Origin of the sequence: Pseudomonas sp. GD04091 (assembly GCF_029836165.1) — a bacterium.
Taxonomy (GTDB): Bacteria; Pseudomonadota; Gammaproteobacteria; order Pseudomonadales; family Pseudomonadaceae; genus Aquipseudomonas.
This window is the reverse complement of the sequence record NZ_JAOEBG010000010.1, coordinates 1-56,048: the sequence shown is the minus strand read 5'-3', so window position 1 is coordinate 56,048 and position 56,048 is coordinate 1. Positions and strand designations below refer to the sequence as shown.

At 65.7% G+C, this 56,048-nt stretch carries 50 protein-coding genes (1 of these 50 running past the window's edge); 33 read left to right on the top strand and 17 right to left on the bottom strand.

What is annotated here, in order from left to right; genetic code table 11:
- Together ftsZ and lpxC are read left to right on the top strand one after the other, a co-directional pair.
- Positions 1–700: the 3' portion of a cell division protein FtsZ gene (ftsZ, locus tag N7422_RS14300; RefSeq protein ID WP_028689734.1), read on the top strand. The gene continues 497 nt to the left of window position 1, outside the view; only the last 700 of its 1,197 coding nucleotides appear in the window; its start codon lies beyond the left edge, outside the window; it ends in the stop codon at positions 698–700.
- 112 nt (positions 701–812) lie between these two features.
- A complete protein-coding gene (lpxC, locus tag N7422_RS14295; protein ID WP_279807136.1) occupies positions 813–1,724 on the top strand; it encodes a UDP-3-O-acyl-N-acetylglucosamine deacetylase in 912 nt (303 codons plus the stop codon).
- 100 nt (positions 1,725–1,824) lie between these two features.
- On the opposite strand, the gene N7422_RS14290 is transcribed toward lpxC, so the two are convergent.
- The gene (locus N7422_RS14290) at positions 1,825–2,280 is read right to left on the bottom strand and encodes a DciA family protein (RefSeq protein ID WP_279807135.1); all 456 of its coding nucleotides are present in this window, start codon (positions 2,278–2,280) and stop codon (positions 1,825–1,827) included.
- A gap of 310 nt (positions 2,281–2,590) precedes the next feature.
- On the opposite strand from N7422_RS14290, the gene secA reads away from it, so the two are divergent.
- From secA to N7422_RS14270, 4 genes are all read left to right on the top strand, one after another.
- Entirely contained in the window at positions 2,591–5,326 is a 2,736-nt protein-coding gene (secA, locus tag N7422_RS14285; protein WP_279807134.1) for a preprotein translocase subunit SecA, read from the top strand.
- An 88-nt stretch (positions 5,327–5,414) separates the two neighbouring features.
- Positions 5,415–6,632, top strand: a complete 1,218-nt coding sequence (gene argJ, locus N7422_RS14280; RefSeq protein ID WP_279807133.1) for a bifunctional glutamate N-acetyltransferase/amino-acid acetyltransferase ArgJ — start codon at positions 5,415–5,417, stop codon at positions 6,630–6,632.
- A gap of 139 nt (positions 6,633–6,771) precedes the next feature.
- A complete protein-coding gene (locus N7422_RS14275; protein WP_279807132.1) occupies positions 6,772–7,404 on the top strand; it encodes a glutathione S-transferase family protein in 633 nt (210 codons plus the stop codon).
- Complete coding sequence (locus tag N7422_RS14270) at positions 7,401–8,345, top strand: Nudix family hydrolase (RefSeq protein WP_279807131.1); 945 nt, start codon at positions 7,401–7,403, stop codon at positions 8,343–8,345. The genes N7422_RS14275 and N7422_RS14270 overlap by 4 nt, the downstream gene beginning before the upstream one ends.
- Positions 8,346–8,478: 133 nt before the next feature.
- Here the strand turns inward: N7422_RS14270 and N7422_RS14265 are convergent, their stop codons facing one another.
- Genes N7422_RS14265 through N7422_RS14255 form a run of 3 tightly spaced genes read right to left on the bottom strand, consistent with a single transcriptional unit; the run spans position 8,479 to position 12,022 of the window.
- Positions 8,479–9,045 (bottom strand): cob(I)yrinic acid a,c-diamide adenosyltransferase, encoded by a 567-nt coding sequence (locus N7422_RS14265; RefSeq protein WP_279807130.1) that lies wholly within the window; start codon positions 9,043–9,045, stop codon positions 8,479–8,481.
- 1 nt (position 9,046) lies between these two features.
- Complete coding sequence (locus N7422_RS14260; RefSeq protein WP_279807129.1) at positions 9,047–11,068, bottom strand: ATP-binding protein; 2,022 nt, start codon at positions 11,066–11,068, stop codon at positions 9,047–9,049.
- Positions 11,069–11,104: 36 nt separating this feature from the next.
- Positions 11,105–12,022: a putative 2-dehydropantoate 2-reductase gene (locus tag N7422_RS14255; protein ID WP_279807128.1), complete on the bottom strand. Its 918-nt coding sequence runs from the start codon at positions 12,020–12,022 to the stop codon at positions 11,105–11,107.
- A 97-nt stretch (positions 12,023–12,119) separates the two neighbouring features.
- On the opposite strand from N7422_RS14255, the gene N7422_RS14250 reads away from it, so the two are divergent.
- From N7422_RS14250 to N7422_RS14235, 4 genes are all read left to right on the top strand, one after another.
- Complete coding sequence (locus N7422_RS14250; RefSeq protein WP_279807127.1) at positions 12,120–12,605, top strand: YajQ family cyclic di-GMP-binding protein; 486 nt, start codon at positions 12,120–12,122, stop codon at positions 12,603–12,605.
- Between the two features lie 114 nt (positions 12,606–12,719).
- Complete coding sequence (locus N7422_RS14245) at positions 12,720–13,559, top strand: mechanosensitive ion channel family protein (protein WP_279807126.1); 840 nt, start codon at positions 12,720–12,722, stop codon at positions 13,557–13,559.
- A 158-nt stretch (positions 13,560–13,717) separates the two neighbouring features.
- Positions 13,718–14,962, top strand: coding sequence for an MFS transporter (locus N7422_RS14240; RefSeq protein ID WP_279807125.1), 1,245 nt, complete (start codon positions 13,718–13,720; stop codon positions 14,960–14,962).
- A gap of 75 nt (positions 14,963–15,037) precedes the next feature.
- On the top strand, positions 15,038–15,763 hold the full coding sequence (locus N7422_RS14235) for a dienelactone hydrolase family protein (RefSeq protein ID WP_279807124.1): 726 nt from the start codon (positions 15,038–15,040) through the stop codon (positions 15,761–15,763).
- 90 nt (positions 15,764–15,853) lie between these two features.
- Here N7422_RS14235 and N7422_RS14230 read toward each other — a convergent pair whose 3' ends face one another.
- Positions 15,854–16,717, bottom strand: a complete 864-nt coding sequence (locus N7422_RS14230) for a pirin family protein (RefSeq protein WP_279807123.1) — start codon at positions 16,715–16,717, stop codon at positions 15,854–15,856.
- Positions 16,718–16,833: 116 nt separating this feature from the next.
- Here N7422_RS14230 and N7422_RS14225 point away from each other — a divergent pair, with 116 nt between their 5' ends.
- Complete coding sequence (locus tag N7422_RS14225; protein WP_279807122.1) at positions 16,834–17,841, top strand: amidohydrolase family protein; 1,008 nt, start codon at positions 16,834–16,836, stop codon at positions 17,839–17,841.
- Between the two features lie 114 nt (positions 17,842–17,955).
- Positions 17,956–19,581, top strand: a complete 1,626-nt coding sequence (locus N7422_RS14220; protein WP_279807121.1) for a methyl-accepting chemotaxis protein — start codon at positions 17,956–17,958, stop codon at positions 19,579–19,581.
- Between the two features lie 197 nt (positions 19,582–19,778).
- On the opposite strand, the gene fabB is transcribed toward N7422_RS14220, so the two are convergent.
- The 5 genes from fabB to N7422_RS14195 all read right to left on the bottom strand — a co-directional run bounded on the left by fabB (position 19,779) and on the right by N7422_RS14195 (position 26,663).
- Positions 19,779–20,999 carry a beta-ketoacyl-ACP synthase I gene (fabB, locus tag N7422_RS14215; protein ID WP_279807120.1) on the bottom strand — a complete coding sequence of 407 codons (1,221 nt, stop codon included), beginning with the start codon at positions 20,997–20,999 and terminating at the stop codon, positions 19,779–19,781.
- Positions 21,000–21,010: 11 nt separating this feature from the next.
- Entirely contained in the window at positions 21,011–21,526 is a 516-nt protein-coding gene (gene fabA, locus N7422_RS14210) for a 3-hydroxyacyl-[acyl-carrier-protein] dehydratase FabA (protein WP_023631260.1), read from the bottom strand.
- A gap of 207 nt (positions 21,527–21,733) precedes the next feature.
- Positions 21,734–23,662: an ATP-binding protein gene (locus N7422_RS14205; protein ID WP_279807119.1), complete on the bottom strand. Its 1,929-nt coding sequence runs from the start codon at positions 23,660–23,662 to the stop codon at positions 21,734–21,736.
- Entirely contained in the window at positions 23,659–24,549 is an 891-nt protein-coding gene (locus N7422_RS14200; RefSeq protein ID WP_279807118.1) for an ABC transporter substrate-binding protein, read from the bottom strand. The genes N7422_RS14205 and N7422_RS14200 overlap by 4 nt, the downstream gene beginning before the upstream one ends.
- Positions 24,549–26,663: a TonB-dependent receptor gene (locus N7422_RS14195; RefSeq protein WP_279807117.1), complete on the bottom strand. Its 2,115-nt coding sequence runs from the start codon at positions 26,661–26,663 to the stop codon at positions 24,549–24,551. Before N7422_RS14195 ends, N7422_RS14200 begins: the two co-directional genes overlap by 1 nt.
- A gap of 200 nt (positions 26,664–26,863) precedes the next feature.
- Between N7422_RS14195 and N7422_RS14190 the strand changes: the two genes are divergently transcribed.
- The 3 genes from N7422_RS14190 to sixA are packed head-to-tail and all read left to right on the top strand — an operon-like array spanning position 26,864 to position 28,705.
- Positions 26,864–27,889 carry an NAD(P)H-dependent glycerol-3-phosphate dehydrogenase gene (locus tag N7422_RS14190; RefSeq protein ID WP_279807116.1) on the top strand — a complete coding sequence of 342 codons (1,026 nt, stop codon included), beginning with the start codon at positions 26,864–26,866 and terminating at the stop codon, positions 27,887–27,889.
- Between the two features lie 13 nt (positions 27,890–27,902).
- Positions 27,903–28,250, top strand: a complete 348-nt coding sequence (locus N7422_RS14185) for a DUF4389 domain-containing protein (protein WP_279807115.1) — start codon at positions 27,903–27,905, stop codon at positions 28,248–28,250.
- Positions 28,247–28,705, top strand: a complete 459-nt coding sequence (sixA, locus tag N7422_RS14180) for a phosphohistidine phosphatase SixA (RefSeq protein ID WP_279807114.1) — start codon at positions 28,247–28,249, stop codon at positions 28,703–28,705. The genes N7422_RS14185 and sixA overlap by 4 nt, the downstream gene beginning before the upstream one ends.
- Before the next feature lie 77 nt (positions 28,706–28,782).
- Here sixA and N7422_RS14175 read toward each other — a convergent pair whose 3' ends face one another.
- Positions 28,783–32,379 (bottom strand): hypothetical protein, encoded by a 3,597-nt coding sequence (locus N7422_RS14175; protein WP_279807113.1) that lies wholly within the window; start codon positions 32,377–32,379, stop codon positions 28,783–28,785.
- 201 nt (positions 32,380–32,580) lie between these two features.
- On the opposite strand from N7422_RS14175, the gene N7422_RS14170 reads away from it, so the two are divergent.
- From N7422_RS14170 to N7422_RS14120, 11 genes are all read left to right on the top strand, one after another.
- On the top strand, positions 32,581–32,931 hold the full coding sequence (locus tag N7422_RS14170; RefSeq protein ID WP_279807112.1) for a hypothetical protein: 351 nt from the start codon (positions 32,581–32,583) through the stop codon (positions 32,929–32,931).
- Between the two features lie 93 nt (positions 32,932–33,024).
- Complete coding sequence (locus N7422_RS14165; protein ID WP_279807111.1) at positions 33,025–33,813, top strand: alpha/beta hydrolase; 789 nt, start codon at positions 33,025–33,027, stop codon at positions 33,811–33,813.
- A complete protein-coding gene (locus N7422_RS14160; RefSeq protein WP_279807110.1) occupies positions 33,810–34,664 on the top strand; it encodes an alpha/beta hydrolase in 855 nt (284 codons plus the stop codon). The genes N7422_RS14165 and N7422_RS14160 overlap by 4 nt, the downstream gene beginning before the upstream one ends.
- A 102-nt stretch (positions 34,665–34,766) precedes the next feature.
- Complete coding sequence (locus N7422_RS14155) at positions 34,767–35,561, top strand: DUF4892 domain-containing protein (RefSeq protein ID WP_279807109.1); 795 nt, start codon at positions 34,767–34,769, stop codon at positions 35,559–35,561.
- A gap of 12 nt (positions 35,562–35,573) precedes the next feature.
- Positions 35,574–36,626: an AI-2E family transporter gene (locus N7422_RS14150; RefSeq protein WP_279807108.1), complete on the top strand. Its 1,053-nt coding sequence runs from the start codon at positions 35,574–35,576 to the stop codon at positions 36,624–36,626.
- A 176-nt stretch (positions 36,627–36,802) separates the two neighbouring features.
- Entirely contained in the window at positions 36,803–36,892 is a 90-nt protein-coding gene (kdpF, locus tag N7422_RS14145; RefSeq protein WP_279807107.1) for a K(+)-transporting ATPase subunit F, read from the top strand.
- A 9-nt stretch (positions 36,893–36,901) separates the two neighbouring features.
- Positions 36,902–38,596, top strand: a complete 1,695-nt coding sequence (gene kdpA, locus N7422_RS14140) for a potassium-transporting ATPase subunit KdpA (RefSeq protein ID WP_279807106.1) — start codon at positions 36,902–36,904, stop codon at positions 38,594–38,596.
- Positions 38,597–38,606: 10 nt separating this feature from the next.
- The gene (gene kdpB / locus N7422_RS14135) at positions 38,607–40,661 is read left to right on the top strand and encodes a potassium-transporting ATPase subunit KdpB (protein ID WP_279807105.1); all 2,055 of its coding nucleotides are present in this window, start codon (positions 38,607–38,609) and stop codon (positions 40,659–40,661) included.
- A gap of 13 nt (positions 40,662–40,674) precedes the next feature.
- Positions 40,675–41,238 carry a potassium-transporting ATPase subunit KdpC gene (kdpC, locus tag N7422_RS14130; protein WP_279807104.1) on the top strand — a complete coding sequence of 188 codons (564 nt, stop codon included), beginning with the start codon at positions 40,675–40,677 and terminating at the stop codon, positions 41,236–41,238.
- A 161-nt stretch (positions 41,239–41,399) separates the two neighbouring features.
- Complete coding sequence (locus tag N7422_RS14125) at positions 41,400–44,054, top strand: sensor histidine kinase KdpD (RefSeq protein WP_279807103.1); 2,655 nt, start codon at positions 41,400–41,402, stop codon at positions 44,052–44,054.
- Complete coding sequence (locus N7422_RS14120; RefSeq protein WP_279807102.1) at positions 44,051–44,746, top strand: response regulator; 696 nt, start codon at positions 44,051–44,053, stop codon at positions 44,744–44,746. Before N7422_RS14125 ends, N7422_RS14120 begins: the two co-directional genes overlap by 4 nt.
- Positions 44,747–44,941: 195 nt before the next feature.
- Here the strand turns inward: N7422_RS14120 and lysA are convergent, their stop codons facing one another.
- Complete coding sequence (gene lysA, locus N7422_RS14115) at positions 44,942–46,171, bottom strand: diaminopimelate decarboxylase (RefSeq protein ID WP_279807101.1); 1,230 nt, start codon at positions 46,169–46,171, stop codon at positions 44,942–44,944.
- A gap of 227 nt (positions 46,172–46,398) precedes the next feature.
- On the opposite strand from lysA, the gene N7422_RS14110 reads away from it, so the two are divergent.
- Positions 46,399–47,325 carry a LysR family transcriptional regulator gene (locus tag N7422_RS14110; RefSeq protein ID WP_279807100.1) on the top strand — a complete coding sequence of 309 codons (927 nt, stop codon included), beginning with the start codon at positions 46,399–46,401 and terminating at the stop codon, positions 47,323–47,325.
- A 4-nt stretch (positions 47,326–47,329) separates the two neighbouring features.
- Here the strand turns inward: N7422_RS14110 and N7422_RS14105 are convergent, their stop codons facing one another.
- Both N7422_RS14105 and N7422_RS14100 read right to left on the bottom strand, forming a co-directional pair.
- The gene (locus N7422_RS14105) at positions 47,330–47,629 is read right to left on the bottom strand and encodes a hypothetical protein (protein WP_279807099.1); all 300 of its coding nucleotides are present in this window, start codon (positions 47,627–47,629) and stop codon (positions 47,330–47,332) included.
- Positions 47,630–47,647: 18 nt separating this feature from the next.
- Complete coding sequence (locus tag N7422_RS14100; RefSeq protein ID WP_279807098.1) at positions 47,648–48,199, bottom strand: hypothetical protein; 552 nt, start codon at positions 48,197–48,199, stop codon at positions 47,648–47,650.
- Between N7422_RS14100 and N7422_RS14095 the strand changes: the two genes are divergently transcribed.
- From N7422_RS14095 to N7422_RS14080, 4 genes are all read left to right on the top strand, one after another.
- Positions 48,189–49,043 (top strand): helix-turn-helix transcriptional regulator, encoded by an 855-nt coding sequence (locus N7422_RS14095; RefSeq protein ID WP_279807097.1) that lies wholly within the window; start codon positions 48,189–48,191, stop codon positions 49,041–49,043. The two genes, N7422_RS14100 and N7422_RS14095, sit on opposite strands and share 11 nt — an antisense overlap.
- A 72-nt stretch (positions 49,044–49,115) precedes the next feature.
- A complete protein-coding gene (locus N7422_RS14090) occupies positions 49,116–49,454 on the top strand; it encodes a hypothetical protein (protein ID WP_279807096.1) in 339 nt (112 codons plus the stop codon).
- A 90-nt stretch (positions 49,455–49,544) separates the two neighbouring features.
- Entirely contained in the window at positions 49,545–49,985 is a 441-nt protein-coding gene (locus tag N7422_RS14085) for an EF-hand domain-containing protein (protein WP_279807095.1), read from the top strand.
- Between the two features lie 179 nt (positions 49,986–50,164).
- Entirely contained in the window at positions 50,165–51,517 is a 1,353-nt protein-coding gene (locus N7422_RS14080; RefSeq protein WP_279807094.1) for an MFS transporter, read from the top strand.
- 56 nt (positions 51,518–51,573) lie between these two features.
- Here the strand turns inward: N7422_RS14080 and N7422_RS14075 are convergent, their stop codons facing one another.
- Entirely contained in the window at positions 51,574–52,209 is a 636-nt protein-coding gene (locus N7422_RS14075; RefSeq protein WP_279807093.1) for a flagellar biosynthesis protein, read from the bottom strand.
- 136 nt (positions 52,210–52,345) lie between these two features.
- The gene (locus N7422_RS14070) at positions 52,346–53,173 is read right to left on the bottom strand and encodes a helix-turn-helix domain-containing protein (RefSeq protein WP_279807092.1); all 828 of its coding nucleotides are present in this window, start codon (positions 53,171–53,173) and stop codon (positions 52,346–52,348) included.
- A 224-nt stretch (positions 53,174–53,397) separates the two neighbouring features.
- Between N7422_RS14070 and N7422_RS14065 the strand changes: the two genes are divergently transcribed.
- A complete protein-coding gene (locus tag N7422_RS14065; protein WP_279807091.1) occupies positions 53,398–53,712 on the top strand; it encodes a DUF2834 domain-containing protein in 315 nt (104 codons plus the stop codon).
- A 90-nt stretch (positions 53,713–53,802) separates the two neighbouring features.
- On the top strand, positions 53,803–54,966 hold the full coding sequence (locus N7422_RS14060; RefSeq protein WP_279807090.1) for an ATP-binding protein: 1,164 nt from the start codon (positions 53,803–53,805) through the stop codon (positions 54,964–54,966).
- A 12-nt stretch (positions 54,967–54,978) separates the two neighbouring features.
- Here the strand turns inward: N7422_RS14060 and N7422_RS14055 are convergent, their stop codons facing one another.
- Complete coding sequence (locus tag N7422_RS14055; protein ID WP_279807089.1) at positions 54,979–55,794, bottom strand: carbon-nitrogen hydrolase family protein; 816 nt, start codon at positions 55,792–55,794, stop codon at positions 54,979–54,981.
- Positions 55,795–56,048: the final 254 nt, after the last annotated feature.

Below are 56,048 nucleotides of genomic sequence, written 5' to 3'. Positions count from 1 at the left end.
CGAGAAGCTGCTGACCATCCTGGGCAAGGATGCAAGCCTGCTGTCCGCCTTCGCCAAGGCTGACGACGTGCTGGCCGGCGCCGTGCGCGGCATCTCCGACATCATCAAGCGCCCTGGCATGATCAACGTCGACTTCGCCGACGTGCGCACCGTGATGGGCGAGATGGGCATGGCGATGATGGGTACCGGCTGCGCCAGCGGTCCGAACCGTGCCCGCGAGGCGACCGAGGCGGCGATTCGCAACCCGCTGCTCGAAGACGTCAACCTGCAGGGCGCCCGCGGCATCCTGGTGAACATCACCGCAGGTCCAGACCTGTCGCTGGGTGAATACTCCGACGTGGGTAGCATCATCGAGGCCTTCGCCTCCGACCACGCGATGGTCAAGGTCGGCACCGTGATCGATCCGGACATGCGCGACGAGCTGCACGTGACCGTGGTCGCCACCGGCCTGGGCGCGCGCATCGAGAAGCCGGTCAAGGTCGTCGACAACACCCTGCAGACCGCCCAGCAGGCGTACGAGGCCTCCAACCCGGCCCCGGTTCGCCAGGAGCAGTCGGCTGTCAACTACCGTGACCTGGAGCGTCCGACCGTGATGCGCAACCAGGCCCACGCGGGTGCCGCGGCCGCAGCTAAACTCAATCCTCAGGATGACCTGGACTACCTGGATATCCCGGCGTTCCTGCGTCGTCAGGCCGATTAATGGAATTTATCAGGGGTATAAGGGTGATTGGTGTTCAGCAAAGGCCGGGTCTGTTATCATCCCCAGCCTTTGTTGATACCTGTTCGCAATTTGCGCTGAAGCGGCCAATGCCATGATTAGACAACGCACCCTGAAGAATACCATCCGTGCCACAGGCGTCGGCCTGCACTCCGGGGAGAAGGTCTACCTGACCCTCAAGCCTGCGCCTGTCGACACCGGCATCGTCTTCCGTCGCGCCGATCTCTCGCCTGTCGTGGAGATCCCGGCGCGCGCGGCCAACGTCGGCGAGACCACCATGTCGACGACCCTGGTCAACGGTGACGTCAAAGTCGATACGGTCGAGCACCTGCTCTCCGCCATGGCGGGCCTGGGCATCGATAACGCCTACGTCGAGCTCTCCGCCTCGGAAGTGCCGATCATGGATGGCAGCGCCGGACCCTTCGTATTCCTGATCCAATCGGCCGGCCTGGAAGAACAGGACGCACCGAAGAAGTTCATCCGCATCCTGCGCGAAGTGACGGTGGAAGAGGGCGACAAGCGCGCCACTTTCCTGCCTTTCGACGGGTTCAAGGTGAGCTTCGAGATCGACTTCGATCACCCGGTCCTCAAGGGCCAGACCCAGAGCGCGGTCGTCGACTTCTCCAGCACCTCGTTCGTGAAGGAAGTCAGTCGCGCCCGCACCTTCGGCTTCATGCGTGATATCGAGTACCTGCGCAAGCACAACCTTGCGCTGGGCGGCAGTGTGGAGAACGCCATCGTGGTCGACGAGACCGGTGTGCTCAACGAGGACGGACTTCGTTCCGATGACGAGTTCGTCAAGCACAAGATCCTCGACGCCATCGGCGACCTCTATCTGCTGGGCAACAGCCTGATCGGCGAGTTCAAGGGCTACAAGTCCGGACACGCGCTGAACAACCAGCTGCTGCGCAAGCTGATCGCAGAAACCGACGCCTGGGAAGTGGTCACGTTCGAAGATGCCAGCACGGCACCGATCTCGTACATGCGCCCTGTTGCGGCCGTGTAAGTTCGAACACTCTCTCTAGTGATTGAGGCCACCTTCGGGTGGCCTTTTTTATAGGGTGTGTCCCGCGACAGGCCCGCGCACGCTATCGCGGGGTCGTGTATCAGGCTTTGCCCTGCGCATGCGCCGCCAGGCGCTCCAGCGCTGCGCGCAACTTCGAATCGCTGATCCCCTCGGCCGAACCACGAATGCTCTCTGCGGCATTGCTCGACAGTTCAGGCCCGTGACCTTCGCGTTTCGCCGGCACCAGCGGCGGCTGCACCTTGAACTGGATGCGACTCAGGTTGGCGAAGGCTTCCATGGCCTGGAGCTGACGCTGCAGGCGCTTCTGCTGGTAGCGCAGGCGGGTGGCCCAGTGGCCGTCGGTCACAACCAGCAACAACGTGCCTTCCTTCCACGACGCCACATGACAGTGCTCGCGGGCGGCCGGCTGCAGCTGGCTTTCCAGCAGGCGCTGCAGGTGTTCCAGGCGCTCGGCCTGGTTGAGCAGCAGGCGCAGTGGCCGAGCCTTGCGCAGCAGGTCGGCGGGGGGGCGGGCAGGGGTGGGTTTGTAGGCCATGGGGGTACGCAGAGGGTTGCAAGATCGACAGTCTAACAGTTGGGCCCTCATCGCGGGCTTGCCCCGCGATCGGTTGGTGGATCTTGATGCAAGTCATTCTTGATACGTTTCATCTTCGCGCACCTTGAACTTGCGCAAAAAGCCCCTATGTTAGTCAGGCCCCCTAAAAGCGCTGTGCCAGCATCGTGGAAATCCACCACTTTCCTCACCATCGTTTCCGGGTAGAATGCTCGTTCGCATGCGGCCTAAGGGCTGCACGGGCGACTCACGGGGCCGCCCTCCATCCCTACGTGTGGAAGATCCTGCCGATATGTTTGCGCCTTTGTTAAAAAAACTTTTTGGAAGCAAGAACGAGCGTGAAATCAAACGCATGCTCAAGACGGTGAGCACCGTCAATGCCTTCGAAGAGAAGATGGTGGCCCTCTCCGACGAGCAGCTGCGGGGCAAGACCGCAGAGTTCAAGGAGCGTCTGGCCAAAGGCGAAACCCTCGACCAGCTGTTGCCCGAAGCCTTCGCCGTCGCCCGTGAGGCCGGCAAGCGCGTGATGGGCATGCGCCACTTCGATGTCCAGCTGATCGGCGGCATGACCCTGCACGAGGGCATGATCGCAGAAATGCGTACCGGTGAAGGCAAGACCTTGGTCGGTACCCTGGCCGTCTATCTCAACGCGCTGTCCGGCAAGGGCGTGCACGTGGTCACGGTCAACGACTACCTGGCCCGCCGCGACGCCAACTGGATGCGTCCGCTGTACGAATTCCTCGGCCTGAACGTAGGCATCGTCTCGGCGTTCCAGCCGCCGGAAGAAAAGCGTGCCGCCTACGCCGCCGACATCACCTACGGCACCAACAACGAATTCGGCTTCGACTACCTGCGCGACAACATGGCGTTCAGCCAGGACGAGAAGTTCCAGCGTGAACTGAACTTCGCCGTGATCGACGAAGTCGACTCGATCCTCATCGACGAAGCGCGCACCCCGCTGATCATCTCCGGCCAGGCCGAGGACAGCTCCAAGCTGTACATCGAGATCAACCGCCTGATTCCGCGGCTGACCCAGCACATCGAGGAAGTCGAAGGCCAGGTCACCCAGGAAGGCCACTACTCCATCGACGAGAAGAGTCGCCAGGTCGAGCTGAACGAGGCCGGTCACCAGTTCATCGAGGACATGCTCACCCAGTCGGGTCTGCTGGCCGAAGGCGAGAGCCTGTACTCGGCGCACAACCTGGGCCTGCTGACTCACGTCTACGCCGGCCTGCGCGCCCACAAGCTGTTCCACCGCAACGTCGAGTACATCGTCCAGGACGGCCAGATCCTGCTGATCGACGAGCACACCGGCCGTACCATGCCGGGCCGCCGCCTGTCCGAGGGCCTGCACCAGGCCATCGAGGCGAAGGAAAACCTGAACATCCAGGCCGAGAGCCAGACCCTGGCCTCGACCACCTTCCAGAACTACTTCCGCCTCTACACCAAGCTGTCCGGCATGACCGGTACCGCCGACACCGAAGCGTTCGAGTTCGCCCAGATCTACAACCTCAACGTGATGGTCATCCCACCGAACAAGCCGTTGGCCCGCAAGGACTTCAACGACCTGGTGTACCTGACCGCCGACGAAAAGTACGCCGCGATCATCGCCGACATCAAGGAAAGCATGGCCCAGGGCCGTCCAGTCCTGGTCGGCACCGCGACCATCGAAACCTCCGAGCACATGTCCAACCTGCTCAAGAAGGAAGGTATCGACCACAAGGTCTTGAACGCCAAGTATCACGAGAAGGAAGCCGAGATCATCGCCCAGGCCGGTGCGCCGGGCGCGCTGACCATCGCCACCAACATGGCCGGCCGTGGTACCGACATCCTGCTGGGCGGCAACTGGGAGGCCGAAGTCGCCGCCCTGGAGAACCCGACCGCCGAGCAGATCGCCCAGATCAAGGCCGACTGGCAGAAGCGTCACCAGCAGGTACTGGAAGCAGGCGGCCTGCACGTGATCGCCTCCGAGCGCCATGAGTCGCGCCGTATCGACAACCAGCTGCGTGGCCGTGCCGGCCGTCAGGGCGACGCCGGCTCCAGCCGTTTCTACCTGTCGCTGGAAGACAGCCTGATGCGCATCTTCGCCTCCGATCGGGTGAAGAACTTCATGAAGGCCCTCGGCATGCAGTCCGGCGAGGCCATCGAGCACCGCATGGTGACCAACGCCATCGAGAAAGCACAGCGCAAGGTCGAAGGCCGCAACTTCGACATCCGCAAGCAACTGCTCGAATACGACGACGTGGCCAACGAGCAGCGCAAGGTGATCTACCACATGCGCAACAGCCTGCTGGCCGCCGAGAACATCGGCGATACCATCGCCGAGTTCCGCCAGGAAGTGCTCGACGCCACCATCAGCCAGCACATTCCGCCGCAGTCGCTGCCCGAGCAGTGGGACGTGGCCGGCCTGGAAGCTTCGCTGGCCAGCGATTTCGCCATGAAGCTGCCGATCCAGCAATGGCTCGACGAAGACGACAAGCTCTACGAAGAGACCCTGCGCGAGAAGCTGCTCAAGGAAATCACCGACGCCTACAACGAGAAGGAAGACCAGGCCGGCATCGACGCCCTGCGTACCTTCGAGAAGCAGATCCTGCTGCGCGTGCTGGACGACCTGTGGAAGGACCACCTGTCGACCATGGATCACCTGCGTCACGGTATCCATCTGCGCGGTTATGCGCAGAAGAACCCGAAGCAGGAGTACAAGCGCGAGTCGTTCACCCTGTTCCAGGAGCTGCTGGAGTCGATCAAGCGCGACACCATCCGCGTGCTGTCGCACGTCCAGGTGCGCCGCGAAGACCCTGTCGAGGAGGAAGCCCGTCTGCGCCGCGAGGCCGAGGAACTGGCCAGCCGCATGCAGTTCCAGCACGCCGCCGCCCCGGGCCTGGAAGGCGAGCAACTGGCCGAGGAGGGCGCTGAAGTCGCCGTGGCCTCGGCGCCAGTGCGCAACGAGCACAAGCTGGGTCGCAACGAGCCCTGCTGGTGTGGTTCGGGCAAGAAGTTCAAGCATTGCCATGGTCAGATTGAGTGATCTGAACCACTTGCAGTAACGTGACACATCCGGGGCCGCTTTGCGGCCCCGCTTTTTGTTCTCAACCGATTTATCTAGGAGCGCTCTAATGGCTGTTGGTCTTGGTCCCCTGCCCACCCTGCACCCGGTTCCCGGTTTCGAACTCGGTATCGCCTCGGCGGGCATCAAGCGCCCGGGGCGCAAGGATGTGGTGGTGATGCGTTGCGCCGAAGGTTCCAGCGTCGCTGGCGTGTTCACCCTCAACGCGTTCTGCGCGGCGCCGGTGATTCTTGCCAAGCAGCGCGTGCAGGGCACTGTGCGCTACCTGCTGACCAATACCGGCAACGCCAATGCGGGTACTGGTGCGCCGGGCCTGGCCGCCGCCGAGCGTACCTGCGCCAAGCTTGCCGAACTGGCGGGTGTGCCGGCTGATTCGGTGCTGCCGTTCTCCACCGGTGTGATCGGTGAGCCGCTGCCGGTCGAGAAGATCGAGGGCGCGCTGCAGGCCGCCCTGGACGACTTGTCCGAGAACAACTGGGCCGAAGCCGCCACCGGCATCATGACCACCGATACCCTGCCCAAGGGTGCCAGCCGCCAGTTCCAGCACGACGGCAATACCATCACTGTCACCGGCATCAGCAAGGGCGCGGGCATGATCCGCCCGAACATGGCCACCATGCTCGGCTACATCGCCACCGACGCCAAGGTCGCCCCGGCCGTGCTGAAGGACCTGATCCTGGACGGCGCCAACAAGTCGTTCAACCGCATCACCATCGATGGCGATACCTCGACCAACGACTGCTGCATGCTGATCGCCACCGGCCAGGCCGATGTGCCTGAGGTCACCGAGGCCAGCGGCGCGCTGTTCGAGGCGTTGAAGCAGGCTGTGTTCGAGGTGTGCATGGAAGTGGCCCAGGCGATCGTCCGTGACGGCGAAGGCGCCACCAAGTTCGTCACCGTGCAGGTCAACGGTGGCGGCAATCACCAGGAGTGCCTGGACGTGGGCTACGCCGTGGCCCACTCGCCACTGATCAAGACCGCGCTGTTCGCCTCCGATCCCAACTGGGGTCGTATCCTCGCCGCGGTCGGCCGCGCCGGCGTCCCGGCGCTGGACGTGAGCCTGATCGATGTGTACCTGGGCGACGTCTGCATCGCCAGCCAGGGCGGGCGCAGCCCGAGCTACACCGAAGAGCAGGGCTCGAAGGTGATGGCCCAGGAGGAGATCACCATCCGTATCGAGCTGGGCCGTGGCCAGTGCAGCGAAACCATCTGGACCACCGACCTGTCCCACGAGTACGTGAAGATCAACGCCGAGTATCGGACTTGATGTAACTGGGGCCGCCTTGCGGCCCTTTCGCGGCACAAGGCCGCTCCTACCGGAGATCGCGTGCTCTTGTAGGAGCGGCCTTGTGCGGCGAAAGGGCTGCAAGGCAGCGCCAATATCCCGAATCCGCTGGAGCCCAATCATGAGCTATCACCTGATCATCGGCGACAAGCTGTATTCCTCCTGGTCGCTACGCGGCGCCCTGGCCCTCGAGCTGGCTGGCGTCCGCTACGAAGAAACCCTGATCAAACTCAACCAGCCCGACACCCGCAAGCGCATTCTTGCGTTCTCGGCTACCGGCAAGGTACCGCTGCTCAAGAGCGAGCACGGCGTGATCGCCGACTCCCTGGCCATCGCCGAATACCTCAACGAACAGCACCCCGAGGCGCGCTTGTGGCCAGCGGACATCGCCGCTCGCGCCCAGGCCCGTTCGGCCTGTGCGCAGATGCACAGCGGCTTCTTCGCCCTGCGTGGGCACATGCCGTTCGACCTGTCCCGTGACGAAGCGCTGGCCGAGGTGCCGCTGGACGTGCAGATCGACATCGATCGCATCGTCGCGCTGTGGTCCGAGTGCCGGCTGGTGGCCAAGGACAGCGGCCCGTTCCTGTTCGGCCGGCCGACCCTGGCCGATGCCTTCTTCGCTCCGGTGGCGGTGCGCCTGCGCACCTACCGGGTCGAGGTGCCGGCCGAGGCGGCGGCCTACATCGAAACCCTCTATCAGTGGCCGGCCTTCCAGGCCTGGCGGCAAGCAGGCCTGGCGGAGCGTGAAGGGTGAAACGGATTCATGTAGTTGCCGCCGTCATTCGTGGCACCGACGGACGCATCCTGATCGCTCGCCGCGCTGACACGCAGCATCAGGGTGGGCTTTGGGAATTCCCAGGCGGCAAGGTGGAGGAGGGTGAGGGCGTCGAAGCGGCGCTGGCCCGTGAGCTGCGTGAGGAACTGGGCATCGAGGTCGCTCGCTCGCGGCCGCTGATCAAGGTCAGCCACGATTATCCGGACAAGCAAGTGCTGCTGGACGTGCGCGAGGTGGACGCCTTCACCGGCGAACCCCATGGTGCCGAGGGGCAACCGCTGGCCTGGGTGGCGCCGCGCGAGCTTGACCAGTATGAATTCCCCGAAGCCAACAAGCCGATCGTCGCGGCCGCGCGCCTGCCTGACCAGTACCTGATCACCCCGGACGGCCTGGATGTGCCGGAACTGCTCAAGGGCATCCAGAAAGCCGTGGCCAGCGGGATCAAGCTGATCCAGCTGCGCGCGCCGGACATGTACGATCCCAAGTACCGTGACGTCGCGGTGGACGCGGTCGGGCTCTGCGCGGGCAAGGCGCAGTTGATGCTCAAGGGGCCGCTGGAATGGCTGGGTGATTTCCCATCGGCCGGCTGGCACCTGACGGCTGCGCAGCTGCGCAAGTATGCGTCCAAGGGCCGCCCGTTCCCCGCGGATCGCTGGCTGGCGGCGTCGTGCCATGGCGCCGAAGAGCTGGCGCTGGCCGAGCAGATGGGGGTTGATTTCGTAACCTTGTCGCCGGTGCAGGCGACCCAGACTCATCCAGAGGCCACGCCGCTGGGGTGGGATGAGGCGCAGCGTTTGATTGCCGGGTTCAACAAGCCGGTTTACCTGCTGGGTGGGGTAGGGCCGGGTGAGCGCGAGCGGGCCTGGGATGCCGGGGCGCAGGGGGTGGCCGGGATCCGGGCGTTCTGGCCTGAGGTCTGAGTGATTGGGGCCGCTTTGTGGCCCATCGCGACACAAGGCCGCTCCCACAAGTACAGCACAGCCCTCAAAGGCACTGCTGTACTTGTGGGAGCGGCCTTGTGTCGCGATGGGCTGCGCAGCAGCCCCCGCTATATCAGGCTTCAGGTTTAGGCGCAGGCTGCCACAATACCTCGTCCACACCTTGGCGGCGCCCGATGATCCGGGCCGCGACGAACAGCAGGTCCGACACCCGGTTGATATAGGCCAGGCCTACCCCTTCCAGCGGCTCCACGGCATTCAACTGCTGGCACCGCCGCTCCGCCGTCCGCGCCGCGCTGCGGCAGACATGGGCCTGGGCCACCAGCATCGAGCCTCCGGGCAGGATGAAGTTCTTCAGTGGCCCCAACTCTTCGTTCCAATGGTCGATGGCTGCCTCCAGGCGCTCCACTTCAGCGGCATTCACCGCCTGATAGCTGGGCATCGCCAGTTCCCCGCCAAGATCGAACAAGCGGTGCTGACAAGGCCCCAGCACCTCGATCAGCTCGACAAGCCCCGCCTCGGACAACCCTGCCAACAGGACGCCCAACTGGCTGTTGAGGCTGTCCACTTCACCGATCGCCTCGATCCGCGGATGGTCCTTGGGCACCCGGCGGCCGTCGCCGAGACCGGTTTCGCCCTTGTCGCCGGTGCGGGTGTAGATCTTCGACAGGCGATAGCCCATGTCATGCCTCCGTATTGGTGGTGGCCGGCTGGCCCAGGGGCAGGCGCAGGGTGAAGCAGGTGCCCTGACCGGGCGTGGACTGCACTTCCATCTGCCCCTTGTGATTGTTGGTGATGATGAAGTACGACACCGACAGGCCCAGCCCGGTGCCCTGGCCGATTTCCTTGGTGGTGAAGAACGGCTCGAAGGTGCGCTTGCGCACGGCCTCGGGCATGCCCACACCGTTGTCCTCGACCTGGATCTCAGCCCAGGGTGGGTTGAGCCGGGTGCGCAGGGTGATGCGTCCCGGCTCGCTCGGGTGGGGGCGCTGGTGGATGGCCTGGGCGGCGTTCTTCAGCAGGTTGAGCAGCACCTGCTCCAGCTCGTTGGCGGTACAGGGCACCGGCCCCAGTTGCGGGTCGAACTGGCGGACGATGGCCTGACCCTTGAAGTCGAAGCCGATGGTCAGGTCGAAATCGTTGCCGGCGATCTCCACGGCCTGGTCGATCAGTGCCGGCAAATCGCACGGTACCAGTTGGCGGTTGCTGCGGCGGCTGAAACTGAGCATGTGGGTGACGATCTTCGCCGCCCGGGCGCCGGCCTGCTGGATGCCATCGAGCAGCTGCGGTACTTCGCGGCTTTCCAGGTAGTGGTTGACGCCCTGCAGGTCGATGCCCTGCTCGGCGGCCTGCTCCAGGTTGCGCGGCAGGTCCGGCGACAGGCGTCGGCGAATGTTCTGCACATTGTGCAGGATGGCGCCCAGCGGGTTGTTGATCTCATGCGCCATGCCGGCGGCCAGGCCGCCGACCGAGAGCATCTTCTCCGACTGCACCATCATCTCTTCCAGCGACAGGCGCTGGGTGATGTCGTCGATGCGGATCACCACGCCACGGCCGCCACCGCCCATCAGCGGGTAGAAGGTCAGGGCATAGTGGCGCAGGTCCTCGCCCTTGGGCCAGGTAACCCGCTCGATCTTGGCCACCCGGTGCTTCTCCACGCTTTCCTTGAGCTGCGTCAGGAACGGCTTGAGCGGTTCGAAGGCGAGGAAGATCGGCTGATTCAGCGCCTCGTCCAGCGGTGTGCCGGAGAGCACCGTGGCCTCGTGGTTCCACTGGGTGACGTAGAGCTGCTCGTCGAGGGCGATCAGCGCCGAGGGCATGGAGTCGATGATGCTGTTCAGGTAGTTCTGAAAGCCCGTGAGCTTCTTCTCGATCTTGCTGCGCACCTGGACTTCCAGTTCCAGCTTGCGGTTGGTGTGGCGGGTTTCCTCGGCCAGGCCCTGGGCCTGATCGTAGGCGCTCTGGAACTCGTCGCGCGTGCGCTTGAGCTGCTGCTCGCGGGCCTCGATGCGCGAAAGCATGGTGTTGAACGCGTCGGCCAGGCCGCCGATCTCGTCGTCGTTGCCGCGCTGGGCGCGCAGGGCGTAGCTCTCCTCGTGGGTGACCTGGCGTGTCAGCTCCTGGAGGCGGTTGATCGGTACGGTGATCAGGCGCTTGATCTGCCGGGCGATGACCAGCCACAGCAGCACGCTGAACACCAGGATGGCCAGGCTGGCGGAGAGGGTGCCGGTGTAGAAGGCGGTGGGCAGTTCGCTGCTGGCCACCAGCAGCAGGTGCGCGGGCGGGGCGGCGTTGCGCGGCAGGCGAATCAGCTGGGTACTGCGAAACTCCATCAGGCGCCAGCCATCGATGTTGCGGTAGCGCTTGGGCAAGGTCAGGGGCTCGCCATGCTGAAGCTGAGCCAGCATTTGTCCGTCGCCGCCATAGATCGCGGCGGCGCGCAGCGGCGAGTAGCTGTCGAGCTCCTTGAGCAGTGCCGTGGCGGCCTCTGGCGAGTCGCCGGCGCGCGAAGACAGCTGTGGGTTGGAGACCAGCCTGCCGATGGTCTGCAGGGCCTGCGGCGCCATGCTCTCCTGGGTGATCCAGTAGGCGGCGCTGATGAAGGCGAGGTTGGCCACCAGCAGGATGGTCACCAGCAGCACCAGCAGGGCCGCCAGCAGTTTCTGCCCGACCGGGAGGTTTTCCAGGCGTTGACGCAGGGTCATGGGTCTGTGGATGTCCGTGTGCGGTGAATGGGCGGGTCAGTCGCTGCGCAGGCCACGCGCCTGCAGGTTATCGACCAGGCGCTGGTGCAGGCGTTCCAGGTGCGGCAGCGTCAGGCCGTGGCGGGCGGCGGCGCGGCAGGCGTGGCCGAGCAGGTAATGCACTTCCGTGCGTCGGCCATGACGGACGTCCTGGCACATGGAAGAGTAGTTGGCCGCGGTCGCCACGATCACCCGCTGTACCTCCTGGTGCAGATCGCTGGCGGCCTCGGGCTGGCCACAGCGGTGCAGCAGGCTCGCCAGTTCGTCGCACAACTGCTCGACTTCCGCCAGGTGTCCGAGCAGGCCGCCGTTCTGGCAGTCATGCAGCACCGTCAGTGGATTGATCGCGCAGTTGAGCGCCAGCTTGCGCCACAGGCGGGTGGGGATGTCGAGCGCCCACTGGGCGGGGATGCCGGCGTCGTGCAGGTCGTCGAACCAGTGCGGGACAGTGGGGTGAGCCGGGTCGCCCAGCCAGTTGAAACCATGGCCGGCGAAGCGCACCTGCCAGTCCGCTTCGCGATAGGCACCTTCGGTGCTGGAGGCGAAGATGCAGCGGGCATGGGGCACCTGCTCGGCGACTTCCTCCTGGCTGCCCAGGCCATTCTGCAGCAGCAGCAGTTCGGCGTTGCTCGCCAGTCTCGGCGCCAGGCGCGCCACGGCGGGAGCGGCATCGTAGGCCTTGCAGGCGACCAGCAGGCGGTGGATGGGGCCGGGAGCATCGAAGGTCTCGGCGGGAATGGCGTAGCGGCGCGGTTCGTTGTGCTCGACCAAGGTCAAGCCACCAACGCTCTGGTACGCAGCCAGGCGCCGCGGATCACGCAGGATCAGGCGGACCGCCTTGCCGGCGCGGGCCAGGCGGCAGGCCCAGAGGCTGCCGAGGCTGCCGGCGCCGAGAATATGCCAGGTGCTGCTCATCTGCGTTTCGCAACCCGTTATAATGAGCCCGCATTTTAACCATCAAACCCGACGCGCTCCATCTTCAGACCGAGCGCGCTTTTTTTGGAGAACACCCATGCCTTCGTTCGACGTGGTATCGGAACTGGACAAGCACGAAGTGCAGAACGCCGTCGACAACGCCGTCAAGGACCTTGACCGCCGCTACGACCTCAAGGGCAAAGGCAGCTTCGAGTTCAAGGACAAGGAGCAGACCGTGCTGTTGACCGCCGAGGAAGAGTTCCAGCTCGAGGCGATGCTGGAGATCCTGCGCCTGGCGCTGGTCAAGCGCAAGATCGACGTCAAATGTCTGGAAACCAAGGAGCCCTACGCCTCGGGCAAGGAAAAGAAGCAGGAAGCCAAGTTCCGCGAAGGCATCGACAAGGACCTGGCCAAGAAGATCGTCGCCACCATCAAGGACGGCAAGCTCAAGGTCCAGGCCGCCATCCAGGGCGAGCAGGTGCGTGTCACCGGCAAGAAGCGCGACGACCTGCAGGAAGCCATTGCCCTGCTGCGCACCAAGGAATTCGACATGCCGCTGCAGTTCAACAACTTCCGCGACTGATCGTGTGGTGGCCCGGAACCTTGATGGCGCAGTGATGTCCATCTGGACCTGGGCCGCTGCCGTTTGCGTGGCCTGCCTTACTGTGTACTTGCCGCTCGGCATCAGGAGAAAAACATGGATTTGAACGCTGAAGTCGATCAGCTGGTCCGCCAATCGCAAACCTGGATTCCCTTGATCATGGAATACGGCAGCCGCCTGCTGCTGGCGCTGCTCACCCTGGCCATCGGCTGGTGGATCATCAACAAGCTCAGCGCGCGCCTGGGCAAGCTGGTCGGCCTGCGCGCCGACGTGGCCTTGCAAGGCTTCATCAGCTCCTTGGCGAACATCGTGCTGAAGGTCCTGCTGATGGTCAGCGTGGCATCGATGATCGGCATCGAGACCACCTCGTTCGTCGCCGCCATCGGTGCCGCTGGCCTGGCCATCGGCCTGGCCTTGCAGGGCAGCCTGGCGAACTTCGCGGGCGGGGTGCTGATCCTGATGTTCCGCCCGTTCCGCATCGGCGACTGGATCGAGGCGCAGGGCGTCGCGGGCACCGTGGACAGCATCCAGATCTTCCACACCGTGGTGCGCACCGGCGACAACAAGACGGTGATCATGCCCAATGGCGCCCTGTCCAACGGCATCATCACCAACACCAACCGTCAGCCGACGCGCAAGGTGGTGTTCGACGTGGGCGTGGACTACGAGGCCGATCTGCAGAAGGCGCGCAACGTGCTGCTGGAGCTGGCGCAGGACCCGCGCGTGCTGCAGGACCCGGCGCCCCAGGCGGTGATCTCGACCCTGGGCGACAGCTCGATCACCGTGTCGCTGCGGATCTGGACCAAGACCGCCGACTACTGGGACGTGCTGTTCATGCTCAACGAGCATGCCCGTGACCGGCTCAAGGCCGAAGGGATCGACATTCCGTTCCCGCAGCGGGTGATCCGTGTGGTGCAGGAGGCGGCTGTGCAGTAACGCCGCGCCGCAAGCCATCGCGGGGCAAGCCCGCTCCCACGGTAATGGTGGGAGCGGGCTTGCCCCGCGATGCTTTCCGGCCCCTTACACTTGTTCACAGCCAGCCAGCGCCATTTCTGGCATATACCCTGATCCCGCCTCCACGCCTGATGCCTGCCATGAAGCCTCTGCTGTACATCACCCCTCTGCGCGCCTTGCTGTTCGGCCTGACCCTGGCGCTGTTCGAGTTGCTGACCTACCTGGCCAGCGACGCCGTCATGCCCGCGATGCCCGTGGTGGTCGGCGATCTCCAGGCCAGCCCCGAATACATTCCCCATGCCCTGAACCTGTACCTGCTGGGCGGGGTTGTGCTGCAGTGGCTGATCGGCCCACTGGCCGACCGTTATGGCCGGCGTCCGCTGTTGCTGGGGGGCTGCGTGTTCTTCGGGCTGGCGTGCCTTGCGACCTACTGGGTACACGACATCGGCCTGTTCAACATGCTGCGCCTGCTGCAGGGCATAGGCCTGGGCTTCGTGGTCACGGTCAGCTATCCGGCGCTCAACGAAGCGTTCAGCGAGGCCGACGCCGTGCGCATGATGGCGCTGCTGGCCAACATCGCGCTGCTGTCGCCATTGCTCGGCCCGCTGGTGGGCACCCTGATGCTGCAGTGGCTGGACTGGCGCTGGCTGTTCGTGGCCTTTGCCGCGGGCGCGGTACTGTGCTGGCTGCTGCTGTATCGGCTGATGCCGGAAACCCTCGGCGTGGAACGCCGCGATGGCTCGCGTCTGCCGTTCACGCCGATCCACCTGCTGCCGTTGCTGGCGGGTTATGGCCAGTTGCTGGGCAACCGGCGCTTCGTCGCCGGCAGTGCGGCGCTGGGGCTGGTGGGGCTACCGTTGATCGGCTGGATCGGCCTGTCGCCGGTGCTGCTGATCCACGACGAGGGGCTCAGCACGATGGAATACGCGCTGTGGCAACTGCCGGTGTTCGCCGGGCTGATCCTCGGCAACCTGATCATCAACCGGGTCGCCGACCGCTATCCGCTGGCAGCGCTGGTGCGTGGCGCCCTCTGGCCGTACCTGGCCGGCTTGAGCCTGATGGTCCTGGCGACGTGGTGCTGGCCGACGGTGACCAGCGTTGTGGCCGGCATGTCGCTGTATGCCTTGGGGCTTGGCGTGGCCAACGCGGTGCTGTACCGCATGACGCTGTTCTCCAGCGAGCAGAGCAAGGGCTTGGTGTCGGCCATGCTGGGGATGATCACCATCGCCCTGTTGGGGCTGGGCGGCGTGGTGCTGGCGATGCTCGGCGCCGGGGCGAGCCTGCTGCACTTCGCCGTCGCCGCTGGCGTGGCGGGCGCGCTGGCGTTGCTGCCGCTGTGGTTCGTGGTCGGTGGGCGCGCTGGGGAAGGGGCGGTCGCAGGTTAAATGCTTCGCGGGGCAAGCCCGCTCCCACGAATACATCTATCATGTGCTGACCCGTGAAAGCCCAAGGAGAGTTGCATGAGCAAGGTCATCGTCGAGTCGCTGGTCTATCACCTGTCGGGCAAGGCCTACGAAAGCCGCCTCGTCTACACGCCGGGCGCGCTGCCACAGCCGGGCCTGGTGATGGCGCCGAACTGGATGGGTATCGGCGAGGGCGCCGAGCGTATCGCCAAGGAAGTGGCCGAGCAGGGCTATGTGGTGTTGATCGCCGACCTGTACGGCCAGTCGGTGCGGCCCTCCAACGCCGACGAGGCGGGCGCGGCGATGATGCCGCTGAAGAACGACCGCGCAGAGCTGCGCAAGCGCATGCAGGAAGCCCTGGCGCAGTTGGCGGGGCAGTCGAAAGCCCTGCTGGCCCCCGGCAAGATGGCCACCTTTGGCTTCTGTTTCGGTGGCTGCTGTGCCCTGGAGCTGGCCCGTACTGGCGCCGACCTCAGGGCGGCAGTGTCGTTCCACGGCACGCTGGACACGCCGAACCCCGAGGACGCCAAGCGCATCCAGGGCTCGGTGCTGGTGCTGCACGGCGCCTCCGATCCTCTGGTGCCGAAGGAGCAGTTGCCGGCCTTCGAGGACGAGATGAATGCCGCCAAGGTCGACTGGCAGCTGGTCAGCTATGGCGGGGCAGTGCATTCGTTCACTGATCCGAATGCCAACGTGCCGGGTAAGATGCAGTATGACCGGCGCACGTCCGAGCGGGCGTTCCGCTCGATGCACAATCTGCTGGCTGAGGTCTTCCGGGGCTGACCCGGCTCCATCGCGGGGCAAGCCCGCTCCCACGTTCAAGGCCCAACCTTGGTGGGAGCGGGCTCGCCCCGCGATGGGCGCAGCGCAGAACTATCTGGGCAACTCGATCCGCCCGTTTTCCCCCGGCACCACCGGCCAATCCCCCGCCGCCCAGCGCGCTCGCGCCTGTTCGATCAACCCTGGATCACTGGCGACGAAGTTCCAGTTCATCCGCCGCGGCCCGTCCAGCGGCGCACCGCCGATCAACATCAGCTGGCACTCTTGCTCGGCATGCAGCACTACCTCCTCACCCTCTGGCAACACGACCAGGTTGCACGGATCGACTGCTTCGTCATCGAGCGTCAGCTCACCTTCCAGCAGATACAGCGCCCGCTGCGCATGCTCCACCGGCACGATCAGTGTGGTCGCCGGCTGCATGCGCACATGGGCATAGAGCGTCGCAGAGAGCACCGGCACCGGCGACTCCAGGCAGAATCCGGTGCCGGCGATCATGCAAATGCGCACGCCAAGGCTGTCACTGACCGGCAGGCTGTCGGCCGGGTGGTGGCTGTAGCTCGCCGGGCCTTGTTCGTTGTCTTGCGGCGAGGCCAGCCAAACCTGCAGGCCATGCAGCCGTGAACCCCGCTCGAACACCTCGGCAGGCGTGCGTTCGACATGGGCGACTCCCGCTCCGGCGGTCATCCAGCTGACATCTCCCGACCGCACGCGCTGGTCCGAGCCCAGGCTGTCCTTGTGCTGGATCTCGCCTTCGAACAGGTAGGTGAGGGTCGACAGCCCGATATGCGGGTGCTGGCGGATATCCATGCCATGACCGGGCGCGTAGTCGGTCTCCAGCATATGGTCGAAGAACACGAACGGGCCGACGCTGCGGCACTGGGCTGACGGCAGTGGCCGCAGGATCGGCTGGCCTTCGACCGACTCGGTGCGGGGGCGGATGACCAAGGGGCGGCTCATGGCGAATCTCCGGGCGGGCAGGGTGGTGCTGGCAAGCATAGCGGTTCGCGCCTTGGCGCTGAACCGCCGGATACGCGCTCCGGTCTACTCTTTCCCTACCGGCGAAGGAGAGCGACATGATTGTCCGAGCGCTGGCTTGCCTGCTGTTGAGCGCAAGCCTGTCAGAAGCGGTGCAGGCCCGCGAGTATCGCTACAGCGACGCCCACCTGCACTACGTGGATTTCTTCCAGGAGACCGAAGGCATGCCGGCGTTGCTCCAGGCCATGGACGCGGCCGGGATCGAGCAATCGATGATCTCCGGCATCCCGGTGGCCAAGAAGTGGCACGAGGACGAACCCAAGCGCCCGCGCTATTACGCCGGCGACGACGCCGATGCCTACTGGTACAGCGCCACCGACCTGTACGTGGCCGCTGCCCTGGAGAAGCTTGCGCCGGAACAACGCCGCCGCTTTCATCCCTTCCTCACCGGTTTCAATCCGGTGGACAAGAATGCCGTGAGTCATATCGAGCGCATGCTCGAGCTGTACCCTGGGCTCTGGCAGGGCATTGGCGAAGTCTTCACCCGTCACGACGACCTGACCGCCCTGACCAGTGGCGACACGCCCCGGGCCAACAACGAAGCGATGACCCGCATCTATCACCTGGCCGCCGAGCGCGACCTGCCGGTGTTGCTGCATTCGAACATCACCTCCAAGCGCGAGCGCAATCCGTTGTACCTGGCCGAGATCGAAGAGCCGTTGCGCAACCACCCACATACCCGTTTCATCTGGGCCCACGCGGGCAGCAGCCTGGAGATCCACCGGCATCAGGAACGCATGGATTTTCTCCTGCCGGTGCTGACACGACTGCTGGAGGATTATCCGAACCTCTACGTCGACCTGTCCTGGAGCGTGCTCGAGCCCTATCTGCTGGATGAGCAGGGCGTGCCGAGCAAGGCCTGGGTCGAGCTGGTCGAGCGATTCCCCAATCGGTTCATGCTCGGCTCGGATGTGGTGGGGCGCTTCGGCAGCCTGGGTGAGCAGATGCACGGCTTCGATCCCTTCCTCGATGCCTTGTCCGAACCGGTGGCCGAGCAGGTGAGCCGGAAGAATTTTCTCGAACTGCTGCCAAAAAACGTGAAATAACGAGTTTCATGCACGGATAGCGTTTTGATATCGCCTTTTTGTCTTACGCAATTTCCAGGTGGGCCGATACCTTCTTTAGGCAACGGAATGTCACCTTTGGGAGGGATCCTGGAAATGAGCCTGAGACGCTTGAATATCGCCCCGCGCGCCGGCCTTGGCTTCGGCATCATGGCGCTGCTGGTGGTGGCGCTGGGCGGCTTCGCGCTGCAACAGATGACCAGCATGCGCCAGCAGTCCGAGCAGGTGGACAACAACTGGCTGCCCAGCGTGATCTCGGTGGGCCGCATGACCCAGGACATGCTGCGTATTCGCGCCCTGACCCTGCGCCTGCTGGTCAACACCGACCCCGCCGCCCAGCAGCAGAACCGCGCGCGTATCGACGAGATAAAGGGTGGGCTGAGCAAGGCGCAGAGTCACTATGACACGCTGATCGTGCTCCCCGAGGAGCGCACCTTGTTCGATCGTTACCAGGGCCTGGAGCGTCAATACATGGCGCTCCAGGGCCAGGTGGTGCAGTTGGCCACCGAGGGGCGTATCGACGCGGCGGCGGCGCTGGTCAATGGCGAGATGAACCAGCTGGCCGACCAGATGACTGCCACCCTCAACGAACTCATCGAGCTGAACAACCACCAGGCCAACTCCGCCACCGATCTCGCCGAGGCGGTGTACAACGGCGCGAAGGTGTGGGTCGGCGTGTTGCTGCTGATCGCCCTGACGCTCACCGTGGTGCTGGCCCTGGCCCTGACCCGCAGTATCGTGCGCCCGCTTGGGCAGTCACTGCGGGTGGCCGAGACGGTGGCCACAGGCGACCTGACGCCCCAGATCACCATACAGGGCGATGATGAGCCGGCACGCCTGCTGGCGGCGCTCAAGAGCATGCAGCAGAGCCTGCGCGAGACCATCGGGCGGATTTCCGACTCGGCCAGCCAACTGGCCTCGGCCTCCGAGGAGCTGAGCGCGGTCACTGAAGACGCGACCCGTGGCCTGCAGCAGCAGAGCATGGAGATCGAACAGGCCGCCACCGCGGTCAACCAGATGACTGCGGCGGTGGAGGAGGTGGCGAGCAATGCGGTGGCCACCTCCGAGGCATCCCGGGAATCCGATCACATCGCCCGCCAGGGGCGCGAGCAGGTGCGGGCCACGGTGACCGCCATTGAGGCCCTGGCCAGTGGCGTGGCCGGCAATGCCGAGGAAGTCGGCCAGTTGGCGCAGCAGGTGCATGACATCGGCAAGGTGCTGGACGTGATCGGATCGATCGCCGAGCAGACCAACCTGCTGGCGCTCAACGCTGCCATCGAGGCCGCGCGGGCCGGGGAGGCCGGGCGCGGATTCGCCGTGGTTGCCGACGAGGTGCGGGCGCTGGCCCACCGCACGCAGGCCTCGACCCGCGAGATCGAGCAGATGATCGTCGCCATCCGGGGCGGTGCCGAGCGTGCCGTGCAGGGCATGCAGCACAGTGATGCGCAGGCCCGCGCGACGCTTGACGGCGCCCATGCCGCAGGTCAGGCGTTGGAGGCGATCGCCGCCGCCATCGGGCAGATCAACGAGCGCAACCTGGTGATCGCCAGCGCCTCGGAAGAGCAGGCCCAGGTGGCGCGGGAGGTGGATCGCAACCTGACCACCATTCGCGACCTGGCGCACCAGTCCTCGGCCGGGGCTGAAGAGACGTCCGCCGCGAGCCAGGCGCTGTCGCGCTTGGCGGTGGACCTCAATACCCTGGTTCAGCGGTTTTCCGTATAGAGACCTGGCCCGTGTAGGAGCGGCCGTGTGTCGCGAAAGGAGCGCGAAACGGCCCCAGGATATTGGCCTCACCGATGAATCGCCGGGGGCGCTTCGCGACACAAGGCCGCTCCTACAGGTAGGTGTGCATCATCTGGCAGTACAAACAAAAACGCCCGGACCAAGGTCCGGGCGTTTTTGTTCAGCAGGTCAGGCGATCACTTGCCTTCCCAGCGCTTGAGCACCAGGGTGGCGTTGGTGCCGCCGAAGCCGAAGCTGTTGCTCATGACGGTATCGAGCTTGGCGTTCTCTTCGGTCTTGCGCAGGATCGGCAGGTCGGCGACCTCCGGGTCCAGCTCGTCGATGTTGGCGGAGCCGGCGATGAAGTTGTTCTCCATCATCAGCAGGCAGTAGATCGCCTCGTGCACGCCCGCGGCGCCCAGCGAGTGGCCGGACAGGCTCTTGGTCGAGCTGATCTTCGGTGCCTTGTCGCCGAACACTTCACGCACGCCCTTCATCTCGGCGACGTCGCCGACCGGGGTGGAGGTGCCGTGGGTGTTCAGGTAGTCGATCGGGGTGTCGACGGTGGACAGCGCCTGCTGCATGCAGCGGATGGCGCCTTCGCCGCTCGGGGCGACCATGTCGTAGCCGTCGGAGGTCGCGCCGTAGCCGACGATCTCGGCGTAGATCTTGGCGCCGCGGGCCAGGGCATGTTCCAGCTCCTCGACCACTACCATGCCGCCGCCGCCAGCGATGACGAAGCCGTCACGGTCGGCATCGTAGGCGCGCGAGGCCAGTTCCGGAGTTTCGTTGCGCTTGGTCGACAGGGCGCCCATGGCATCGAACAGGAACGACTGGCTCCAGTGCTCTTCTTCACCGCCGCCGGCGAAGACGATGTCCTGCTTGCCCCACTGGATCTGCTCCATGGCGGTGCCGATGCAGTGTGCGGAGGTGGCGCAGGCCGACGAGATCGAGTAGTTGATGCCCTTGATCTTGAACGGGGTGGCCAGGCACGCCGACACGGTGCTGCCCATGGTGCGGGTGACGCGGTACGGGCCGACACGCTTGACGCCTTTCTCGCGCAGGGTGTCGAGGGCTTCCATCTGGTTCAGGGTGGAAGCGCCGCCGGAGCCGGCGACCAAACCGGTACGCGGGTTGGAGATCTGCTCTTCGGTCAGGCCCGAGTCCTTGATCGCGTCCTGCATCGCCAGGTAGGCGTAGGCCGCGGCGTGGCCGACGAAGCGGAAGACCTTGCGGTCGATCAGCTCTTCGAGGTTGAGGTCGATGGAACCGGAAACCTGGCTACGCAGCCCCATTTCCTTGTATTCCGGGTTGTAACGGATACCCGGACGGCTGTTGCGCAGGTTTTCGGTGACGGTAGCTTTGTCATTGCCCAGGCACGATACGATGCCCAGACCAGTGATCACGACGCGGCGCATGCGAATAACCCTTAGAAATTGTCAGTGGAGGTGAACACGCCGACCCGCAGGCCTTCGGCGGTGTAGATCTCGCGACCGTCGACGCTGACCGAGCCATCGGCGATGGCCATGTTCAGCTTGCCCTTCAGGACGCGCTTGATGTGAATGTTGTAGGTGACTTTCTTGGCGGTGGGAAGTACCTGGCCGAAGAACTTCACTTCGCCCGAACCCAGGGCGCGGCCACGGCCCGGCAGACCCTGCCAGCCGAGGAAGAACCCGACCAGCTGCCACATGGCGTCCAGGCCCAGGCAGCCCGGCATCACCGGATCGCCTTCGAAGTGGCAGGCGAAGAACCACAGGTCCGGATTGATATCCAGCTCGGCGACCAATTCACCTTTGCCGAACTTGCCGCCTTCTTCGCTGATGTGGGTGATGCGATCGACCATCAGCATGTTCGGGGCGGGCAGTTGCGCATTACCGGGGCCGAACAGCTCACCGCGACTGCAGCGCAGCAGGTCTTCCCGGGTAAAGGCGTTTTGTTTGGTCATGCGAGCTCCTCAATAACCCCCTGCGGCAGGGGACGAATCTTCCCGGCCGGCCCGATTCGCTTTGGCATTCGGGACGGCAGCCTACAGGTAGACTATTGCGTTGTGGTGAAAGTCACAGCGCACCTGGCAAAAGAAGTACAGGTGTGCACTGAAATGTTATTTTCCGGCCCTGAGGCGGTCCTGTCCAGTCCCTAAGACTGCCGCACTTTAGCATTTATCGCCAGTCGCGGTTGCCTGACCGGGCAGCCAGCGGCGCAGGATGCGCTGCAGGTCGGTGCGTTTGAACGGCTTGCTCAGGTAATCGTTCATGCCCGCGGCCAGGCAGCGCTCGCGGTCACCCTGCAGCGCGCTGGCGGTCAGGGCGATGATCGGCAGGTCGGCCGCCTCGGGCAGCAGGCGAATGCGCCGGGTGGCCTCGAAGCCATCCACCTGCGGCAGGCGGCAGTCCATCAGCACGGCGGCGAACCGTTGCTGGCCGACCAGGTCGACGGCCTGGGCGCCGTCGATGGCCAGGCTTACCTCGAACCCCAGGCTGCGCAGCATGGCTTCGATGACGCTCTGGTTGACCGGGTTGTCCTCCACCAGCAGGACCCGTCCGCCGCTGTCCTGCGCCATGTTGTCGCGCATTTGCGCGCCGGGCGGGGCCAGCGTTGCGCTGGCCAGTGTCAGCGGCATTTCCAGGGTGAAGGTCGAGCCCAGCCCTTCGCGGCTTTCGCCGCGCAACTGGCCGCCCATGCGTTCGGCCAGGGTGCGGGCGATCGACAATCCCAGGCCGGTACCGCCGTAGCGGCGGGAGATGGAGCTGTCGGCCTGCTGGAAGGCGACGAACATCATTTCCAGGCGGTTGCTGTCGATGCCGATGCCGGTGTCGCGTACCGTGCAGGTCAGCCAGATAAGCTGGCGATCGAGCACTTGCCAGCGCGCCTCGATGGCCACCTCGCCACGCTCGGTGAATTTCAGCGCATTGCCCACCAGGTTCAGCAGGATCTGGCGGATCCGCGTCGGGTCGCCGACCACCTGCAGGTGCTCGATGCCGGGCGGCAGTTGCAGGCGCAGGTCGAGCCCGCGTTGCTGGGCGGTGTGCTGGAACGACTGGACGCTGCTGGTGACCAGTTCGCCGACGTTGAACTCGATGTGTTCGAGCTCCAGCGTGGTGCGCTCGATCCGCGAGAAGTCGAGGATGTCGTTGATCACCTTGAGCAGATGGCCGGTGGATTCGCTGGCCACCGCGGTGTAGTCGGCCTGCTCGGCGGTCAGTTCGGTGGTCTCGAGCAGTTGCAGCATGCCCAGCACGCCGTTCATGGGCGTGCGCAGCTCGTGGCTCATCATCGCCAGGAAATCCGATTTGGCGCGGTTGGCCTGTTCGGCCTCTTCGCGGGCCTGGATCAGTTGCCCCATGGCCTGCTGCTGTTCGTGGGCGGCCTGGTCCAGGGCGCTGGCGAGGTTGTTGATGTGCCGGGCCAGGTGGCCCAGTTCGCTGTCGTCGACCACCGGCAACGGCGCGTTGAAGTCGCCCTGCTGGATCGCCCGCACCGCGTGGCCCATGTCGCTGATCGGCCGTGACAGGCTCATGGCCAGGCGCCGGGCCAGCAGGAAGGTGAACAGCAGGGCGAACAACGCCAGGATCGCGGCCTTGATCACGATTTCCTGCTGGCGCTGGCTGAAGGCGTCATCGGACATGCCGACGATCACCCGCCCCAGGTAATCGTCGCCGATGCGCGGGGGCGGCGCCTTGCCCTGCAGGAAATCATTGTCCAGGCGGATCTGCTGCAGGCGGATGGGCGCCTGGAACACCTCGACCCGCTGGGCGCGGCTGAGGCTTTCGTCGGGTTGTTCGACGTACACCAGGATATGGTTGCGGCTGTCCTGCACCTCCAAAAAGCGCACATGGGGAATGCTGAGCGTCGCCCGCATCAGACTGTCGAGCACCTCGTTGTTGCCCGAGATCACCCCGTACTCGGAGGCTGGGGCCAGCTGGTTGGCGATCAGTTGCCCGGTGTGGTTGAGCTCCTGGCGCAGATCCTGGATGCGCACGAAGGTAAAGAAGCTGATCAGCAGCAACGTCAGCAACAGGGCAGGGCCCAGGCTGATGATCTGGGTGCGGGTATGGATGTCCCAGCTCAGGTGTTTGCTCATGGGGCAGTGGCTCCTTCGGCAAGGGCCACGGCGGCGGCGGCGGGGTCGATCGTTTCCAGGCCCAGGGCGCGGGCCACCTGCTGGTTGCCGCTGACGCCGAAGTGCGCGGGATAGAGGCTGCGCGGCCAGTGGGACGGCGGTTGATCGAGCAGTTGGCCGAGCACCGTCAACCAGTCGTCCTGGTCGCTGTAGGTGCTGGCCAGCGCGCCGGCCCGGACGAACCCGGCGTTCGGCCCGATCAGCGCCATCTGCCGGCCATAACTGCTGAGCAGCACGTTCTTGGCCGATTTGGAGTTGTACAGGTCAGGGTCGTCCAGCCCCAGCAGTACGTCGCTGTTGTTCAGCAGATGCTGCAGAGGGCGGCTGTCGCGCAGGTCGGGCCAGTCCTGGGCGACGATTTCCAGCCCCAATGGATGGGCCGCCTGGCGCAGCTCGTCGAGCAGGAACCGGCTGTGCTCGCCGTAGAGTACGCCGATCCGCCGGGCCTGGGGCAGCAGGTAGCGGGTCAGGCGCAGCTGGCGGGACAGCGGGGGGTCGCTCCACAGCAGGCTGAGGAAGGCCGGGCGTGAAGTGCCCAGACGCTGCTGGGCCTGCACACGGCTCACCCGCAGCGCCAGCGCGGGTGGCCCGGCGCTTTCGCTCAGTCGCCATTCCAGGGCCGGGGTGTCGAGCAGCACCAGTCGAGTGTCGGGCTTGAGCCTGCCCGGCCTGGGCAGTTGCGCCACGGTCTGGAACCGCACCTGATCGTGGGGTCGGTGTTTGTCCAGGGCCGCGACGAAGCTGCGAATGCCCGGCTGGTCTTCGCCGCCGACCAGCAGGATTTCGCTGGCCGACAGCGATCCCAGGGGCCAGAGACAAAGCAGCAGCATGCGCAGCAGACGGATCATCAGAATTCCAGCTCCGCGCTGACGCTCAGGCGATGACGGCTGTCGTAGCGGTTCTGCACGAGGGTGACCGGGTCATCGTCCAGGCGCTGTTGCCACAGGGCGGCCAGCTCAAGATTGCTGTCTTGCACCTTGAAGCGTTTGGCCACGCGCAGGTCCATGCGCTCGTAGCGATAGCGGTTGAGCGCATCGTCACCGTAATAGAAGAGGGCGCTGGACCAGCCGTCGCCCCAGTCGCGCATCCAGCCGGCCGAGCCGCTGTTGCGGGCGGTCAGTCGGCTGTCGGCCGGGTTGCTGGCCCAGGCATCGACGTAGGCATAGGTGACGCGCAGCCGGTCGCGATGGGTCGCGCGCCAGTCGAACTGCGCTTCGCTGCCGCTGAAGCGCGCCTTGTTGGCGTTGCTGGCGATGTACTGGTTGTTCTTCAGCGGCTCGCTGATCATGCCGGTGATTTCGTCGTAGAACAGCTTCACGTCCATGCTCAGCTCGAGGTCGCTGAAATAGCCGTTGTAGCCCAGCTCGCGCGAACGCATGCGCTCCTGGTCGAGGTTGCCCGGGCCGCGGGTCTTGACGAAGTATTCGCCATCCTGCAGGCCGTAGCGGTTGGGCGTCAGGTTCTTGACCGTGTAGCTCCAGTTGACGTTGTTCTCGAACATGTCCGGCGAGCGGATCGCCTCGGAGTACACCGCGCGCAGGCCATGGCGCGGGGTGATCAGGTAGTTCACCGCCATGCGCGGGGTGAGCGAACTGCCGGACAGCTGCGAGCGCTCGTACATCGTCCCGCCCTGGACGATCCAGTGCTCGTCGGCGCGCCATTCGAGCTGGCCGAACAGGCGCCAGGTCTGGTCGTCGAGGCTGCCATTGAAATAAGTCTGCGAGTCGGCCCGGTCATAGCGGTAGTTCATGCCGCTGACCAGGCGCAGGCTGTCGGTCAGGCTCAGGGTGTCCTGGATTTCCAGGTCGTAGCGGGTTTCCCGGGTGCTCTGGTCGACGTTGCCGCAGATCGTGTTGTTGCCGCCGTTGGCCCACTGGCTCTGCACCTCGCCCATCAGGGCATCGAGCACCGGGTCGGTGGTGCTGGGCAGGTTGCCGCTGTACAGGTTGCGCGCGACTTTTTCGGCGAAGTTCGAGTCCAGTTGCCACAGGCGGGTCAGCTCCGGGCTGAAGGCGATGGCGGCATCGCAGGCGCGCCACACCTGCTGGCGATCGAAATGCTGGGCCGAGCCCTGCACGTACAGGCTGTGCTCGGGGTTGAAGTCGATGTTCCAGCGCACCGAGCCCGCGTAGTCCTTGGCGTTGACATCGGCATTGTCGCCGGCCCGGTAGTTGCCGAATACCGGCTGGTAGGTGTACGGGCGCTGGTTGCTGCCTTCCTTGGCCGCCAGTTGCCACTCCAGGGTCTGGTCCGGCGCCAGGTAATGGCTGGCGCTGAGGTTGATGCGGTTGAGCCGGCGGCTGTCGCGGTAGTCGCGGCCGAACTGGTCCTGGTCGAAGCCGTCGTCCTGCTGGCCCGACAGCGACAGGCGCAGGTCGCCGCCGTCCCAGCCGAAACCCTGGCTGGCGTAGTAGTCGTTGATGCCATCCTGGCCACGGGTCAGCTTCAGGCGCGTGCCGTGGCTGTCGGCGGGGTTGCGGGTGAGGATGTTGACCACCGCCATCAGCGCGTTGGCGCCATAGCTGACGGTGTTCGGCCCGCGGAACACCTCGATGCGTTCGATGTCCTCGATGGCGACGGGGATGTCGCTCCAGTCCACCGTGGCCAGCCCCGCCCGGTACACCGAGCGCCCGTCGATCAGCACCTGCATGCGCCGGGCGTCGCTGACGTTGCTGCCGTGGTAGTTGACCGTCGCCTGGTTGCCGGCGCCGTAGCCGATCATCATCCCCGGCACCAGGCGCAGCAGCTCGGGGATGTCGCGGGCGCCGCTGGCGCGGATCAGCTCGCTGTCGAGCACGGTCATGCTGCCGGGGACCGCCGCCGGGGATTGTTTCAGACGGGTCGCGGTCAGAACCTGGGGCAGGTCCTGGTTGTCGATGAACAGATCATCGGCCACGGCCGGTCCGCCCAGCAGGGCAGTGATCAACAGCAGACGCGGGTAGGGAGGCGTGCCAGCGAACACGGGAGGCCTTGTTTCAGAAATGAATCAGGCATGTTAACCGACCGCGCAGGTTTTGCCAGTGACCCGGATCACCGAAGTCGACCGACGCCCCTGTGGGGGCGGGCCTGCCCGTGAAAGGGTCGGCACTGCCACTGGTTCTGTCGCATGTGCCCCGTATAATGCGCCAGTCGCCACTTACTTTATTGGTTAACGGATTGGATATGACTGAACAGCAACCTGTTGCAGTTCTTGGAGGCGGCAGCTTCGGCACCGCCGTGGCGAACCTGCTGGCGGAGAACGGCCACCCGGTGCGGCAGTGGATGCGTGACCCGGCCCAGGCCGAGGCGATGCGCGTCAACCGCGAGAACCCGCGCTACCTCAAGGGCATCCGCCTGCATGACGGCGTCGAACCGGTCAACGACCTGCTCGCCACCCTGCAGGGCAGCGCGCTGATCTTCGTCGCCTTGCCCTCCAGCGCCTTGCGCAGCGTGCTGGCGCCCCACGCCGAGCTGCTGCGCGGCAAGGGCCTGGTCAGCCTGACCAAGGGCATCGAGGCGCACACCTTCAAGCTGATGAGCCAGATCCTCGAGGAAATCGCCCCCCAGGCGCGCATCGGCGTGCTGTCGGGGCCGAACCTGGCGCGCGAGATCGCCGAGCACGCGCTGACCGCAACCGTGGTCGCCAGTGAGGACGAGGCGCTGTGCCAGCAGGTGCAGGCCGTGCTGCATGGTCGCACCTTCCGCGTCTACGCCAGCAGCGACCGCTTCGGCGTCGAGCTGGGCGGGGCACTGAAGAACGTCTACGCCATCATCGCCGGCATGGCCGTGGCGTTGGGCATGGGCGAGAACACCAAGAGCATGCTGATCACCCGTGCCCTGGCCGAGATGACCCGCTTCGCCGTGAGCCAAGGCGCCAACCCCATGACCTTCCTGGGCCTTGCCGGGGTCGGCGACCTGATCGTCACCTGCTCCTCGCCCAAGAGCCGCAACTACCAGGTCGGCCACGCCCTGGGCCAGGGTCTGAGCCTCGAGCAGGCCGTCAGCCGTCTGGGCGAAGTGGCCGAAGGGGTCAACACGCTCAAGGTGCTCAAGGCCAAGGCCCAGGAGGTGGGCGTGTACATGCCGCTGGTGGCCGGCCTGCATGCGATCCTGTTCGAAGGCCGCACGCTCAACCAGGTCATCGAGCACCTGATGCGCGCCGAGCCCAAGACCGATGTCGATTTCATTTCCACCAGCGGTTTCAACTGAGAAGGAGCGACTTATGAACGATACCCCGGAGCGCGCCGCCCGCGAGTCGATCATTCTGCGGGTGCTGTGGATGCTGGTGTTCCTGGTGGCCTGGCAGCTGGCCGAGCTGCTGCTCGGCGGCCTGGTGCTGGTGCAGCTGATCTACCGGCTGATCTATGGCGCGCCCAGCGCCAGCCTGATGAATTTTGGCGACAGCCTCAGCCAGTACCTGGCGCAGATCGGTCGTTTCGGCACCTTCCACACGGATCAGAAACCCTGGCCGTTCGCCGACTGGCCGACCCCGCGCGCGCCGGAAGGCGAAACCCCGCACGCGGTCGCGCCTGCGCCCCACCCGGTGCGTGACGAGGAGCCCAAGCTGTGAAGCTCTGGGTGCTGCGCCACGGCGAGGCCGAGCCGCGGGCCAACACCGACGCCGAGCGGCGCCTGACCGCCCATGGCCGCGAGCAGGTGCTGCACAGTGCCGCCCGGCTGTTGGGGCAGCCGTTGCAGGCGATCATCGCCAGCCCCTATGTGCGAGCGCAGCAGACGGCCGCGCTGGTGCATGGGGCGCTGGGGTTCGCCGAGCCGGTGCGTACGGTGCCGTGGTTGACGCCGGAAAGCGACGTGCGACAGGTCATCGGGGAAATCGAGCGGTTGGGGCTGGAGCATGTGCTGCTGGTCAGTCACCAGCCGTTGGTGGGGGCGTTGGTGGGGATGCTGGAGCATGGTCATGGACAACGGCCAGCCCCCATGAGCACCGCCAGCCTGGCGGAGCTCGAAGGAGACTGGCCGTTGGCCGGTTTGATGAGCCTGCGTGGACTTTACCAACCGGCTTGAACCTTCGGTTGCCGCCGCTCGGCGACCCCGCTCGATGAACGGGAGCGCGTTGCGGCGATCTTCCCAAGGTCGCAGTTTCAGCTCCGATCCAAGTCTTCAGTTCTGAGCAGCAGCCCTCGGTTGCGCATCCCTGAGCCGGTGCCTGCCTCGGTGTAGATGGCGATCTGGTTGTCACTTGTCGCGACACGAGGGTTCGTTACCAAGTTGTCGTTATGGTTGATATTTCTTTCCGGACCGATCGGCCTGAATTGCTCGTTGTACCTGGCATAGGAAACGCCCCCCGCCGTTCTGTTCCAAGCGACGATGTACTCGAACCGGGTGATTTTTGTCGGGTCGCTGGGCTTTTTACCATCGCTCGTGCGGTGCGCCTCGACGATGCTTGGTTGCGACACCCCCGCCATCTGCGTGAGTGTGACAGGGGCGGGTAGCGCTGCGCTCCACGGGAACAGCGCAATGGTATCGCCATACAGCAAGATGCCTTGGTTCGGTTGCTGCCTCGTATAGACGATCATGAGCTCCGGGGTGAACGGGTCATCGCGCAACGTGATGTCGAAACGATTGATACTGGTCGCGCCGAGAGAGCTGAATGGGTAGATCTCCACACGCCCTTGGATCGGCAGGCCGACTTGCACAATCCGCAGGGTGCTGGCGTTTTCCTTGTATACCGCGTACACCGTGTTGGAGTAGTAGGTCAGGGTGATGGCGTGGGTCAGCGAGGTATTGAGGTCGGTCGTGTTGGCCCGGTATCCGGCGTCGATCACCCTCGTGATTTCGAACTCCGGACTTCTGGGTGTGAGTGTCGCGACATCGTAGTAGGTGCCTTTGATCGAACCCACCGTGCCTGTGACGTTGACCCAGGTCACGAGCAGCAGGCCCTGAGTCCCTGCCTGTGGGCAGTAAACGATGCGCGGGTGGATATTGTAGCCCCCCGAGCCGCTGACATTGCGAGTGCCGTAGTTATCACGCATCCCGAATTCATCCACCTCATATCGGCTGAGGTAGATATTGAAGATGTTTGTGTCATGGTTGCTCGCCCACACCGGCACGATGTTGTCCGTGCCGGGAATCGCGGCGTAGTGGATGCCACGCTGTATGCCGGTATAGATCCTTGGCACCACGACGGGTTGGGACAACACGCCCCGGTTGCTCATCACACTGGCCATATGCGTGGTGTTGGTGCCTTGTACCGTACTCGTGAAGCCGGTCACCAAATGGTTGCTACGCTCGGTCAGGACCAGTGTGTCCATGAGGTCGTTCGCGGCAGTGTCATGGATGATGCTGTCCCACCACTGAGTGGGGCTGCTGAACAGCACGCCATGATGTGGAGAGAGCCTCGGCCCCCACTCGACCATCACGATGGCGAAGCCGCCCAGGTTGCCAGGCGCCATGTTGGTCATGAGCACTCGCTCAATGCTCCTGCCAAGCGGTGCGGTAAAGGTGTTTTTCACCGGCTGCCTGTCGGTTGTGAACGGTATCGCAAGGGTGTCGATCAGCCCTTGGCTGTCATAGAACGCGAGCAGTAGCTGATGGCTGGCGGATTCGCTCGAGGTCTTGACCCCGTGGGTGTAGAGCGAGAATGTCTCGAAGACGCCGGATGAGCTGAACTGCAGGATGCTCGAGTCGGCCGCGAACAGCGTATTTTCGTGGCTGACGTTGATGTTGCTCATCTGGTTGCCCAGAAACAGCGGTTCGATCAGCATGCCGGAACGGATTTCGACCGGGCGCCCTACCACCAAGGCCGCTGCCGGGAGCGTTGCGAACGTCTCTCTCCCGGAGGTCAGCGGTTGCTGGCGTACGACGAGCGCTTGCTCAGTGAGCACGCGCGCGAGGCTTTCATCCGGGTTGCCATCGAACGCTACTTTGGCCTGGATTCGCAGTGGCGCGCCGAATTGCAGCTTCGCCAATTCCGCGCGTGGCAGCACCACTTCGATATCCTGGGGTTCATCCTCGACCGGCTGATTGCGCGCGGCGTAAAAGCGAAATGCACTGCCATCGGCTTGCGTTCCGTTGACGACGATCCAGAAAAGCTGGCCCGGCGCAGACAGCAGCCAGTGGTCCAGCTCGATCGTGGCGTCACCCTCGAAGTCGGCCAGGATCAGCTCGCCCCATTGAGCCTGCGTGACGGTTGGCGTGGGCAGGTCGGCTTGAGCCAGTGCTTGCACCTCCAGGAAGAGCGGCTGGGAAATGCGCGTGCTTTCCCGCTCTTGCGTGACGCTGTATTGCACCCAGAGCTGCTTGCCCATGCTGGCCGCGACCACGCTGACAGGAACGTGGAAGTCGACGAAGCCGGATGCATTGCCGTGCTGTTGACCGATCGTGGTCTCGCCCCACGTCAGTTCGATGAGGTCGGTGCGTTGCATTGCGTCGTAGCGCACGCGAACGCTTGCCCCATCGAGCGCGTCATGAGGGGAAAGCACCGGCCCTTGGGCCTTGGCTACTTCTGGAGCGGGAAGGTTTTCGTCGAGCATGGTTTCGGCCTCTAGCGACAGGGGGGTGGGAACATCGGGATTTTGCTGTCGCACGAGGCGCGACAGTGGGTGAGCTTGCGCGCCGGCACACAGGTCCCAGGCCACTCGATCGATGCCGAAACCAGAGTCGTTCGGAGGTTCCGGCACGCTGATCAGTTCTGCCCATTCGATACTCCGCCCAGGAGGGGCGGTGAAGGTGCTGGTGCGAGGCGGGCGTTCACGCGAGATCGGCAAGGTGAGCGCGTCGACAAACCCGAGGTGATCGTGGAAACGGAAGGTTTGGCCCAGGGTGTGGACATAGAAGGCGCTGACCGAAAAGGTTCGGATGGCGCGGGGGAAGGTGAACCTGAGGATGGTCTCGCCCGCGATGAACAAGGTGTTGTCTAGCGTTGTATTGATGTTGGTCGTCACGCCCCAGGCAGACCCTACCTGAACAGGCGTGATCTGCATCCGCGAAGGAGTGAGCACGGGATTGTCATTGGACAGTACCTGCCGTGGGACGGCGGAGAAGTCCTCCTCGCAATCGGTCGATGTCAGGATGGTCAGTTCCCGCTCAGGGAACTCGCGCGCCTGCTGCTCGTCCTGGGCAGGCACGAATGCCACGCGGGTGGAGATGGTCAAGCGGCTTCCTTCCTGCAACTGCCGAAGCACCTGCAGGGGCAGGATCACGTCCAGCCCATTCACCACTTCGTCATCGTCGACGACCTGGCCGCTGGCGAGCGGGAACGTTTGCCGATCACCGTTGTGCAACGTGCCGTTCACGCTCATCCAGTACCGCTGGCCCCGTGCGATCAATGGCCAGGGGGCGAGCAGGACATTGGTGTCTTCCTCCATCCCGATCGGGTCCAATTCACCATACTCGTTGGCGGCAGGCACCCATGGCGTGGGCAGATGCCCGGCATCGAGCTCCAGCACCTGCAGGTTGAGCACGTCGGACGTCGTCACTGGCATACCGTCACGGGTTACCGCATATGTGACGGGGATCTCTTCGCCCTGGCTGGCGGCAACCACCCAGGTTGGAATTTCGAACAGCAAAGGGGCGGCGTCGCCGAACTGGGGGGGGGTCTCGTAGAGCTGCCCCCAGGTGACCTTGATCTCGTCGCTGGCCCGGATGTCAGGGTACGTCACGCTGGTGGTCGCACCGTTCTGCGCGAGGGCTGGGTCTAGTACGGCATCCGCCGCATCGAAGGAAATATGGGTGGTCATCGCGGGCTCCTGTGGGCACGAACAAGTGCCACGGAGTATCCGGCAAGTTCTTGGCCGTGAAACCTGGCAAAAATGCTAGGTCGGACACCGGCCTCCAGCCCGCTCGCAGGCCAGGCGGCTGGCAGTTTTACCAGTTGTTCGTCCAAGTGGGCGGCGGTACCGTGCGCCCACGCAAGGACCATCGATATCAGGGAGATTCACATGAGCAGTTGCCGTCCAGAGCTGGTGCGCTCGGTCGATCCGCAACCGCAGCTGGACAAGCTGCGGGCCGACGGTGTGCCGGATTTCGCCGAGTACCGACTGCTGCAGGACTGCGCCGACGACCGTCTGGACCAGTTGCTGCGCAAGCTCGAGGGGCGGGCCGACCTGGAGCCGTTGCGTCAGGCCGGCATCGGCATGGCCCATGCGCTGCAGACCACCTGCCTGATGCTGCGCCGGCTCGAACTGGATGCCGCCGACCAGGCCCTCGCCCGCCAGGCACTGGAGTATCAGCTGGCCTACCTGCACGCCTGCCTGCGCCGTTCGATGCGCAGCTTCGACCACAGCCAATGACCTGATCACCCTTGGCGATGACCTATCCGAACGTTGCCGCCACCGCGTGCCTTGCCGACAATGGGCCATCCTTCCCGTGCAGAGCAGGCGGCCATGTCGCAGCAGATCTTCTTCGCCCACGCCAATGGCTTCCCTTCGGCCACCTACGGCAAGCTGTTCGCGGCGCTGGCGCCGGACTATGCGGTCCGGCACCTGGCACAGCATGCCCACGACCCGCGTTTTCCGGTGAACGACAACTGGCAGAGCCTGGTGGACGAACTGTTGCACCACCTCGAGCAGGAGCAAGCCCCGGTCTGGGGTGTCGGCCATTCGCTGGGCGGTGTGCTGCACCTGCACGCGGCGCTGCGCCGCCCCGAGCTCTACCGTGGCGTGGTGATGCTCGACTCGCCGGTACTGACCCGGGTCGACGAGTGGCTGATCCAGGCCGCCAAACGCCTGGGCTTCATCGACCGCATCACGCCGGCCGGGCGTACCCTGGGCCGGCGCGAGGCGTTCCCCGACCGCGATAGCGCCCGCCGCTATTTCGCCGGCAAGACGCTGTTCCGCCACTTCGACCCGGAATGCCTCGAGGCGTACCTGGAGCATGGCCTGGAACAGGGCGAGGACGGCCTGCGCCTGCGCTTCGACCCGGCCACGGAGATCAGCATCTACCGCAGCATCCCCCACGTCAGCCCGGCCAGCCCGCGCCAGTTGCAGGTGCCGCTGGCGATGGTGCGCGGCGCGCAGAGCCGGGTGATTCGCAAGCATCACGCCCTGGCGGTGCGCGGCCTTTCCAGGGGCGAGTACCACAGCCTGCCGGGCGGTCATATGTTCCCGCTGGAGCGGCCCACCGATACCGCCAGCCTGATCAAGGGCCTGTTCGACCGCTGGGGCCAGGCATGAGCGCCCAGGTCGAGGAGATCCGCCTGACGCTCGGCCATATCGAGCTGGCCGCGCACCTGTTCGGCCCCGCCGACGGCCTGCCGGTGATCGCCCTGCATGGCTGGCTCGACAACGCCAACAGCTTCGCGCGCCTGGCGCCCCGGTTGCGGGGGCTGCGCATCGTCGCCCTGGACCTGGCCGGGCACGGCTACTCGGAACACCGCCCGGTCGGCGCCGGCTATGCCTTGGCGGACTACGCCCATGACGTGCTGCGCGTCGCCGAACAACTGGGCTGGCAGCGCTTCGGCCTGCTCGGCCATTCGCTGGGCGCGATCATTTCGGTGCAGCTGGCAGGGGCACTGCCCGAGCGGATCAGCCACCTGGCGCTGATCGACGGGGTGATCCCGCCGACCATCAGCGAACAGGACGCCGCCGAGCGCCTGGGCATGGCGCTGCAGGCGCAGCTGCGCCTGGAAGGCAAGCGCAAGTCGGTATACGCGACCCTGGAGGAGGGCGTCGAGGCGCGCATGAAGGGCATGGTCGCGGTCAGTCGCGAGGCCGCCGAGCTGCTGGCCCAGCGCGGCCTGATGCCGGTGCCTGGCGGGTACAGCTGGCGCAGCGACAGCCGCCTGACGCTGCCATCGCCGACCCGCCTGAACCAGGCCCAGGCCATGGCCTTCGTCCAGCGGGTGGCCTGCCCGGCCTGCCTGGTGGTGGCGGCGGATGGCATGCTCGCGCGCCACACGGAATTGCTCGAGCAGCTACCCTTCGAACAAGTGGTGCTGCCCGGCGGGCATCACCTGCACTTGAACGACGACCAGGGCGCGGCCCTTGTTGCAGACTGTTTCAATCGCTTCCTTGGCATTCCTTGACTTGCACCGAGCAAGTGTCGAGGCTTGGCGGCTTGAAAGGGAGACCACCATGCACATGCCAGACATCCACACGACTCAGCCCCGCAGCCAAGAGGGCTGCCGATGAGCGTATCCGTTCACGCACGCGTCGCCATCGCTGCCTGCTTCGCCTTCGCCAGTCCGGTGCTGTGGGCCGGTGACCTGCCGGTCCCGGTCGATGCCAAGGTCGTCGACCAGCGCCCCGCCGTCGAGCAGGAGCGCATCTACCCCATGGGCCCGCTGCGCAAGATCAGTGGTCGGTTGCGGGTCGACGACAAGGTCGAGAGCCGCGGCCAGGTCAGCTCCATCACCTACGAACTGCCCGTCGAGCGCAGTGCCCGCGAAGCCTTCACCAGCGCCCGCGAGGCATTGCAGCAGGATGGCGGCTACCCGCTGTTCTGGTGCCAGGGCCGCGACTGCGGCGAAGCCAGCCTGTGGGCCAACGACGTGTTCGCCAATGCCCGCCTCAATGGTGGTGACGAACAGCAGGCGTTCATCCTCCTGCGTCGCTCCGCCGAGGAAGCCGACACCCTGGTCGCGCTGTACAGCGTGACCCGTGGCAACCGCCGCGCCTACCTGCATGTGGAAGAGTTCGTCGCCGCCAGCCCGCTGGGCGAACTGCTGCCCACCGCCGCCACGGTGCTGCGTGAGCTGCGCGACACCGGCAAGCTCGACTACCCTGACCTTGCCCAGCCCCAGGCCACCTGGGCGACCCTGCTGGCCCGCAGCCTCAACCTCGACAGCACCCTGCGTGCCAGCCTGAGCGGCGAGGGCGCCGAAGCCTGGCGCGAACAGCTGGTCAAGGCCGGCGTACGCAGCAGCCGGCTGGAAGTGGGCAGCGCGCCGACCGAAGGCCTGCACCTGGAACTGATCCGTTGAGTGAGGGCCAGCATGGCCAACAATGACCGCCTGTTGATCCAGATCCTGCTGCTGGCGCTACTGGGCGCCGCGTTGTGGGTGATGGCGCCGTTCATCTCGGCGCTGCTCTGGGGCGCCATCCTGGCCTTCGCCAGCTGGCCGCTGATGCGCCTGCTGACCCGGGTGCTGGGTGGGCGCGAGACCCTCGCCGCCAGCCTGCTGACCACGGCCTGGATCCTGATCGTGGCGCTGCCGCTGGTGTGGCTGGGGTTCAACCTGGCCGACCATGTTCGCGATGCCACCACCTTCATTCGCGACGTGCAGGTCGATGGCCTGCCCGACGCGCCGGCCTGGGTGGCGGGCATTCCCTTCGTGGGCGAGCGCCTGGTCGGCTGGTGGGAGTCGCTCGACCAGCAGGGCGCCGCCTTGCTGGCCTCGGCCAAGCCGTACTTCGGCCAGGTCGGCAACTGGTTGCTGGCGCGCAGCGCGCAGATCGGCAGCGGGGTCCTGGAGCTCTCCCTGAGCCTGGTGTTCGTGTTCTTCTTCTACCGTGACGGCCCGCGCCTGGCGGCCTTCGTCCACCGTCTGCTGCACCGTCTGGTGGATGACCGCGCCGATTACTACATCGACCTGGTGGCCGCGACCGTGCAACGGGTGGTCAATGGCGTGATCGGCACCGCGGCGGCGCAGGCCCTGCTGGCGTTGATCGGCTTCCTGATCGCCGGGGTGCCAGGGGCCATCGTCCTGGGCCTGGTGACCTTCATGCTCAGCCTGATTCCCATGGGGCCGCCGCTGGCCTGGATACCGGCCACCGGGTGGCTGGTGTGGGAGGGTGAGTACGGCATGGCGGTGTTCCTCGGCATCTGGGGCACTTTCGTCATCAGCGGCGTGGACAACGTGCTCAAGCCGTACCTGATCAGCCGCGGCGGCAATCTGCCGCTGGTGATCGTGCTGCTCGGCGTGTTCGGTGGCCTGATCGCCTTCGGGTTCATCGGGCTGTTCATCGGGCCGACCTTGCTGGCGGTGGGCTACAGCCTGCTGCTGGACTGGAGCCGCAACTCCACGCAGCACACGCCGCAACGTTGACCTTCGGGCCTCTTCGCGGGTTTACCCGCGAATGGGCCCGTGCAGCGATCTGGTGTATCTGATCTTTTACGCTTTCTTTATGCCCTGACACCACCCCCGATCTCGCCCCTTTACGCCCCTCCCTCGGACAATTTCCCCAAAGCGGCCCTCTCGCCGCAACCAGGGGAGTTTCACTCATGTACATGCTCGACGGGTTGTCACTGCTATCGGCAGTGGCGTTGGCGGTTTACCTGCTGGTGGCGCTGCTGCGCGCCGATCGCAGCTAAGGGGCGGCCATGCACAGTTACGACTACCTGTTGCTGCTGGCGTTCTTCGCCATCGTGCTGCTGCCGGCGCCCTGGCTCGGGCGCTTCTACTACAAGGTGATGGAGGGCCAGCGTACCTGGCTGTCGCCGCTGCTCGGCCCGGTGGAGCGGGGCTGTTATCGCCTGTCCGGGGTGAACGCCGACCAGGAGCAGAACTGGAAGCAGTACACCCTGGCCCTGCTGGCCTTCAACCTGGTCGGTTTCCTGATGGTGTTCGGCGTGCTGCTGCTGCAAGGCAGCCTGCCGCTCAACCCGCAGCATCTGCCGGGTCAGGAGTGGTCGCTGGCGTTCAACACCGCGGTCAGCTTCATGACCAACACCAACTGGCAGGCCTACAGCGGCGAGGCCTCGGTCAGCTACCTGAGCCAGATGCTCGGCCTCACCGTGCAGAACTTCGTCAGTGCCGCCACCGGCCTTGCCGTGCTGGTCGCCCTGTGCCGGGGCATCGCCCGTCGTTCGGCCAGCACCCTGGGCAACTTCTGGGTCGACCTGACCCGCGCCACCCTCTATGGCCTGCTGCCGCTGTGCCTGCTGCTGGCGCTGCTGCTGGTGTGGCAGGGCGTGCCGCAGACCTTCGCCGACTACGCCCATGCCGTGACCCTGCAAGGCGCCGACCAGACCATCCCGCTGGGCCCGGCCGCCAGCCAGATCGCCATCAAGCAGCTGGGCACCAACGGCGGCGGCTTCTTCGGCGTCAACTCGGCGCACCCGTTCGAGAACCCCACGGCCTGGAGTAACCTGTTCGAGGTGGCCTCGATCATCCTGATCCCGGTGGCGCTGGTGTTCACCTTCGGTCACTACGTCAAGGACCTGCGCCAGAGCCGCGCGATCATCGCCTGCATGCTGGCGCTGTTCCTGATCGGCGGCAGCACCGCGCTGTGGTCGGAGCATCAACCCAACCCGGCCCTGGAAAGCGCGCAGGTGCAACAGAGCGCGCCGCTGGAAGGCAAGGAGAGCCGCTTCGGCACCACCGCTTCGGTGCTGTGGACGGTGACCACCACCGCCGCCTCCAACGGCTCGGTCAACGCCATGCACGACAGCCTCAACCCGCTCACCGGCATGGTGGCGATGGTCAATATGATGGTCGGCGAGGTGATCTTCGGCGGCGTGGGCGCAGGCCTGTATGGCATGTTGCTGTTCGTCCTGATCGCTGTGTTCCTGGCCGGCCTGATGATCGGCCGCACCCCGGAATACCTGGGCAAGAAGCTGCAGGCCCGTGAAGTGCAACTGCTGGTGGCGACCCTGCTGGTGATGCCGGTCGGCGTGCTGATTCTCGGCGCCATCGCGGCCAGCCTGCCCGGGCCGGCCGGCGCGGTCACCAACCCCGGTGCCCACGGCTTCAGCCAGCTGCTGTACGCCTACACCTCCGGCACCGCCAACAACGGTTCGGCCTTCGCCGGCTTCGGCGCCAACACGCCGTTCCACAACGTGATGATCGGCCTGGCCATGCTGATCGGCCGCTTCGGCTACATCCTGCCGGTACTGGCCCTGGCCGGCAGCCTGGCGGCGAAGAAAAGCGCACCGCAAGGCCTCAACAGCTTCCCCACCCATGGCCCGCTGTTCACCACGCTGCTGCTGGTGACCATCCTGCTGGTCGGCGGCCTGACCTTCCTGCCGACCTTGGCCCTTGGGCCGATCGCCGAACACTTGAGCCTGGGTTTCTGAGGAATCGATGATGAACATGCCCCTTCCCGAAGTGAAAGCGCGCCATGGCGCCAAGGACCAGACTCGCTTCAGCGCGTTGTGGCGCCCGGCCCTGGTCCAGGCTTTCGTCAAGCTCGACCCGCGTCAGCTCAAGCGCGCCCCGGTGATGCTGGTGGTGGCCCTCACCGCCGTGCTGACCACCCTGCTGTGCTTCGCTCCCGGCAGCGGAGTGAGCACCGGCGTGGCGGTGCAGATCGCCCTGTGGCTGTGGTTCACCGTGCTGTTCGCCAACTTTGCCGAAGCGCTGGCGGAGGGCCGTGGCAAGGCTCGTGCCGACAGCCTCAAGGCTGGCACCCAGGGCCTGATCGCCAAGCGCCGCAAGAGCGATGGCGCGTTCGAGTCCGTCGCCGCCACCCAACTGCGCAAGCATGATGTGGTACGGGTGGTGGCCGGCGAGCTGATCCCCGGTGACGGCGAGGTGCTCGAAGGCATCGCCGCCGTCAACGAGGCGGCCATTACCGGCGAATCCGCCCCGGTGATCCGCGAGTCCGGCGGCGACCGCTCGGCCGTCACCGGCAACACCCGCCTGGTCTCCGACTGGCTGCTGATCCGCATCACCAGCAACCCGGGCGAGTCGACCCTGGACCGCATGATCGCCCTGGTCGAAGGCGCCAAGCGGCAGAAGACCCCCAACGAAATCGCCCTGGACATCCTGCTGATCGGCCTCACCCTGATCTTCCTGATCGTGGTGGTGACCCTGCAGCCGTTCGCCCACTTCGCCGGTGGCGACCTGCCGTTGATCTTCCTCGCCGCGCTGCTGGTGACGCTGATCCCGACCACCATCGGTGGCCTGCTCTCGGCCATCGGTATCGCCGGCATGGACCGCCTGGTGCGGCTGAACGTGATCGCCCGTTCCGGCCGTGCGGTGGAGGCGGCCGGTGACGTGCACACCCTGATGCTCGACAAGACCGGCACCATCACCTTCGGCAACCGTCGCTGCAGCGCCCTGCATGCCGCCTCGGGCGTAACCGCCAGGGAACTGGGGGAGGGGGCGTTGCTCGCCTCCCTGGCCGACGACACCGCCGAGGGCAAGTCGATCGTCGAGTACCTGCGCCAGCTGCATGATTTCGCCGAGCCAGCGGCCGATCAGTACGAGGCCATCGCCTTCAGCGCCGAAACCCGCCTGTCGGGCATCGACTTCCAGCAGCACCGCTACCGCAAGGGTGCCGTCGACGCGGTCCTGTCCTTCTGCGGCCTGCAACGCCTGGAGCTGCCCGCCGCGCTGGCCCGTGAAGTCGAGCGCATCGCCCAGAGCGGTGGCACGCCGCTGCTGGTGTGCGTCGACAAGCGCCTGCTCGGCGTGATCCACCTCAAGGACGTGGTCAAGCCCGGCATCCGCGAGCGTTTCGCCGAACTGCGCAAGCTCGGCATCCGCACCGTGATGGTCACCGGCGACAACCCGCTGACCGCCGCCGCCATTGCCGCCGAGGCGGGCGTGGACGACGTGCTCGCCGAAGCCACCCCGGAGAAGAAGCTGGCGCGCATCCGCCAGGAGCAGAACGACGGCCGTCTGGTCGCCATGTGCGGCGACGGCGCCAACGACGCCCCGGCCCTGGCCCAGGCCGACGTGGGCATGGCCATGAACGACGGCACCCAGGCCGCCCGCGAGGCCGCCAACATGGTCGACCTGGACAGCGACCCGACCAAGCTGCTGGACGTGGTGCAGGTGGGCAAGGAGCTGCTGGTGACCCGCGGCGCGCTGACCACTTTCTCCATCGCCAACGACGTGGCCAAGTACTTCGCCATCCTGCCGGCGCTGTTCGCCGCCATCTACCCGCAACTGGGCGTGCTCAACCTGATGCACCTGGCCAGCCCGCAGAGCGCGATCCTCTCGGCGATCGTGTTCAACGCACTGATCATCATCGTGCTGATTCCCCTGGCCCTGCGCGGGGTGCGGGTGCAGGCCGCCAGCGCCGCCCACCTGCTGCGGCGCAACCTGCTGATCTACGGCCTGGGCGGCATTGTCGTGCCGTTCGCCGGGATCAAGCTGATCGACATGCTGCTCAACGCGCTGCACCTGGTTTGAAGGAGTGAATGACATGAGTGCCTATGTACGTCCGGCCCTGAGCCTGGTCCTGCTGATGACCGTGGTCACCGGCGCGCTGTACCCCCTGGCGGTGACCGGCATTGCCCAGGTCGCCTTCCCTGACCAAGCCAATGGCAGCCTGGTGCGCGACGACCGCGGCGAGGTGCGTGGCTCGGCCCTGATCGCCCAGGAGTTCAAGGGTGAGGGCTGGTTCCAGTCGCGGCCTTCGGCGGCGGCCTATGCCACCGTGGCCAGCGGCGCGAGCAACCTGTCGCCGAGCAACCCGGCGCTGGCCGAGCGGGTCAAGGGCGATGCCGCCGCGCAATACCAGGCGCAGCTGGGGCCGGTCCCCCAGGCCCTGCTGACCACCTCCGGCAGTGGCCTGGATCCGCACCTGCCGCCTGAGGCCATCGCTTACCAGCTGCCGCGTGTGGCGGCTGCACGGCAGGTCGCGCAAGAGCGCTTGCAAGCGCTGGTGAATGACGCCACCCTGCGTCCACTGGTCGGGCCGCCGGTGGTGAATGTGCTGGCGCTTAACCAGGCGCTGGAGCGTCTGGCGCCGATGGCCGTGCACTGAGGGTGAACAATCACCTGTGGGAGCGGCCTTGCGTCGCGGTAAGGGCTGCGCAGCAGCCCCGGCAATCGTAGCGCCACCGCTGAAATCCTGGGGCCGCTTTGCGGCCCTTTCGCGATACAAGGCCGCTCCCACAGTGACCGTGAACAAGCAAAGGATGAAACATGAATGACTCCGCCCGCGCCGACGCGCTGTTGGCGGGCCTGCCCCGCGAAGGCCGGGGCCGGCTCAAGGTATTTCTTGGCGCCGCGCCCGGGGTCGGCAAGACGTTCGCCATGCTGCAGGCCGCCCACGCCCAGCAGCGTCAGGGCGTGCAGGTGGTGGCCGGGGTGGTCGAGACCCACGGCCGCGCCGAAACCGAGGCCCTGCTCGGCGGCCTGACCCAGCAACCGCTGCTGCGTAGCGAGTACCGCGGCGTGAAGCTGGAGGAAATGGACCTCGACGGCCTGCTCAAGGCCGCGCCGCCGTTGGTGCTGGTCGACGAGCTGGCCCACACCAACGCCCCCGGCAGCCGCCACGCCAAGCGCTGGCAGGATGTGCAGGAGCTGCTTGCCGCCGGCATCGACGTGTACACCACGGTCAACGTCCAGCACCTGGAAAGCCTCAATGACAAGGTCCGCGACATCACCGGCGTGCAGGTGCGCGAGACGCTACCCGACTGGGTGCTGCAGGAAGCCTTCGAGCTGGTGCTGATCGACCTGCCGCCGCGCGAGCTGCTCGAGCGCCTGCGCGAAGGCAAGGTGTACGTGCCCGAGCAGGCGCGGGCTGCCATCGAGGCTTATTTCTCCCAGACCAACCTCACCGCCCTGCGCGAGCTGGCCATGCATACCGCCGCCGCCCAGGTCGATGCGGACCTCGCCAGCGGCTACCGCCAGCGCGGCCAGGAAGCACCGGCCCTGCGCGGGCGGTTGTTGGTGGGCATCGATGGCGACGACCAGGCCGAGCGTCTGGTGCGCCATGCCAGCCGCGTCGCCCAGCGCCGCCACCTGCCCTGGAGCGCGGTACACGTGGATAACGGCCGCTTGCGCGACGAAACCGCTCGCCACCGTCTGCAGGCCGCCCAGCAGTTGGCCGAGCGCCTTGGTGGCGAAGTGGTGCTGCTGCGCGCAGGCGAGGTGGCGCGCACGCTGATCCAGCATGCCGCCGAGCGTCGCGCCAGCCTGGTGCTGGTGGGCCAGTCCCGCGACCTGCTGCGCCGGCGCCTCTTCGGAGCGGGCGTCGCCGCGCGCCTGCTGCGCGAAAGCCACGGCCTGGAAATCAACGTGCTCGATCGCGACGCCCAGCCGCAACCGGCCCGGGCGGCGGTCAAGCGCGTGTGGGTATGGCGTCACTACCTGCTGGCGCTGTTCGCCACGATGCTGGCTACCGGCCTGGCCTGGGCGGTGTCGAGCATGCTGGCGCTGCCCAACATCTCCCTGGTGTTCCTCGCCGCCGTGCTGCTGGTGGCGGTACGCAGCAGCCTGGGCCCGGCGCTGGCCTGCGCGGCGTTGTCGTTCCTGACCTACGACTTCCTGTTCATCCCGCCGAACTTCTCCTTCGCCATCCAGCGGGAAGAGGACGTGCTGACATTGGTGTTCTTCCTGCTGATGGCCGCGCTTACCGGCAACCTTGCCGCTCGCCAGCGTCGCCAGTTGCAGGCCCTGCGCGAAACCCAGGCGCAGACCAACCAGTTGCTCGACCTGTCGCGCCGCCTGACCGTGGCCACCGACCGCCAGGCCGTGTTCAGCGCCGCCGGCCAGCATATGGATGGCTGGCAGGACGTGCAGGTATGCCTGATGGAGCGCAGCGCCGACGGCCTGCTGCAAATCGCCAGTGGCGGCACCCATGCCTTCACCGACAATGAACGCGCCGCCGCCGAGTGGGCCTGGCAGCATGGCCAGGCCGCAGGCTTCGGCAGCGACACCTTGCCCCACGGCCGCTGGTGGTGGTGGCCGCTGGCGGTGGAAGACCAACCCCTCGCGCTGCTCGGCATACGTCCACGCGATGGCGAACCACTGAGCGCGCAACGCCGCCGCCTGCTGATGGCGCTTGCCCAGCCCCTGGCCCAGGCCCTGGCCCGCGCCCGCCTGGGCGAGCAGCTGGAGGCCGCCCGCCTGCACGGTGAAACCGAGCAACTGCGCAGCGCCTTGCTCGCCTCGGTATCCCACGACCTGCGCACACCGTTGACCTCGATGCGCGGCAGCATCGACAGCCTGCTGGCCCTGGGCGACGCCATCCCCCCGGATGATCGTCGCGAGCTGCTCGAAGGTACCCGCAACGAAGCCGAGCGCCTGGACCGCTATATCCAGAACCTGCTGGACATGACCCGCCTCGGTCACGGCACGTTGAAGCTGGCCCGCGACTGGGTGGCCCCGGCCGATATCGTCGGCAGTGCCCTCAATCGCCTGCGCGTGGTGCTGGCGCCCTTGCGTGTGCACACCGAGGTCCCGCCCGAGCTGCCGTTGCTGTTCGTGCATGCGGCGTTGATCGAGCAGGCGCTGATCAATGTGCTGGAAAACGCCGCCCGTTTCTCCCCGGCCAATGGTCGGCTGGAGCTGCAAGTCTCGGTGCGCGATGAGCAACTGTGCTTCGCCGTTGCCGACGAGGGCCCCGGCATTCCCCAGGACGAGCGCGAAAAGATCTTCGACATGTTCTACACCGCCGCCCGTGGCGACCGCGGCGGGCAGGGCACCGGCCTTGGCCTGGCGATCTGCCAAGGCATGATCGGCGCCCATGGCGGGCGCATCCTGGTCAGTGACGGCATCGATGGCCAGGGCACCTGCATCACTCTATGCTTGCCGCTGCCGACCCAACCCGATAGCGAAAGTGAAGCCCCATGAGCCAAGCCGCCACCCTGCTGGTCATCGACGACGAACCGCAGATCCGCAAGTTCCTGCGCATCAGCCTGGTATCCCAGGGCTACAAGGTGATCGAGGCCGCCACCGGCACGGAAGGGTTGAGCCAGGCCGCACTGAACAAGCCCGACCTGGTGGTGCTCGACCTCGGCCTGCCGGACATGGACGGCCAGCAGGTGCTGCGTGAGCTGCGTGAATGGAGCGCGGTGCCGGTGATGGTGCTGTCGGTGCGCGCCAGCGAAGTGCAGAAGGTCGATGCGCTGGATGGCGGGGCCAACGACTACGTGACCAAGCCGTTCGGCATCCAGGAGTTCCTCGCCCGGGTGCGGGCGCTGCTGCGCCAGGCGCCGCAGGCTGGCACGCTGTCATCGGCGGCGAGCTTCGGACCGCTGGTGGTGGATTTCGCCTTTCGCAAGGTGACGCTGGACGGGGCCGAGGTGGCGCTGACGCGCAAAGAGTATGCGTTGCTGGCGCAACTGGCCGGGCATCCGGGGCGGGTGATCACCCAGCAGCAGTTGCTCAAGGACATCTGGGGCCCGACCCATGTCGACGATACCCACTATCTGCGCATTGTGGTGGGCCACCTGAGGCAGAAGCTGGGGGATGATCCGATGGCGCCACGGTTCATTATCACCGAGGCGGGAGTGGGGTATCGACTGGTGACGCCGGCCCTGTAGGAGATCACACAGCCCTTCCGGGCTGCGCTGTCGCGCAGGGAACTGTTCCCCTGCGGGAGCGGCCTTGCCGAGGCGTCGGACCGGTCGGAAAGGGCTGCAAAGCAGCCCCCAGCAATTTCGATGGTGGCTCGGAATCTGGGGCCGCTGCGCGCCCCTTTCGCGACGCAAGGCCGCTCCCACAGGCAAAGCTGGGCTTTATACACCCAGCTCCAGTGCCAGAAGCTCCTGTACGGTCTGGCGTCGGCGGATCATGCGCAGGTTGCCCTGTTCGATCAGAAACTCAGGCAGCAACGGGCGGCTGTTGTAGTTCGACGACATCGACGCCCCGTAAGCCCCCGCATCGTGAATTACCAGCAGGTCACCTACCTTGGCCTCTGGCAGTTGCTGCGGTGTCAGCTCCTCGTCGTTCTGGGTGAACACATCCCCCGACTCGCACAGCGGCCCGGCCACCACGGTCGGTTGCAGCGGGCGGCTCACGGGACGGCCCACGGCATCGAACAGGCTCATGCGGTGATAGGCACCGTACATCGCCGGGCGCATCAGGTCATTGAAGCCGGCGTCGACCAGGATGTAGTGCCTGTCGCCCATCTGCTTGACGGCGCGCACCTCGGTCACCAGGCACCCCGACTCCGCCACCAGGAAACGCCCCGGCTCGATCTCCATGCGCACGGGATGGCCGAGCATGGCTTCGATCTCAGCCCGCGCCACTGCCCAGGTGCGGGCGTAGCGTTGCAGGTCCACCGGCTGGTCGTCGCCACGGTAAGGCGTGGACAGCCCGCCACCGATGGAGAAGGCCTCTATGTCCACGCCCAGTTGGCCGATCAGCCCGACCATCGCGCCAGCCACCTGCTCCAGGTGCTGGTAGTCCACGCCGGAGCCGATATGCATGTGCACGCCCACCAGGTGCAGGCCGTGCTGTTTCACGCAAGCCAGCGCCTCGGGCAGTTGCTCGTGCCAGATGCCGTGCTTGCTGTTTTCGCCACCGGTGTTGGTCTTGCGACTATGGCCGTGGCCGAAGCCGGGGTTGATGCGCAGCCATACCCGATGCCCGGGAGAGCGCTCGCCCAGCTGGCGGAGCATGTCGATGGAGCCGGCATTGACCTCGATCTTCGTCTCGACTGCTCGGGTCAGGGTGGGCTGGTCGAGCACGTCGCAGGTCAGCACCACGCCGGCCGGGTCGCCGTCCACCGTCGCGCCCGCCGCGAAGGCCCGCTCCATCTCACCCAGCGACACGGCGTCGAGCACCAGGCCGCGCTCGCGCATCAGGCGCAGGACGTGCAGGTTGGGGTTGGCCTTCTGCGCGAAACGGACCGTATCGAAGTGCTGCTTGAGCTGGTCGATGCGCTGCTGGATGGTCTGGGCGTCGTACGCCCACAACGGGGAGCCGTGCTGGCGCACGGCGTCGGCCAGGAGGGTGGTGGTCATGGTGGTGTTCCTTGTAGTGGATACACCGATGGTGAGGGAGTTGCCTGATCCAGAAAAATAGCTATTTTTCCCTAGTCGATTCATATTTGATATATCTGCGCGAGCCCTGTGGGAGCGGGTTTACCCGCGAGCAGGCGACACGCTGGATGGCACCGGCGTTGCCGGTGTTCGCGGGTAGACCCGCTCCCACAATGAGCTACGAGCCCTCAGAGATCCTGCATAGCCCCATGAAACTCACCATCCGCCATATCGAAGTGTTCCGCGCCATCATGGCCGCCGGCAGCGTCACCGGTGCGGCCCGTTTGCTGTTCACCTCGCAGCCCACCGTCAGCCGCGAGCTCGCGCGCATGGAGCAAGTCAGCGGTTTGAACCTGTTCGAGCGCGAAGGCGGGCGCCTGGTGCCCACGGCGCAGGCCTTGTTGCTGATTGAAGAGGTCGAGCGCGCCTTCGTCGGCCTGGAGCGCATCGACCGCTTCGCCCAGGCCATCCGCAACTTCGAGCAGGGCCGGCTGGCCATCACCTGCCTGCCGCTGTTCTCGCAAACCTTGCTGCCCAGGGCTTGCCAGCGCTTCCACCAGCTACACCCGGGCGTGAGCGTGAGCATCGCCGCCCAGGAGTCGCCGCTGCTGGAAGAGTCGCTGGTCGCCCAGCAGCATGACCTGGGCCTGACCGAAACCGGGCAGGTGCCGCGCGGCGCGGTCGGGGAGCCGCTGTTCAGCGCCGACATGGTCTGCGTGCTGCCCGAGGGGCATCCGTTGCAGGCCAGGACGGTGCTCGAACTGCAGGATTTTCACGAGATCGATTTCATCAACCTGGCCAGCCTGGACCGCTACCGGCAACAGCTCGACCAGCACTTTCGCGAGGCCGGGGTGAACCGGCGCACGGTCATCGAGACCACCAGCGCGGCCTCGGTGTGCGCGATGGTCCGACAAGGGCTGGGCGTGGCGATCATCAACCCGCTGAGCGGGCTGGAGGCGGGGCAGGGTGGGTTGCCGATTCGCAGGCTGCGTATCTCGGTGCCCTACCAGGTGATGCTGATCCGCCCGGAGCACCGACCAGCCTCGGCGGTGCTGGAGCCGTTCTGCCAGGTACTGCGGGTTCAGGCGCGGGAGATGGAGGCGGCGTTGGCGAAGGGCTGCCATGGCACGACCTGATCGCTCATTGGGACGAGGCCATGAACCTTCTGAAACAGAGCCCCGTCACCCGCCGTTCGGCGACCAGATCGAACAGCACGCTCAGGCACTGCAGATGGAAGTGCGCGGTCATCCGCTCGACGCAATCCCAGTGGCCGGTAATGATCCATCGTTCATCCGATGAGACCGCGTGCTTCAGGCTGTACGCCACACAACCCGAGGTACGATTCAACACCTCCAGCAAGCCTTCCAGTTTCACCTGGAGCGCGGCTGCCGAACCGTTGGCCGGAATGATCTCAACGGTGTTGATTGCAACCAGACCCATGAAGATTCCTCCCCGGATTCACTTTGCCAGCAGCTGGTTCGCTACCTTGAAGGCTTCTTCCCGGCTGGCGACGACATACAGGGGATAGCCCCAGAAGGCTTCGAACTTGGGGGCGAACAACTGGGCGGCCTCCTGTTTGCCGGTATCCGGCTCGATGAGGATCTGCCCCCTGACCCAGGCGCGCAATGCGGCCTTGTGGCGCTTCATCCAGAGTGCCAGCTGTTTCTGTTCTTCATGGGTGTGCTCGTGTTCTTTCTGCTTGGCCCGTTCACCGTCCAGCAGAACGAAAGGTTCAGCACCTGCCAGTAGCGCTTCGAAGGCTTCGAAACCCTGGTCCCGGGTATCGATGGCAGCACCGCTATCCATCCAGACCAGCGGAAAATAAGTGGAATCCAAAAGCATTGATGTCGTCCTCTGTGTTGGCTGATGCGCCATCCCCTTGCGTGAACAGGGCCTTGGCGACTTGGATGCACGATAGCGAGGCAGCTCATGGACGTCATTGCGAAATCTTGTCATTCTGTTTTTCATTTCGGCCAAGAGTTCGCCAAGGACCCGCACCATGGAACCCATGACCACCGAGCACCTGACCAGCACCTGGGATGTCGATGGCATTCCCCGTCAGGTCATCGCGTTGAGCGCGGCCAGGGTGGGCCAGGACTGGGAGCTCGCGCCGCATCGCCATCGCAAGGCGCAGTTGATCTACACGGTGCGCGGCATGCTCGACTGCGAGGTGGACACCGGCGTGTGGATCGTGCCGCCGCAGTGCGCGGTGTGGATCCCCGGTGGCCTGCTGCATTCGACCCGGGGCTCGGGCGAAACCGAGTGCCACTGCCTGTTCGTCGAACCCGAGGCGGTCGAGCATCTGCCGACCACGTGCTGCACGCTGGCGGTATCGCCGCTGCTGCGCGAGCTGCTGCTCAAGGCAAGCGGGTTCGAGCCGCTGTATGCCGAGCAGGGGCCCGAGGCGCGGTTGATCGCCACGCTGCTGGACGAGCTGTGCGCCGCCCCCGTCGAGGACCTGCACCTGCCCATGCCGAACGACCGCAGGCTGCGCCAGCTGACGCAAATGCTGCTCGCCGACCCGGCCAGCAATGCGCCGATCGGTGAATGGGCCAGGCGCATCGGTATGAGCGAGCGCAACATGAGCCGGTTGTTGCTGCAGGAGGTCGGCATGAGTTTCGGCCGCTGGCGACGGCAGCTGCACGTGATCCTCTCATTGCAGCGCCTGACCCACGGCGAGAGCGTGCAGGCCGTGGCGCTGGCGCTGGGCTACGAAAGTGCCAGTGGCTTCGTCACCATGTTCCGCAAGGCCATGGGCAAGCCGCCGGCGCGCTACCTGCTCGAACGCGGCGCCAGCGGGGACGCTGAAGCCGGGCGAGGGATCGTGCTGTCCGCCGAGGCCAGGAAAACCTGAACGATCTGCGCCAGGGGCGAGTCAACACCTTCAGCAAGGATCGAAAACGGTCCGCTTCATGAGGGATTCGCCATGAGTACGCTGACAATCGAAGGCTGGTGCAAAGGTGACGGCGAGCGCAGGTCCACCCCGGTGGGTGATATTCACTTCGACATCCAGGGCCCGACCCATACGGCGCTGGAGCAGGCCGAAGAGCGCCTGCAGCAGAGCCACGAGCGCGAGGCGATGGTGGAGGTCGACATGGAAACCTTGAACCTGGTCCTGCCCGAGGGCTACGGCCCCTTGGCCGACTGCCGCCTGCGCGTGTACCTGAGCGACGATGAGCGTGGCCAGTTCCACCTGGTCGGGCATCGGGCCAGCGACGGCAGCCTGATCTACACCAACGCGGTGTTGATCGCTCAGTTGAGCTGAGCGCCGCCTAGCACATTCGGGCTATGGATACGGGATCGCGCCGCGGTTACGGTGCTGGCTTTGCCTTGAACTCCGACAGGACGTCTGCCCATGCGCACGCTCATTCGCCCGATCTCCACCGGCCTGCTGCTCGGGTTTCTGGCCTGCCCGGCGCTGGCGGCCGATGTCGACGACCTCTTCCGCGCGCAGGACAGCAACGGCGATGGCGCGCTTTCCGAAGCCGAAGCGCGCGCCGCGGCCCCGGCGATGTTCCGGGTCATCGATGCTGACGGGAACGGCATCGTCCGGGTCGACGAGATCGCGGCCAACATCGTCGCCGAGGCCGGATCGGGGGTGGCCATTCCGGCCGAAACGCTGGCCTCCATTGCGCAGGGCACGCTGGTGCAGTGGGATGGCAACCGCGACGGCAAGGTCACCGAGCAGGAGTTCGCGGACGCGGCGGTGGCGCTGCTGATGCTGGCTGACACGAACGCTGATCGCCTGGTGACCGGCGAGGAGCTGCGACGTTTTCGCGGCGAGCAGGTCGACTGAAGCCGGATTCAGGCGGCCGAGCCGGCCCGCCTGGCCGTGGCGTTTGCCAGCGTGCGCGCGGCTTCGGCCATCACTCGATATCAACGCGATCAATGTTGGCAGACGCCTTCCCCATTCCCCCTCTAGATTCCGTCTGGCGTGCTGGAAGCCCCTAACGAAAACAACGAGGGATCCCGACTATGCCCACCGCCACCCAAGCGTCCAACGCCTGGCGCATCCTGTTCCTGTTGTTCCTGGCCAACCTGTTCAACTTCTTCGACCGCACCATCCCCGCCATCGTCATCGAGCCGATCCGCCTGGAATGGCACCTGAGCGACTTCCAGATCGGCATCATCGGTACCGCCTTCACCTTGGTCTACGCCATCGCCGGGGTGCCGCTGGCGCGCCTGGCCGACACCGGCTCGCGCAGCCGCCTCATGGGCTGGGGGCTGGTGGTGTGGAGCGGGCTGACGGCCGTGAACGGCATGGTCGGCAGTTTCTGGAGCTTCCTGCTGGTGCGCATGGGCGTGGGCATCGGCGAGGCGAGCTATGCGCCGGCCGCCAACTCGCTGATCGGCGACCTGTTCCCCGCTGGGCGGCGGGCGCGGGCGATGGGCATCTTCATGCTCGGCCTGCCGCTAGGCCTGTTGCTGGCCTTCTTCACCATCGGCGCCATGGTCGAGGCGTTCGGCAGCTGGCGCGCGCCGTTCTTCATCGCCGCCGTGCCCGGCATGCTGCTGGCGCTGCTCATCTTCATGATCCGCGAGCCCGCGCGCGGCGCCGCGGAGTCGGTGGCCATCTCCCAGGCCCCGCTGGACCGCCCGCTGCGCCGGGTGCTGAGTGTGCCTACCTTCGCCTGGCTGGTGCTGGCGGGGCTGACCTTCAACTTCGCCACGTACGCCTGCAATTCGTTCATGGTGCCGATGCTGCAGCGTTACTTCGCGCTGCCCCTGCACGATGCAGCGGTCGCCACCGGGATGATCGTCGGCCTGAGTGGCCTGGTGGGCCTGACCCTCGGCGGCTGGGTGGCCGACAAGGTGCACCAGCGCTTTGCCAACGGTCGCCTGATCTTCGCCGCGCTGAGCATGCTGACGGCCACCCTGTGCACCGCCTGGGCGCTGCATGCCGGGCGCGTCGAGCTGGGGGTGTTCGTGGCGGTCTTCGGGATCGGCTGGCTGTTCTCGTACAACTTCTACACCTGTGTGTACACCGCCATCCAGGACGTGGTGCAACCACGCCTGCGGGCCACGGCGATGGCGCTGTTCTTCGCCGGGCTGTACCTGCTCGGCGGCGGGCTGGGGCCGGTGGTGGTCGGCGGGCTGTCGGACCACTTCGCCGTGGCGGCCATGCAGGCGGCGGGCGAGCTGGCGATGAGCGAGGCGTTCAAGGCCCAGGGGCTGCATGACGCGATGTACCTGATCCCCGTGGCACTGCTGCTGACCATGGTGTTTCTGCTGGCGGCGTCGCGCTGCTTCAGCCGGGATGCGCAAAAGATGCGGGAGGGGATGGTGATCGACGGCGGCTCGACAGGAGGGCGGGTGGCCGAAGCCTGATGGCTTTCACGCTACCCATGGCGGCCTGTCACCGAAGGCCGCCACGGGCGTGGTGCTTATGGCCGGGCTTTGCCCAGTTGCTTGCCGGTCTCGGTGACGATGGCGTTCAGGCCTTGTTCGTTGATGGTCTTCCAGTCACTGTCCGTTGCCATTTGCATGCTGTCGCGCGCGCTGGTGACGATCTCCAGGGGCGCCGCATCCGGGTGTTCGATCTTCAGGCGGGCCTTGTTGTTGACGGCCACGGTGAAGGCGCCGGGGGAGAACCAGGACCAGTACTCGATGATGTGCACGTTCACCGCTGCGGCACTTGGCGAGGGCGTGCTCACGACCTGGTAGCCAGCCTGCTGGTAGGCGGCTGCAACCGCGTTGCCCACCAGTTGCGACACGGTGCGCCCCGACGGCAGTACCACATCGCCCAGCCCTTTGCCGAAGCCGTTGCGCTTGCGCCCGATGGCTCGTTCAGTGATGCGGGTGTCGTGGATTTCATCGTTCTTCAGCGAAGGAATATCGGCGCTGCGCGGGTTGATCTGGAACACGCGCTCGTCCACCGCGCTGATGTACACCTGCTGCCCTTGGCCGGGCGCCGCGGCCTGCGGGGCCGGGCCGCTCACGTCCACCTCGGAACGGTTGGTCGCACAGCCCACCAGCGAAGCGAAGGCGATGGCGGCGGCGGTGGCTTTGAAATACGTCATGGTTGCTCCTGAGCGGTTCGGTCGTCCTTTGTATTCCAGCGCTCGAGGCGCCGGCGCGCAGGAGCTTAGCGGTTGAGCGATGCCGGGGGAAGAGCGGTTGTGGCCATGCGCCATTATCACTGGCATCGCCTGGCACTCACCCAGGCTCTGTATTGCGCGCCAGCCACTCGTCGTAGGCCGCCGTCATCGTGCGCCACGTTTGATTGTCGGCGGGAACCAGATGCTCGATGCGCAGCGAAGCCACCGTGATATCCAGCGGCATGCCGAAGGTGGTGAAGGTGGACAGGAAGCGCAGCTCGCCGTCACCCGTGCGCACACGGGTCAGCACCACCGGTGACAAGGGCGTGTCCGGCGGCAAGGCGGGCGCGACGGGCAAGCCTTGCAGCCGGTGCGCAAGCGCTGGATTGGTCGCCGCTTCCCTGGTCGCCCGTTGCCAGGCGATCGCGCGTATCTCTTGGGCATTGACCAGATGATCCCCCAACCCGCCCGGGCGCAGCAGCGTGTCCAGCAGGTTGAGGCCTTGCGTGCTGCCTGCCGGTATGCCGGCCATGGCGAACAGCAACCCGGCACTGGCATTGGCCGTGGTGATGTCCCAGTCGCCGGTGATGACGATGGCGGGTGCGGGGTTGTTGGCCCGCAGGATGTGCGCCACCGCGTCGTGCACCATTTTCAGCGCCGGGGCGTCTGGCGCCGAAGCTGCATAGCGTGGCGCGTAGCCGGCGGCGAGGAACACCTCGTTGCAGTGATCCAGTGGCACGTCCAGCGCGCCGAGCAAGGCATGCAGGGTGCTCGGGCTGGCCTTGGCGCGGCCGGTTTCCACGCAGCTCAGGTGGCGTTGCGACAGGCCGGCCAGCAATGCCAGGTCGAGCTGGCTGAGCCCGGCCTGGCGCCGCAGGCGGCGCAGATGTTCCCCGGCATGGGTGGCGGCGGGCGGATGCGTGGGATGAAAGGGGTGAGGGCTCATGCTTCGACTCTGGCTGTCCTTGGGTGAAGCGTCCATGACCTGTGAGGTCATTGAGGCGGGGACGACTCTATCACTACTGTGCCGAGGCCGATCACCCAGGTGCTGCGGTGAAGACGTGGGAGCGGGTTCACGCGCGACACGGGTGCCAGGCAGCGCAGTGCTTGCATTGCGGGCAAGCCCGCTCCCGCAGGTTCCTGACAAATCAACGAGTGATGTGGAGTCCTATGAGAATCGAATGGATGGCGTTACCGGTGTTGCTGATCTTCGCGTCGTATACCGGCTGGACCATGGCGAACGCCGAGCAATCGCTGATTGCCTTTGGTCGCGAGCTGATGTCTCGACCCGATACCGCACAGGTTGTGTTCGACCTGTATGTGATGGCGGGGCTGGGCTGTATCTGGATGGTCCGTGACAACCGCACACGCGGCGGGTCGTTGCCTGGCGTGTTGCCCTATCTGGCGCTGACGCTGGTGTTCGTTTCGCTCGGGCCGCTGCTGTATCTGGTGGTCAAGGGCATCGCCAGCAGGCGTGGGGCTTGAGCCACGCCAGGACCGCCTGGCCAACAATGGCTTTACATTGAATTATTCCCTGCCAATAATTATTGATATCCCATAATTATGGATAAACCGATGGCAGATATCTTCCTGCGCCCGGAACTGGCGGCCGACATGGCCAGGCAGCTGCTCGAACCCTCGGCGCTGGATATCGGCCTGCGGTCCGGGTTGTTCCTGTCTGGCCTGCGGCGCACGGGCAAGACCACCTTCCTCAAGAATGACCTGATCCCCGCGCTGGAAGCCAAGGGCGCGCTGGTGATCTATGTCGATCTGTGGAGCGACACCCAGACCAGCCCGGTAAAGCTGGTGCACGCCGCCGTGCGCAAGGCCCTGCTCGATCTGCAGAGCCCGGCTTCGTCGTTCATGCGGCGGCTCAAGGCCCTGCGTGGCGCCGGGGTGGAGCTGGCCGGTTTCAAGTTCGGTTTCAATCTGGACACCCTGGGCGAAGAGGGCGGCGTGACGCTCGCCTTGGCCCTGACCGAGGTGGTGGACCAGGCCAAGGCGAACGTGGTGCTGATCGTCGACGAAGTGCAGCACGCCATCACCACCGAAGACGGCCAGCAGATGATGCTGGCGCTGAAAGCCGCGCGCGATGCCATCAACCCTCGGCCCGCACCCGCGGGCCACTTCCTGTTCATCGGCACCGGCTCGCACCGGGCGATGGTCAACGAGCTGACCGCGCGGCGTAACCAGGCGTTCGTCGGTGCGACCAACGTGCCCTACCCGCTGTTGGGCAGTGACTATGTCGCGTTCTGGCTCGAGCGGCTCGCCGCGGACGGTCTCGACAACCTGCCCACGCTGGAGGTGGCGACCGAGGCGTTCAAGACCCTGGGCAGCCGGCCCGAGGAGTTCATCCGCGCCCTGCGCCAGCTGATGCACACGCCCACCCTGGGCTCCGGGCCGGACGATGTGCTGCCGGTGATCGCGGCCACCTTGCGTTCGGCGGCGGCGGATCTTGAACTGATGAAGGTCGAGGAGCTGGGCGTGCTGGCTCAGGCGATCTTCGCCCGCATCGCCTCGGTGGACGGCGAGACGCGCGGGGTGTTCTCCAGCGAAGCGGCGGGGGAGTATTCGAAGTTTCTGGGGCGCGAGGTTCGCGTGGAGGAGATCCAGCCTGTGGCCAACGACCTGCTCGCCGCCAACCTCATCATCCGCCGCGGGCACGGCCTGTATGGCGTGACCGACCCCTTCGTGCAGGAGATCTGGCGGGAGCGCCAGGCGCTGCTGGGCAAGCGCTGAGGCGTCCGGCTGTCAGCCGATGATCAGCTCCCGCAGCCCATTGGCATGCTCGACAGGCTCGCCGGGCAGCCTGATGCGCTGGTTGGCGCTGTAGTCATGGAAGGCCCGGGCCTTGTCGATCAACGACAGGTCCAGGGTCACGCTGTGCCGTGACTCGCCGCGCCCGGCCTCGAACAGTGTCCGGCCATATGGATCCACCGCCAGGCTCGCGCCGACGAACACACAGCCATCCGGCCCATCGCCGACGCGGTTGGCGACCACGGCGAACACCTGGTTCTCCATCGCCCGGGCCATCACCGACACCCGGTGCACATGGTCCTCCGGTTCGGCCAGGCCGTCGGTGATCAGCATCAGCTGCGCGCCGAGCACCTTCAGCGCCCGCGCCGTCTCGGGGAATTCGCTGTCGTAGCAGATCAACAGGCCCAGGCGCACGCCGCGCCATTCGACGGTGGCGAAGCGGTCGCCCGGCACCACGATGCCATGCTCCGGCACCCACAGGTGGGTCTTGCGGTAGGTGAGCAGGATGCCCTCGGGGGCGATGAACAGGGTGGTGTTGTAGAAGGTGCCGGCGGCGTTCTCGTACAGCCCCAGCACCACCGCGACATTGCGCTGGCGCGCCGCCGCGACCACGGCCTGCACTGCATCGCCATCGATGGCTGCGGACAGCATGCCGACGTCATCCGCCGTGAGAAAACCGGTCAGGTGCGACTCGGGGAACAGCAGGATGTCGGTGTCCGGCGCGCACCGGGCCAGGGCCTCGAGGATGCCGCGCAGGTTGTGGGCGGTGTCGCCGTCGCGGGTTGTCGTCTGTACCACTTCGATCTTCATGGGCAATCCGTCTCGCTGGGCCCGACCCTTCCGCGGGCGAGTGACATTTGCGAAGGGTGGTGCAAGTATGAAAACAATCACTGGCAAAACAATCACTTCGACGGGTTAACCCGGGGGTAGGGCATGGGCTTGAGCCTGCAGGATCTTTCGTGGCACCAGGGCGTGGCCCACTGCATCGAGCACCTCGCCATCGAGGCTTGCCGTCCCTCCATGGAGACATCCCGAATTTATGCCCAAAGCCTAGCCCGTGTAGG

What these genes read in the sequence shown, in the direction of transcription:
- lpxC (WP_279807136.1), top strand. Translation starts at nt 813, where the DNA reads ATGATTAGACAACGCACCCTGAAGAATACCATCCGTGCCACAGGCGTC.
- N7422_RS14290 (WP_279807135.1), bottom strand. Translation starts at nt 2,280, where the DNA reads ATGGCCTACAAACCCACCCCTGCCCGCCCCCCCGCCGACCTGCTGCGC.
- secA (WP_279807134.1), top strand. Translation starts at nt 2,591, where the DNA reads ATGTTTGCGCCTTTGTTAAAAAAACTTTTTGGAAGCAAGAACGAGCGT.
- argJ (WP_279807133.1), top strand. Translation starts at nt 5,415, where the DNA reads ATGGCTGTTGGTCTTGGTCCCCTGCCCACCCTGCACCCGGTTCCCGGT.
- N7422_RS14275 (WP_279807132.1), top strand. Translation starts at nt 6,772, where the DNA reads ATGAGCTATCACCTGATCATCGGCGACAAGCTGTATTCCTCCTGGTCG.
- N7422_RS14265 (WP_279807130.1), bottom strand. Translation starts at nt 9,045, where the DNA reads ATGGGCTATCGCCTGTCGAAGATCTACACCCGCACCGGCGACAAGGGC.
- N7422_RS14260 (WP_279807129.1), bottom strand. Translation starts at nt 11,068, where the DNA reads ATGACCCTGCGTCAACGCCTGGAAAACCTCCCGGTCGGGCAGAAACTG.
- N7422_RS14255 (WP_279807128.1), bottom strand. Translation starts at nt 12,022, where the DNA reads ATGAGCAGCACCTGGCATATTCTCGGCGCCGGCAGCCTCGGCAGCCTC.
- N7422_RS14250 (WP_279807127.1), top strand. Translation starts at nt 12,120, where the DNA reads ATGCCTTCGTTCGACGTGGTATCGGAACTGGACAAGCACGAAGTGCAG.
- N7422_RS14245 (WP_279807126.1), top strand. Translation starts at nt 12,720, where the DNA reads ATGGATTTGAACGCTGAAGTCGATCAGCTGGTCCGCCAATCGCAAACC.
- N7422_RS14240 (WP_279807125.1), top strand. Translation starts at nt 13,718, where the DNA reads ATGAAGCCTCTGCTGTACATCACCCCTCTGCGCGCCTTGCTGTTCGGC.
- N7422_RS14235 (WP_279807124.1), top strand. Translation starts at nt 15,038, where the DNA reads ATGAGCAAGGTCATCGTCGAGTCGCTGGTCTATCACCTGTCGGGCAAG.
- N7422_RS14230 (WP_279807123.1), bottom strand. Translation starts at nt 16,717, where the DNA reads ATGAGCCGCCCCTTGGTCATCCGCCCCCGCACCGAGTCGGTCGAAGGC.
- N7422_RS14225 (WP_279807122.1), top strand. Translation starts at nt 16,834, where the DNA reads ATGATTGTCCGAGCGCTGGCTTGCCTGCTGTTGAGCGCAAGCCTGTCA.
- N7422_RS14220 (WP_279807121.1), top strand. Translation starts at nt 17,956, where the DNA reads ATGAGCCTGAGACGCTTGAATATCGCCCCGCGCGCCGGCCTTGGCTTC.
- fabB (WP_279807120.1), bottom strand. Translation starts at nt 20,999, where the DNA reads ATGCGCCGCGTCGTGATCACTGGTCTGGGCATCGTATCGTGCCTGGGC.
- fabA (WP_023631260.1), bottom strand. Translation starts at nt 21,526, where the DNA reads ATGACCAAACAAAACGCCTTTACCCGGGAAGACCTGCTGCGCTGCAGT.
- N7422_RS14205 (WP_279807119.1), bottom strand. Translation starts at nt 23,662, where the DNA reads ATGAGCAAACACCTGAGCTGGGACATCCATACCCGCACCCAGATCATC.
- N7422_RS14200 (WP_279807118.1), bottom strand. Translation starts at nt 24,549, where the DNA reads ATGATCCGTCTGCTGCGCATGCTGCTGCTTTGTCTCTGGCCCCTGGGA.
- N7422_RS14190 (WP_279807116.1), top strand. Translation starts at nt 26,864, where the DNA reads ATGACTGAACAGCAACCTGTTGCAGTTCTTGGAGGCGGCAGCTTCGGC.
- N7422_RS14185 (WP_279807115.1), top strand. Translation starts at nt 27,903, where the DNA reads ATGAACGATACCCCGGAGCGCGCCGCCCGCGAGTCGATCATTCTGCGG.
- N7422_RS14175 (WP_279807113.1), bottom strand. Translation starts at nt 32,379, where the DNA reads ATGACCACCCATATTTCCTTCGATGCGGCGGATGCCGTACTAGACCCA.
- N7422_RS14170 (WP_279807112.1), top strand. Translation starts at nt 32,581, where the DNA reads ATGAGCAGTTGCCGTCCAGAGCTGGTGCGCTCGGTCGATCCGCAACCG.
- N7422_RS14165 (WP_279807111.1), top strand. Translation starts at nt 33,025, where the DNA reads ATGTCGCAGCAGATCTTCTTCGCCCACGCCAATGGCTTCCCTTCGGCC.
- N7422_RS14160 (WP_279807110.1), top strand. Translation starts at nt 33,810, where the DNA reads ATGAGCGCCCAGGTCGAGGAGATCCGCCTGACGCTCGGCCATATCGAG.
- N7422_RS14155 (WP_279807109.1), top strand. Translation starts at nt 34,767, where the DNA reads ATGAGCGTATCCGTTCACGCACGCGTCGCCATCGCTGCCTGCTTCGCC.
- N7422_RS14150 (WP_279807108.1), top strand. Translation starts at nt 35,574, where the DNA reads ATGGCCAACAATGACCGCCTGTTGATCCAGATCCTGCTGCTGGCGCTA.
- kdpF (WP_279807107.1), top strand. Translation starts at nt 36,803, where the DNA reads ATGTACATGCTCGACGGGTTGTCACTGCTATCGGCAGTGGCGTTGGCG.
- kdpA (WP_279807106.1), top strand. Translation starts at nt 36,902, where the DNA reads ATGCACAGTTACGACTACCTGTTGCTGCTGGCGTTCTTCGCCATCGTG.
- kdpB (WP_279807105.1), top strand. Translation starts at nt 38,607, where the DNA reads ATGAACATGCCCCTTCCCGAAGTGAAAGCGCGCCATGGCGCCAAGGAC.
- kdpC (WP_279807104.1), top strand. Translation starts at nt 40,675, where the DNA reads ATGAGTGCCTATGTACGTCCGGCCCTGAGCCTGGTCCTGCTGATGACC.
- N7422_RS14125 (WP_279807103.1), top strand. Translation starts at nt 41,400, where the DNA reads ATGAATGACTCCGCCCGCGCCGACGCGCTGTTGGCGGGCCTGCCCCGC.
- N7422_RS14120 (WP_279807102.1), top strand. Translation starts at nt 44,051, where the DNA reads ATGAGCCAAGCCGCCACCCTGCTGGTCATCGACGACGAACCGCAGATC.
- lysA (WP_279807101.1), bottom strand. Translation starts at nt 46,171, where the DNA reads ATGACCACCACCCTCCTGGCCGACGCCGTGCGCCAGCACGGCTCCCCG.
- N7422_RS14110 (WP_279807100.1), top strand. Translation starts at nt 46,399, where the DNA reads ATGAAACTCACCATCCGCCATATCGAAGTGTTCCGCGCCATCATGGCC.
- N7422_RS14105 (WP_279807099.1), bottom strand. Translation starts at nt 47,629, where the DNA reads ATGGGTCTGGTTGCAATCAACACCGTTGAGATCATTCCGGCCAACGGT.
- N7422_RS14095 (WP_279807097.1), top strand. Translation starts at nt 48,189, where the DNA reads ATGGAACCCATGACCACCGAGCACCTGACCAGCACCTGGGATGTCGAT.
- N7422_RS14100 (WP_279807098.1), bottom strand. Translation starts at nt 48,199, where the DNA reads ATGGGTTCCATGGTGCGGGTCCTTGGCGAACTCTTGGCCGAAATGAAA.
- N7422_RS14090 (WP_279807096.1), top strand. Translation starts at nt 49,116, where the DNA reads ATGAGTACGCTGACAATCGAAGGCTGGTGCAAAGGTGACGGCGAGCGC.
- N7422_RS14085 (WP_279807095.1), top strand. Translation starts at nt 49,545, where the DNA reads ATGCGCACGCTCATTCGCCCGATCTCCACCGGCCTGCTGCTCGGGTTT.
- N7422_RS14080 (WP_279807094.1), top strand. Translation starts at nt 50,165, where the DNA reads ATGCCCACCGCCACCCAAGCGTCCAACGCCTGGCGCATCCTGTTCCTG.
- N7422_RS14075 (WP_279807093.1), bottom strand. Translation starts at nt 52,209, where the DNA reads ATGACGTATTTCAAAGCCACCGCCGCCGCCATCGCCTTCGCTTCGCTG.
- N7422_RS14070 (WP_279807092.1), bottom strand. Translation starts at nt 53,173, where the DNA reads ATGAGCCCTCACCCCTTTCATCCCACGCATCCGCCCGCCGCCACCCAT.
- N7422_RS14065 (WP_279807091.1), top strand. Translation starts at nt 53,398, where the DNA reads ATGAGAATCGAATGGATGGCGTTACCGGTGTTGCTGATCTTCGCGTCG.
- N7422_RS14060 (WP_279807090.1), top strand. Translation starts at nt 53,803, where the DNA reads ATGGCAGATATCTTCCTGCGCCCGGAACTGGCGGCCGACATGGCCAGG.
- N7422_RS14055 (WP_279807089.1), bottom strand. Translation starts at nt 55,794, where the DNA reads ATGAAGATCGAAGTGGTACAGACGACAACCCGCGACGGCGACACCGCC.